Origin of the sequence: Pseudophaeobacter profundi, assembly GCF_029697505.1 — a bacterium.
Lineage (GTDB): Bacteria > Pseudomonadota > Alphaproteobacteria > Rhodobacterales > Rhodobacteraceae > Pseudophaeobacter > Pseudophaeobacter profundi.
Window position 1 is genome coordinate 1 of the sequence record NZ_JARJEF010000010.1, and the last position, 57,237, is coordinate 57,237.

Annotated in this window: 54 protein-coding genes (1 of these 54 only partly in view); 25 read left to right on the forward strand and 29 right to left on the reverse strand. The window is 58.4% G+C overall.

From position 1 onward, the window contains the following. Positions 1-174: 174 nt before the first annotated feature. The 3 genes from P2081_RS15175 to P2081_RS15185 form a co-directional block, all read right to left on the reverse strand. Positions 175-3,864 (reverse strand): Ig-like domain-containing protein, encoded by a 3,690-nt coding sequence (locus P2081_RS15175; RefSeq protein WP_278923712.1) that lies wholly within the window; start codon positions 3,862-3,864, stop codon positions 175-177. 293 nt (positions 3,865-4,157) lie between these two features. Next, positions 4,158-5,000: an AraC family transcriptional regulator gene (locus tag P2081_RS15180; protein WP_278923713.1), complete on the reverse strand. Its 843-nt coding sequence runs from the start codon at positions 4,998-5,000 to the stop codon at positions 4,158-4,160. A gap of 282 nt (positions 5,001-5,282) precedes the next feature. Further along, on the reverse strand, positions 5,283-5,621 hold the full coding sequence (locus P2081_RS15185; RefSeq protein WP_278923714.1) for a hypothetical protein: 339 nt from the start codon (positions 5,619-5,621) through the stop codon (positions 5,283-5,285). Positions 5,622-5,835: 214 nt separating this feature from the next. Between P2081_RS15185 and P2081_RS15190 the strand changes: the two genes are divergently transcribed. The 3 genes from P2081_RS15190 to P2081_RS15200 all read left to right on the forward strand — a co-directional run bounded on the left by P2081_RS15190 (position 5,836) and on the right by P2081_RS15200 (position 7,479). After that, entirely contained in the window at positions 5,836-6,306 is a 471-nt protein-coding gene (locus P2081_RS15190) for a hypothetical protein (protein ID WP_278923715.1), read from the forward strand. A 146-nt stretch (positions 6,307-6,452) separates the two neighbouring features. Further along, complete coding sequence (locus tag P2081_RS15195) at positions 6,453-7,076, forward strand: tetratricopeptide repeat protein (RefSeq protein WP_278923716.1); 624 nt, start codon at positions 6,453-6,455, stop codon at positions 7,074-7,076. Then, positions 7,051-7,479 carry a hypothetical protein gene (locus P2081_RS15200; RefSeq protein ID WP_278923717.1) on the forward strand — a complete coding sequence of 143 codons (429 nt, stop codon included), beginning with the start codon at positions 7,051-7,053 and terminating at the stop codon, positions 7,477-7,479. The genes P2081_RS15195 and P2081_RS15200 overlap by 26 nt, the downstream gene beginning before the upstream one ends. Positions 7,480-7,655: 176 nt before the next feature. On the opposite strand, the gene P2081_RS15205 is transcribed toward P2081_RS15200, so the two are convergent. From P2081_RS15205 to P2081_RS15230, 6 genes are all read right to left on the reverse strand, one after another. Then, on the reverse strand, positions 7,656-8,801 hold the full coding sequence (locus P2081_RS15205) for an NAD(P)/FAD-dependent oxidoreductase (protein ID WP_278923718.1): 1,146 nt from the start codon (positions 8,799-8,801) through the stop codon (positions 7,656-7,658). Then, positions 8,794-10,302: a M81 family metallopeptidase gene (locus tag P2081_RS15210; protein WP_278923719.1), complete on the reverse strand. Its 1,509-nt coding sequence runs from the start codon at positions 10,300-10,302 to the stop codon at positions 8,794-8,796. The genes P2081_RS15205 and P2081_RS15210 overlap by 8 nt, the downstream gene beginning before the upstream one ends. A gap of 74 nt (positions 10,303-10,376) precedes the next feature. After that, positions 10,377-11,120: an amino acid ABC transporter ATP-binding protein gene (locus P2081_RS15215; RefSeq protein ID WP_278923720.1), complete on the reverse strand. Its 744-nt coding sequence runs from the start codon at positions 11,118-11,120 to the stop codon at positions 10,377-10,379. A 24-nt stretch (positions 11,121-11,144) separates the two neighbouring features. Further along, positions 11,145-11,819: an ABC transporter permease subunit gene (locus tag P2081_RS15220; RefSeq protein ID WP_278923721.1), complete on the reverse strand. Its 675-nt coding sequence runs from the start codon at positions 11,817-11,819 to the stop codon at positions 11,145-11,147. After that, positions 11,812-12,537 carry an ABC transporter permease gene (locus P2081_RS15225; protein ID WP_278923722.1) on the reverse strand — a complete coding sequence of 242 codons (726 nt, stop codon included), beginning with the start codon at positions 12,535-12,537 and terminating at the stop codon, positions 11,812-11,814. Before P2081_RS15225 ends, P2081_RS15220 begins: the two co-directional genes overlap by 8 nt. A 73-nt stretch (positions 12,538-12,610) precedes the next feature. Beyond that, complete coding sequence (locus P2081_RS15230) at positions 12,611-13,366, reverse strand: transporter substrate-binding domain-containing protein (RefSeq protein ID WP_278923723.1); 756 nt, start codon at positions 13,364-13,366, stop codon at positions 12,611-12,613. A 200-nt stretch (positions 13,367-13,566) separates the two neighbouring features. Here P2081_RS15230 and P2081_RS15235 point away from each other — a divergent pair, with 200 nt between their 5' ends. After that, a complete protein-coding gene (locus P2081_RS15235; RefSeq protein ID WP_278923724.1) occupies positions 13,567-14,499 on the forward strand; it encodes a LysR family transcriptional regulator in 933 nt (310 codons plus the stop codon). Between the two features lie 223 nt (positions 14,500-14,722). On the opposite strand, the gene P2081_RS15240 is transcribed toward P2081_RS15235, so the two are convergent. Together P2081_RS15240 and P2081_RS15245 are read right to left on the reverse strand one after the other, a co-directional pair. Continuing rightward, on the reverse strand, positions 14,723-15,235 hold the full coding sequence (locus P2081_RS15240) for an RES family NAD+ phosphorylase (RefSeq protein ID WP_278923725.1): 513 nt from the start codon (positions 15,233-15,235) through the stop codon (positions 14,723-14,725). Beyond that, positions 15,235-15,585: an MbcA/ParS/Xre antitoxin family protein gene (locus P2081_RS15245; protein WP_232405386.1), complete on the reverse strand. Its 351-nt coding sequence runs from the start codon at positions 15,583-15,585 to the stop codon at positions 15,235-15,237. The genes P2081_RS15240 and P2081_RS15245 overlap by 1 nt, the downstream gene beginning before the upstream one ends. 508 nt (positions 15,586-16,093) lie before the next feature. Between P2081_RS15245 and P2081_RS15250 the strand changes: the two genes are divergently transcribed. From P2081_RS15250 to P2081_RS15260, 3 genes are read left to right on the forward strand one after another with little or no spacing between them, the layout of a single operon-like run. Further along, the gene (locus tag P2081_RS15250; RefSeq protein WP_278923726.1) at positions 16,094-16,768 is read left to right on the forward strand and encodes an acetyltransferase; all 675 of its coding nucleotides are present in this window, start codon (positions 16,094-16,096) and stop codon (positions 16,766-16,768) included. Between the two features lies 1 nt (position 16,769). After that, positions 16,770-17,699, forward strand: a complete 930-nt coding sequence (locus tag P2081_RS15255; protein WP_278923727.1) for a hypothetical protein — start codon at positions 16,770-16,772, stop codon at positions 17,697-17,699. After that, entirely contained in the window at positions 17,696-18,643 is a 948-nt protein-coding gene (locus tag P2081_RS15260) for a GNAT family N-acetyltransferase (protein WP_278923728.1), read from the forward strand. Before P2081_RS15255 ends, P2081_RS15260 begins: the two co-directional genes overlap by 4 nt. 95 nt (positions 18,644-18,738) lie before the next feature. On the opposite strand, the gene nagA is transcribed toward P2081_RS15260, so the two are convergent. The 4 genes from nagA to P2081_RS15280 are packed head-to-tail and all read right to left on the reverse strand — an operon-like array spanning position 18,739 to position 22,580. After that, positions 18,739-19,893 carry an N-acetylglucosamine-6-phosphate deacetylase gene (nagA, locus tag P2081_RS15265; protein WP_278923729.1) on the reverse strand — a complete coding sequence of 385 codons (1,155 nt, stop codon included), beginning with the start codon at positions 19,891-19,893 and terminating at the stop codon, positions 18,739-18,741. Next, the gene (locus tag P2081_RS15270) at positions 19,890-20,918 is read right to left on the reverse strand and encodes an SIS domain-containing protein (RefSeq protein WP_278923730.1); all 1,029 of its coding nucleotides are present in this window, start codon (positions 20,916-20,918) and stop codon (positions 19,890-19,892) included. The genes nagA and P2081_RS15270 overlap by 4 nt, the downstream gene beginning before the upstream one ends. A gap of 10 nt (positions 20,919-20,928) precedes the next feature. Then, positions 20,929-21,687: a GntR family transcriptional regulator gene (locus tag P2081_RS15275; protein ID WP_278923731.1), complete on the reverse strand. Its 759-nt coding sequence runs from the start codon at positions 21,685-21,687 to the stop codon at positions 20,929-20,931. Further along, complete coding sequence (locus tag P2081_RS15280; RefSeq protein WP_278923732.1) at positions 21,684-22,580, reverse strand: glucosamine kinase nucleotide-binding domain-containing protein; 897 nt, start codon at positions 22,578-22,580, stop codon at positions 21,684-21,686. Before P2081_RS15280 ends, P2081_RS15275 begins: the two co-directional genes overlap by 4 nt. A 146-nt stretch (positions 22,581-22,726) precedes the next feature. Here P2081_RS15280 and P2081_RS15285 point away from each other — a divergent pair, with 146 nt between their 5' ends. From P2081_RS15285 to P2081_RS15310, 6 genes are all read left to right on the forward strand, one after another. Next, on the forward strand, positions 22,727-23,623 hold the full coding sequence (locus P2081_RS15285; RefSeq protein ID WP_278923733.1) for an N-acetylmuramic acid 6-phosphate etherase: 897 nt from the start codon (positions 22,727-22,729) through the stop codon (positions 23,621-23,623). A gap of 29 nt (positions 23,624-23,652) precedes the next feature. Next, on the forward strand, positions 23,653-24,906 hold the full coding sequence (locus P2081_RS15290; protein WP_278923734.1) for an ABC transporter substrate-binding protein: 1,254 nt from the start codon (positions 23,653-23,655) through the stop codon (positions 24,904-24,906). 80 nt (positions 24,907-24,986) lie between these two features. Further along, the gene (locus P2081_RS15295; RefSeq protein WP_278923735.1) at positions 24,987-25,913 is read left to right on the forward strand and encodes a carbohydrate ABC transporter permease; all 927 of its coding nucleotides are present in this window, start codon (positions 24,987-24,989) and stop codon (positions 25,911-25,913) included. 11 nt (positions 25,914-25,924) lie between these two features. Then, entirely contained in the window at positions 25,925-26,764 is an 840-nt protein-coding gene (locus tag P2081_RS15300) for a carbohydrate ABC transporter permease (RefSeq protein WP_278923736.1), read from the forward strand. Continuing rightward, the gene (locus P2081_RS15305) at positions 26,761-27,786 is read left to right on the forward strand and encodes a Gfo/Idh/MocA family protein (RefSeq protein ID WP_278923737.1); all 1,026 of its coding nucleotides are present in this window, start codon (positions 26,761-26,763) and stop codon (positions 27,784-27,786) included. The genes P2081_RS15300 and P2081_RS15305 overlap by 4 nt, the downstream gene beginning before the upstream one ends. Next, on the forward strand, positions 27,783-28,790 hold the full coding sequence (locus P2081_RS15310; RefSeq protein ID WP_278923738.1) for an ABC transporter ATP-binding protein: 1,008 nt from the start codon (positions 27,783-27,785) through the stop codon (positions 28,788-28,790). The genes P2081_RS15305 and P2081_RS15310 overlap by 4 nt, the downstream gene beginning before the upstream one ends. Positions 28,791-28,808: 18 nt before the next feature. On the opposite strand, the gene P2081_RS15315 is transcribed toward P2081_RS15310, so the two are convergent. Beyond that, positions 28,809-29,642: a LysR family transcriptional regulator gene (locus P2081_RS15315; protein WP_278923846.1), complete on the reverse strand. Its 834-nt coding sequence runs from the start codon at positions 29,640-29,642 to the stop codon at positions 28,809-28,811. Between the two features lie 97 nt (positions 29,643-29,739). On the opposite strand from P2081_RS15315, the gene P2081_RS15320 reads away from it, so the two are divergent. Further along, positions 29,740-30,165: a hypothetical protein gene (locus P2081_RS15320; RefSeq protein WP_278923739.1), complete on the forward strand. Its 426-nt coding sequence runs from the start codon at positions 29,740-29,742 to the stop codon at positions 30,163-30,165. A 47-nt stretch (positions 30,166-30,212) separates the two neighbouring features. On the opposite strand, the gene xylB is transcribed toward P2081_RS15320, so the two are convergent. The 8 genes from xylB to P2081_RS15360 all read right to left on the reverse strand — a co-directional run bounded on the left by xylB (position 30,213) and on the right by P2081_RS15360 (position 39,809). Then, positions 30,213-31,655: a xylulokinase gene (gene xylB, locus P2081_RS15325; RefSeq protein ID WP_278923740.1), complete on the reverse strand. Its 1,443-nt coding sequence runs from the start codon at positions 31,653-31,655 to the stop codon at positions 30,213-30,215. Between the two features lie 66 nt (positions 31,656-31,721). Continuing rightward, on the reverse strand, positions 31,722-32,675 hold the full coding sequence (locus P2081_RS15330; protein ID WP_278923741.1) for an ABC transporter substrate-binding protein: 954 nt from the start codon (positions 32,673-32,675) through the stop codon (positions 31,722-31,724). 35 nt (positions 32,676-32,710) lie between these two features. Beyond that, entirely contained in the window at positions 32,711-33,709 is a 999-nt protein-coding gene (locus P2081_RS15335) for an ABC transporter permease (protein ID WP_278923742.1), read from the reverse strand. Between the two features lie 13 nt (positions 33,710-33,722). Then, entirely contained in the window at positions 33,723-35,246 is a 1,524-nt protein-coding gene (locus P2081_RS15340; RefSeq protein WP_278923743.1) for a sugar ABC transporter ATP-binding protein, read from the reverse strand. Beyond that, positions 35,243-36,379: a Gfo/Idh/MocA family protein gene (locus P2081_RS15345; protein WP_278923744.1), complete on the reverse strand. Its 1,137-nt coding sequence runs from the start codon at positions 36,377-36,379 to the stop codon at positions 35,243-35,245. The genes P2081_RS15340 and P2081_RS15345 overlap by 4 nt, the downstream gene beginning before the upstream one ends. Continuing rightward, positions 36,379-37,434, reverse strand: a complete 1,056-nt coding sequence (locus P2081_RS15350) for a sugar phosphate isomerase/epimerase family protein (protein WP_278923745.1) — start codon at positions 37,432-37,434, stop codon at positions 36,379-36,381. Before P2081_RS15350 ends, P2081_RS15345 begins: the two co-directional genes overlap by 1 nt. 24 nt (positions 37,435-37,458) lie before the next feature. Next, positions 37,459-38,754, reverse strand: coding sequence for a xylose isomerase (xylA, locus tag P2081_RS15355; RefSeq protein WP_278923746.1), 1,296 nt, complete (start codon positions 38,752-38,754; stop codon positions 37,459-37,461). Beyond that, the gene (locus P2081_RS15360) at positions 38,751-39,809 is read right to left on the reverse strand and encodes a LacI family DNA-binding transcriptional regulator (protein ID WP_278923747.1); all 1,059 of its coding nucleotides are present in this window, start codon (positions 39,807-39,809) and stop codon (positions 38,751-38,753) included. The genes xylA and P2081_RS15360 overlap by 4 nt, the downstream gene beginning before the upstream one ends. 61 nt (positions 39,810-39,870) lie before the next feature. Here P2081_RS15360 and P2081_RS15365 point away from each other — a divergent pair, with 61 nt between their 5' ends. From P2081_RS15365 to P2081_RS15405, 8 genes are all read left to right on the forward strand, one after another. Further along, positions 39,871-40,119, forward strand: coding sequence for a hypothetical protein (locus P2081_RS15365; protein WP_278923748.1), 249 nt, complete (start codon positions 39,871-39,873; stop codon positions 40,117-40,119). A gap of 213 nt (positions 40,120-40,332) precedes the next feature. Next, positions 40,333-40,737, forward strand: coding sequence for a 5-carboxymethyl-2-hydroxymuconate isomerase (locus P2081_RS15370; RefSeq protein ID WP_278923749.1), 405 nt, complete (start codon positions 40,333-40,335; stop codon positions 40,735-40,737). After that, positions 40,734-42,242 (forward strand): 5-carboxymethyl-2-hydroxymuconate semialdehyde dehydrogenase, encoded by a 1,509-nt coding sequence (hpaE, locus tag P2081_RS15375; protein WP_278923750.1) that lies wholly within the window; start codon positions 40,734-40,736, stop codon positions 42,240-42,242. Before P2081_RS15370 ends, hpaE begins: the two co-directional genes overlap by 4 nt. Before the next feature lie 102 nt (positions 42,243-42,344). Beyond that, a complete protein-coding gene (gene hpaD / locus P2081_RS15380; RefSeq protein ID WP_278923751.1) occupies positions 42,345-43,196 on the forward strand; it encodes a 3,4-dihydroxyphenylacetate 2,3-dioxygenase in 852 nt (283 codons plus the stop codon). 68 nt (positions 43,197-43,264) lie between these two features. Continuing rightward, positions 43,265-44,122 carry a fumarylacetoacetate hydrolase family protein gene (locus tag P2081_RS15385; RefSeq protein WP_278923752.1) on the forward strand — a complete coding sequence of 286 codons (858 nt, stop codon included), beginning with the start codon at positions 43,265-43,267 and terminating at the stop codon, positions 44,120-44,122. Then, complete coding sequence (gene hpaH, locus P2081_RS15390; protein ID WP_278923753.1) at positions 44,119-44,919, forward strand: 2-oxo-hept-4-ene-1,7-dioate hydratase; 801 nt, start codon at positions 44,119-44,121, stop codon at positions 44,917-44,919. Before P2081_RS15385 ends, hpaH begins: the two co-directional genes overlap by 4 nt. Before the next feature lie 51 nt (positions 44,920-44,970). Next, positions 44,971-46,029 carry an aldolase/citrate lyase family protein gene (locus P2081_RS15395; RefSeq protein WP_313790352.1) on the forward strand — a complete coding sequence of 353 codons (1,059 nt, stop codon included), beginning with the start codon at positions 44,971-44,973 and terminating at the stop codon, positions 46,027-46,029. A gap of 122 nt (positions 46,030-46,151) precedes the next feature. Beyond that, entirely contained in the window at positions 46,152-47,411 is a 1,260-nt protein-coding gene (locus tag P2081_RS15405; RefSeq protein WP_278923754.1) for a nucleotide sugar dehydrogenase, read from the forward strand. 59 nt (positions 47,412-47,470) lie between these two features. Here P2081_RS15405 and P2081_RS15410 read toward each other — a convergent pair whose 3' ends face one another. From P2081_RS15410 to P2081_RS15420, 3 genes are all read right to left on the reverse strand, one after another. Continuing rightward, complete coding sequence (locus tag P2081_RS15410) at positions 47,471-47,659, reverse strand: hypothetical protein (protein ID WP_278923755.1); 189 nt, start codon at positions 47,657-47,659, stop codon at positions 47,471-47,473. A gap of 163 nt (positions 47,660-47,822) precedes the next feature. After that, the gene (locus P2081_RS15415) at positions 47,823-48,629 is read right to left on the reverse strand and encodes a crotonase/enoyl-CoA hydratase family protein (RefSeq protein WP_278923756.1); all 807 of its coding nucleotides are present in this window, start codon (positions 48,627-48,629) and stop codon (positions 47,823-47,825) included. A 98-nt stretch (positions 48,630-48,727) separates the two neighbouring features. Then, complete coding sequence (locus tag P2081_RS15420; protein WP_278923757.1) at positions 48,728-50,497, reverse strand: acyl-CoA dehydrogenase family protein; 1,770 nt, start codon at positions 50,495-50,497, stop codon at positions 48,728-48,730. Between the two features lie 131 nt (positions 50,498-50,628). On the opposite strand from P2081_RS15420, the gene P2081_RS15425 reads away from it, so the two are divergent. Then, positions 50,629-51,693, forward strand: coding sequence for an AraC family transcriptional regulator (locus tag P2081_RS15425; RefSeq protein WP_278923758.1), 1,065 nt, complete (start codon positions 50,629-50,631; stop codon positions 51,691-51,693). A 109-nt stretch (positions 51,694-51,802) separates the two neighbouring features. Here P2081_RS15425 and P2081_RS15430 read toward each other — a convergent pair whose 3' ends face one another. After that, positions 51,803-52,516 carry a hypothetical protein gene (locus P2081_RS15430; protein ID WP_278923759.1) on the reverse strand — a complete coding sequence of 238 codons (714 nt, stop codon included), beginning with the start codon at positions 52,514-52,516 and terminating at the stop codon, positions 51,803-51,805. Positions 52,517-52,572: 56 nt separating this feature from the next. Continuing rightward, positions 52,573-52,866 carry a hypothetical protein gene (locus tag P2081_RS15435; RefSeq protein ID WP_278923760.1) on the reverse strand — a complete coding sequence of 98 codons (294 nt, stop codon included), beginning with the start codon at positions 52,864-52,866 and terminating at the stop codon, positions 52,573-52,575. Positions 52,867-53,280: 414 nt separating this feature from the next. Between P2081_RS15435 and P2081_RS15440 the strand changes: the two genes are divergently transcribed. Continuing rightward, the gene (locus P2081_RS15440) at positions 53,281-54,378 is read left to right on the forward strand and encodes an efflux RND transporter periplasmic adaptor subunit (protein WP_278923761.1); all 1,098 of its coding nucleotides are present in this window, start codon (positions 53,281-53,283) and stop codon (positions 54,376-54,378) included. Between the two features lie 5 nt (positions 54,379-54,383). After that, on the forward strand, positions 54,384-57,237 hold the 5' portion of the coding sequence (locus P2081_RS15445; RefSeq protein WP_278923762.1) for an efflux RND transporter permease subunit. Its footprint extends 290 nt past the window's final position; only the first 2,854 of its 3,144 coding nucleotides appear in the window; it begins with the start codon at positions 54,384-54,386; the stop codon falls past the right edge of the window.

Sequence of the window (57,237 nt, forward strand, 5' to 3'; positions counted from 1 at the left end):
GGCTGCAAAGAAAACAGGAAAGGAGACCGCAACATTGACCACATCATAAACTACAGCGCATAACTGAAGGTGGGTCAAATCTCGGTGAAAATACCGGGTCAGTTCTCAGTGACAATCAACATTGCCATATTCTGACAGTCCGCCAGCCCTCAAGACCCTGTGGAAATGGGGCGTTCAGAACGTCAGATTGAACCCGAACTGCACCCCAAAGCTTTCATAAACTGCGGTGCCGATACCGTCATAGAATGCGTCCACCGTCAAAACCCCTCTATTGGGTAGTGTGTAATTCGCCCCCGCCTTTAACTTGCCACGCCCCCCCTCGTACTCCGGCACAACCAGAGCCGCGTTCCCCGACCCTTTGGTAGATGAGCCGACAAAGGCGAGGCCGCCGGTCAGTTCCAATGTGCCGCTGCGTCTTGGCAGGCGGACCTGGTGGCGGACATCAAGGCCAAGTTCGGCCTGGGTCAATTCAAAACCCTGCTCTGGAATGAGGTTGCCAAGCCCATCGGTGTAGGCCTTCTGCGTATCGGTTGTGTAGGACAGCTGAACAGAAGGCATCCATGTTGTCCGACCCTGATCGATTTCTCCGGTCACCTTGAACTGTGCGAGCAGCCGTTGCGTCTCAAATCTGTCTGAATAGGTTCCAAACGGCGAGATATCGTTCTTCGTCTGCCCATAAAGAAGCATCCCCTCAAAGAACAACGGATGGGCCGGGCTGCGCGCCACGAAATATGGACCGATCAGCCAGCCATGGCCATCAATGCGGCTGGCGCCGTCCTCCTGGCTCAGAAAGTCGAATTCAATCATGCCGCCTATCAGCAGATTGGGAGACAATTTGACGTGGCTCCCGATGACGCCGAAGGTATAGCGGGTATTCCTGGTATCCTCATGTGTCCAGGAGCCGGTCAATCGTGCCCAGATGCCATTGGCTGCGTCAGGCGCGCTGGCGAAGTCAAAATCACCTCTGCCACGTGTCACGGCCAGGTTCATGGCACCGGTATTGCTGCCAGAGAGAAACCCGGTGAGGTTCGGCTGGCTGGCGATCAGCTGCGTCGCCCGCGATTGAATGAACTGCGCGATGACCTTTTGCGTTTTCTCAACAACGGCGTTGGAAATGGACAAGGTGTTCGACGCCGTGTTGGAATTGTCAGCCACATCTGTTGCGACGGCAGCGGGAATCGATATCTCGGTATCCCCTTTGCCAGTTGTCGTGACCGTGGCGAGATAGTCCGCACCGCTTCCTGAAAGATTCGTGACCGTGCCATTGGCAACGGAAATGTCGCTTGCGGCAAAACCGATCACGTTTTCGGAAAAGGTGATCGCAATCTCAATTGAGGCTGCTCCGACAAAAGTTGTGCTGGATGACGAGATACTGACCGATGGCGCGGTGGCGTCATATGTCGTGGTGACCTCGTTCGATGCCGCCGCGTTCACATTTCCCGCCGCATCGCGGAAGCTGCCCGCCGCCACCGACAGCGCCACCGATCCGTCCGCCAGTGGCGTCAGCACGGCGGTGTAGCTGGTGCCCGACCCGGACAGCGTGGCACTGGCATTGGTCAGGCTAAGGTCGGCAAGGGTGAAATCGGTGCTGGCCTCCGAGAGGGTGATCTCTGCCGATTGCACCCCGTTCAGCGGGCCAGTGAAGGGGGCGATGCTGATGGTAGGGGCGGTGGCGTCATATGCTGTGGTCACCTCGTTCGATGCCGCCGCGTTCACATTCCCCGCCGCATCGCTGAAGGTGCCCGCCGCCACCGATAGCGTCACAGACCCGTCCGCCAGTGGTGTCAGCACCGCCGTGTAGCTGGTGCCCGATCCAGACAGCGTGGCACTGGCATTGGTCAGGCTAAGGTCGGCAAGGGTGAAATCGGTGCTGGCCTCCGAAAGGGTGATCTCTGCCGATTGCACCCCGTTCAGCGGGCCAGTGAAGGGGGCGATGCTGATGGTGGGGGCGGTGGCGTCATATGCTGTGGTCACCTCGTTCGATGCCGTCGCGTTCACATTCCCCGCCGCATCGCTGAAGGTGCCCGCCGCCACCGATAGGGTCACTGACCCGTCCGCAACTGGTGTCAGCACCGCCGTGTAGCTGGTGCCCGATCCAGACAGCGTGGCACTGGCATTGGTCAGGCTAAGGTCGGCAAGGGTGAAATCGGTGCTGGCCTCCGAGAGGGTGATCTCTGCCGATTGCGCCCCGTTCAGCGGGCCAGTGAAGGCGCCGATGCTGATGGTGGGGGCATCATAATCTGGAAACAAGTCAACCGTTGCAGCCGGTGACACATAGCCCAGGCTGTTTTCTACGGTGACAGATACGGTCCCACCGGTCATGTCCGCTGCTGAGGTGACAGAAAATGTGCCGCCTGTCGCTGTGACTGTTTGCACGCTTGCGTCGGGAAATGTGATACGAACCGTCCCGTCTGCCTCAGCCGTACCACCAATTGTCATGGAGCGGTTTGTATTGATGACCGTTGTCGTCAGGACAGGGCTGTCCGGCACGGCGCCCGGCGTAATTGTGATAGTGAACTCTTCCTCGACAGCCTGATTTCCCGCCGAATCCGTCGCGTTGATCTTGATCAGGTTCGCCCCAATCGGGAAGTCATAGGGGGTGGCGATCACAACACCATTCAGCGAAAAGATGGGGGATATGCCGCTGTCAACATTGTCATCAACAATTGTGGAGAAGCCAATCCGCCGGGTTCCGGATGGATCGGCTTCGAAAGAGATATCGCCAATGGGGCGTATTACTGGCGCGGTGCCATCGTAGGTCGTGGTGACTTCGTTTGACGCAGCGGCGTTCATGTTCCCGGCGGCATCGCTGAAGGTGCCCGCCGCCACCGACAGCGCCACCGATCCGTCCGCCAGTGGCGTCAGCACGGCGGTGTAGCTGGTGCCCGACCCGGACAGCGTGGCATTGGCATTGGTCAGGGTGAGGTCGGCAAGGGTGAAATCGGTGCTGGCCTCCGAGAGGGTGATCACCGCCGACTGCGCCCCGTTCAGCGGACCGGTGAAGGCGCCGATACTGACCGTAGGCGCGGTGATGTCAGCTGAAAATGTCACCTCATTAGAGGCGACCCAATTTGCCAGCCCTCCGCTGTCGGTAAAGCCCTCCTTTGGGACGGATACACTGACCTCCCCATCCATCAATGGGGTCAGAACAATTGAGAAGCTGCTGCCGCTGCCGGACACTGTCGCGGTGGCGTTTGTCAATGTCAGGCTGCTGGATGTGAAATCAGAGCTGCTTTCAGACAATGTAGCGATCACGGTATATTTGCCGCTGCCGTCTGGACCGCTGAGGCTGCCGAGTGACACCGTTGGTGCCGCATTGACAAGGGTCTGACCCACTGAAGCCGTGGTTCCCGTTACCCCGCTGATTTCGGCGCGGTAGGCATAGCGAGCACCGTCGCTGGTCCGTGTTGCTTCAAAGGAAACCCCCATATAGCCATGGGCGGCATAGGTTCCTGCGGCGCCTTGCTGAACAAGGCCAGCGACATCCTTAAGACTGCAGTGTGCTTCCAGATTCGCAGACGTTATCGCCGAAAAAGTGGTGCTTACACCTCCGTTGAAATAAGATGCCCCACCTGCCGCTTGGGTTTGTACAGTACCACCGCCAAGCGGTCTAACGCGTACAGAGGCCAACCCCCCATTCACATCGTGGACGAAGGCGACCAGCCCGCATTGGGAATTCAGGTTCAAACTCCGGTCGATACGCGATGGCGCATCAAAGGCCGCTGCGGGCGGTGTAAGGGCAAGCAGGGTCGCGCAGATGACGGCAATGTATCCAAGACAGAGATTGCGTTTACCGGCACTCATGTTGGCTTTGTCGCTGCCAGCGCCGCCCGCCAAAAGTGTCCGCATCAAAAGTCCAGCCATCGCAAATTCATCCTAAATTATCGGATATCTGCCATGGTCACATTGATGTCAGTCCGGCGACCCCACACCAATCCAACCACGATCCATCCGGTGTCGCGTCAAATCGGCCTGCTGTCTGCGCTGAAGGGGGCGGCCCCCCGGATTATCCTGCCATCAGCATCTTGGGGGCACGGCCCGCACCCCGGGTTCTCAGACGCCAAATTTCTGCAAAGAGATCAAGGCCCTGGCAAGAGGCTGGGCCTCTTATGATAATTCTTTTTCAAAAATGATAATTCTTTGTGTCGCGAGGGGAGCTAGGGCGTCCGCGTGGCGCCTGCGCGCGTGTCCGAAGGGGTTTCCCCAAAGTGCTGCTTATAGGCGCGGGTGAAATTGCCAATATGAGCATAGCCACAGGCAAAGCCGATTTGTTTGACCGAAGTGGTGCCGTCGCGCAGTGCTGCCTGTGCTTTGGTCAGGCGCGCGGTGCGTGTGTATGCTGAAAGTGTGGTTCCAAACTCCATCTGAAACACCCGCCGCGCCATCTGATCGCCCATTGCGAACCGCTCCAGCATTTCACCTTCGGCAAAGCATTGGCCGGGATCGGCATCGATGGCAGCCTTGAGCTGCCGTACCCTGTGGGCCTGCCATGGCAAAACGCTGCGAGTATCGGCGTCGTCCAGAGCCAAGTGTGCATAGCCGGACAACACCTCGGACAGAAAGCTGATGGCCAGACCTTCTGCCCTGACGCTGCCCAGCCCTGTCGCCGCACGCAGCTGATACAGCCGCTGCGCGGTGCTGCGCGCCAGCATATCCGTAGGAACCGGCACAGCAAGGTCAACCGTCGCATCAGAAGCCATCAATCGCGCAAGCTGCGGACTAGATGTTTCATCCAGGCGGCAATTCAGGTCATGACGATACATTGCCACACAAACATGACGCAGGACCTGTCCTGGCTCCACGATCAGCCGAAAACCGGGCGTGTCACTGCGGATCACGGATGTTCCGTCTTGCGTCCAATGCTGCCGCTGCCCGTTTCCCATGACGATGCTGGCCTCGCCCGACAAAAAATACTGGGCAGAGACATGCTGGCCACTTTCATCGTGGGGAAAGCAAATCTCGGTCGGTTCATTGACCTCAATAGACGAGGTCACGAGCATTGCCCCGCCTGGGAAGGCGTTGAAGCTGAGGTATTGAGAGCCCTGCGCAGAAATAACACGCCCGCTTGCGGCTTGCCTTTGCAAATTACCGCCTTGTACCACCAATTCATTCACGCTTCACCGCCTCCAACAAGTCGCCGCGATGATTGACTTTGCTTCATATGGGGTCAAGACGTGTCTGGCCCAAGTCGCCGCACAGGTCTCAACCACGGCTGCGCGATGCCGCATCAGGTTGCTTCGCTTTTGGCGCAGAAGGTACGCATGCGGCAGGACACAAGGCGTTCACCTTTCGTTATTCAGGCGATGCAGTTCTGACCGGGCTTCATGCAGCGTTGAAAAGGCATTGCCGACACCTTGCCTGATATCACCGGCTTCGGCCGCATTCCGCAGGAGGGTGATCACTTGCTTCGTAATTTCGGACACATACTCGGTTGCCGTGCATTGGAGGGCGGCTTCGATCTCATCGAGATATAGCGGAATGTTGTCTTGAATATCGCTTTCAGACAGGCGTGCAATGACGGACTGCGAGGGCAATTGTTCCGCCAGGCGGGCGAGCAACCGGATGTCACTTTCCAATTCCTGTTTTGTCGCTGAATCTGCGTTCTGGTTTCTACAAGCCACGGAAACCTTCCTGTTTTAAGGACAGTAAACTCTTTGCATCCTGCTACCCAGACAGTTCAAGACCGGATAATATTGCCAAAACGTGCCACCATTTCGCCATGTGGTGAGGAATTGCGGGACGCAACTATGCAAGGTTAGTATCTCAAAGTACATATTAATGGGGCACAGGCCCAGGCGTTTACCCCAATAGTCACGTTTCCAGAGGATGCTAAAATTGAAGACCGCCCTACTAACCTGTCTTGCTATTCTTGGCTTTTTGCAAACCGCCTACGCGGAGGAAGAGAACCGTTGCGGATTCCCGTCATCGCAAGACGCTGATGAGCTTTGCGAGGGGATGACACATTTGCTCCCGCATTTCGCCGATGACTTCGATCTATCCCGGCTTGATGGCCGGTATGCATTGGCCTGCGGGATGATGGAAGGTATTGAGCTCTTCGGCGCGTCCGCCAAGAATGAAACACGGGTGCATGTGGATCGGCATGAGGCAACTGGCGTCTTCCACCCCAAAGCCTTTTTTGGCCCGTTGAGCGGCCCTTTGAGCTTCATCTTGGCGATTTCCTACACGGATCCCCAAACGAGCGAGGAGAGAACCTTTTCGGTGAATGGAGATCATCAAGGGTTTTACATACTGGCGGACCGGGACGGAATTCAAAGGCTGTCACAATGCGCTGAGGCCGCAGAATAGGCCGGGGCATTCTGGAAGGCGCCACAACAATGTATTTCCAAGTTCACAAGTGAACCACTAATTATATAGCATGCTCTGCTAGCACCCTATCAGCGGGTACAGCTTGAACGGCGCAGACCATGTATACATCAAATAGGAATTCAAAGATGTTCAGGAATTTGATTTTGCTTCTTACTTTTCTCAACGCGCCTTTCGCCGCCTGGGCTGGTACGAGCAAGAGCGATATCTATTGGGCCGTCGTCAGATCTGACAGTGCCAACCTGGTACATCCAGGGATTGAAATCTTTGAATTCCAAGAACAGCGACAGTTTTCCAATGGACTCTCAGAGAGTGCTTGCGAAGGCAATGACGTTGCACATGGCAAACTGGAAGCAGCTGCCTCTTTGGGAAATGCAACTGCGAATACCTCTCTTGCGTGGCTTTACGGGAAACAGCACTGCCACTACTTTCAGAATAACCCTGAACTGGTCACAAGCCTGTACAAGCGCGCTGCAGAGCAGGGCTACCCCATCGCGATGACAAATTATGGGATCAAGTTGCTTCGAGGTGAAGGAACCGCAAAAAACCCCTATGTTGGCACCGTCTACCTGTTAAATGCTGCCATATCCGGTTGGGGTAATGCGGGCCTGTTCTTGGCCGAGCATATTCTTCTAGGTCTGAATGCGGAACATGATCGGGACGTGGCACAGGCTCTCTATGATCAATTCCGCACTAGCGCGGATAGCGATGAACTGATCAGAAGCGTTGAAAACCTATTGGCGCAACATTGAGCAGGCGGCGTCAGCAGAGGTGAAATCTGCGGAAAAAATGATGTCCGATTCACAAGCATTCATTGCCGAAGGGCTCGTGCCTATCGGCCGGTACAGGCAAGCGCTGGAAGATCTCGCCCGCCGTGCGGATGCCTGCGGCATATCAGGCCATGAAGAGGAGGGCGATATCGTGCTTCCTCCGCTCTATGACAGCGAAGCGCATGTTGAATTTCTTGACAGTATTGCCCGGCAACCGGAGCAGTATCATGCGTTCCTGTTGCTGCAAAAGGTGTGCCTGCTGGAGGACACCCTAGCCTATCTGCAGCGGTTTGGTGATCTAAATGCCGATACGACCATTCAGGGGTTGATCCGCATTTTGCGAGGTCCGGCGGTGGATATTGCCCCCATAAAGCCTGAAGCCTAAGGTTCAGGTCCCGTCAAGCTACCCGAGGCGAGCAACCAATCCGTTGTAGTTTCTGTCATTTGCAGTTGCTCAGTCTTCTGGCAAAAGTGACGGCATTGTCCGGCAATGCAGGTCTCCGGCCTTCAGAAAGCTGCGCTGCGGCGTTCAACTGCTTGATGCTGCACTGTGAAATGGCCCTATCCCGACTGGCGAAAACGTTCGGGTGAGACCTGTTCCGAATTGAAAGCACTTCCACGCATGGGGTGGGGCAGCGGTGTTTGGGTGAGGAGGGCTGCAGCCAGTTGGCCCACCGCAGGAGAGGTCTGTATGCCAAAGCCCCCAAGACCGGCGAGCCAGAACACACCTTCTGCGGTGTTGTCATATCCGATCAGGGGAACCCGGTCCGGTGCGAAGGTGCGCAACCCGGCCCAGCTGTGCGCCACATGCGAGATATCAAGCGTGGTGCATTCAGAGAGGTAGTGCGCAGCAAAGGCGATGTCCAACTCTTCCGGCCAGGCGTCATGTGCTGCGACGGGTGTCTCATCCGCGGGACTGACCATGAGCTGCCCGGCATCAGGTTTGAAATAGAAACTATCCTCCAGCTCAGTGACTTCGGGCAGGTGGGTCAAATCGTGGCCGGGTGTTTTCACGCTGATGGCGGTGCGGCGCAGGGGTTGCAATCCATAGTCCGGCAGCCCGAACAGAGCTGCGATTTCAGCGGCCCAGCCACCGGCCGCATTGACGACGGTCCGTGCCCGGATGTCGCCTGCGGTGGTGTCGAGAACCCAGTGGTCACCGTCTCGTCGGGCTGCAGTGACACGGGCCTCACGCAGGGTCTGCCCGCCCTGTTTGCGGGCCCCCTTCATGAACCCCTGCAACAGGGTCTCGACCTCCACATCCCAGCAATCAGGATCGTAGAAGGCGGCGCCCAACCAGTCCGGATCAAGAAAGGGGACCTTTTCCAGGGCTTGCTCTGTTGTGAGCGCCTGAATCGGGCTGGCGCCCTCAGGTGCTGTGGCGAGCTCTGCAGCGCAGATACTGCGCAGCTGTGCGGCCTTGTCGTGATCGGCAATCACCAGGTTGCCGCGCAGACGCAGCAGAGCGGTCTCGGCAAAGCCATCAGGCGGGGACATCATGAAGCCTGTGCTGGCGGTGGTCAGCTGTCCTGCAATCTTGGAGTGAAACCGTCGCGTGAATTCCGCAGCTGAACGCCCGGTGGAATGATAGCCAAAGGCCTGCTCCTGTTCCAGCAGGATAACGGAACGCCGACCCTCCAGAAAATAGACGAGAGAAGCTCCGGCGATACCGCCGCCAATGATTGCGATGTCATGAATTTCAGGCATGAACCGTCTCCAGAGGAAAAACCGGGCGGCGCAGGCGGCTGTAGCTGCGCTTGCTGACATCCGGGGTACAAAGCCCGCCTGCGTCGGCGGTTATGATTGCCGAGGCGATGGGGGCAAAGGCGCCCTTGAAATGCTGCATCGACTTCACGGCGAGGACCGATTTGCTTGCCGGTTCGATACCGATCAGGCGAAAGATATTCTGGTCCAGCATCTGCATGCGGTCCGTGACGATCATGATGTCGATCCCTTCGACCCGAAAACACACGCTCAACCCGGTTGAGCCGGGCAACCCGGTGAACATCGGCCCTTCGAACGTGAAGGCACCGTCGCTGATGGCGCGCACTTCCCCGGTGAGTTCAAGCGGGCCGCCGCCGACCGAGGGGTCGCATTTCCCCCCGATGCTGAGCGTGACCCGGGCTCCGACACCGGCCTCGGCCAATATCGTTGCCGCCGCAGGATCCCACAGCGCGCCAGCTGCCGCGTTGGAGATCCCTGCCTCCAGCAGGGCCGCGATCATCGCGGTGCAGTCACTGTAGGAACCGGCGCCAGGATTGTCAGCATAATCGGCCACGACAACCGGACCTTGCGGTGCCGGTTTTTGCTGCAAAAGGCCTTGGACCTGGGTTATGCATTCAGGCAGGGAAACTGGCAGATTCCATTCGTCGCGAAAGGCCCAGATCTGGTCACAGATACGGGTGCCGATCCCGGCAGCGGTTGCGCTGTCGACCTTGGCGGTGTCATGGGTGACCAGAACGCTTGGCCCGGCGGCCCAGACGTCTGCATCCGTAAACCCGGCATTGATCGCCACATTCAGGACCCCCGGTGCCTTCATTTCTTCAGCAGCGTTTTCCAGCAGGCGGCACATTGGTCCATCTTCGGTGGTGCGCCCGTCATCGCAGCCTAGCAGCATGGCAGGGCGTGTCATGGTCAATCTGGGGGTTATGTCCCCGGTCATGGCCCTGTGCAGCAGGTCTGCCGCTTCATAGCCCGCTTCATGCATGTCCACATGCGGATAGGTGCGGAAGGAGACGGCAATCTGTGCCAGGTCGGCCATCTCATCAAAGATATTGGCGTGCAGGTCCAGGGTGACGGCCAGCGGCACCTCGGGTCCGACAACCGATCGGATCTCGCGCAGAAACTGGCTGTCGCCATCCTGATCGGTTTCCGTGACCATAGCGCCGTGCAGCGCCACGAATAGGCCGTCAAAGGGGCCATGCTCCTGCAGGCGACGCAAGCATTCTGTGGTGATTTCCCTGCGCGCGGCCTCGGTCACGATGCCACCGGGTTCAGCATGGGCTGCGGTGATGAAGACAGGGGTCCAGCCGCGATCCTCGGCGACGTCAATGCAACCGCCAACCTCGGACCCGGTGCCCTTGAACTTTGCAAGGATTTCGTCGCCCTTGAAATAATGGCTGGCATGAAAATCGTGCATACCCGTACGCATGACCGTGAAGGTGTTGCTTTCGTTTATGAATTCTATAACGGCGACACGGAAGCTCATGTCTATCGTCCTTTGTACCAAAAGGGGAAGTGCGCCGGGCGGTGGCCCGGCTAAGAATACAGTTGGACCGGTTCTTAGTGGCCGATCACCTGGTTGATGAATGCGCGCGCTCGGTCGGTTTCCGGGGCTGCGAAAAAGGTCTCAGGTGTGTTGACCTCCACGATCTGGCCGGCATCCATGAAAACGATGCGATCAGCTGCCTTGCGGGCAAATCCCATCTCGTGCGTGACGCAGACCATTGTCATCCCGTCGCGGGCAAGATCGGTCATGACGTCCAGAACCTCGCCAATCGATTCCGGATCCAGCGCCGAGGTTGGTTCGTCGAAGAGCATGATGTCAGGCATCATGCATAGGCTGCGCGCAATGGCGGCGCGCTGCTGCTGACCACCGGAAAGCTGCGACGGGAACTTCCCTGCATGATCAGCCATGCCCACCCGCGACAACAGCTCCATCGCCTGCCGTCTTGCTGTCGCCTTGTCGAGGCGAAGCGTGCAGGTCGGCGAAAGCGTGCAGTTGTCGAGCACTGAGAGGTGCGGGTACAGGTTGAAATGCTGGAAGACCATGCCCGCCCTGGCCCGGACCTGGCGCAGCACTGCGGCGTCGTCCGTAAGGGTGACGCCGTCAACCGTGAGACTGCCGGATTGGTGATCCTCAAGCCCGTTGATGCACCGGATCAGAGTGGATTTCCCGGACCCAGATGGGCCGCAAATGACGATCCGTTCGCCCTTTGCGACGGTCAGGGTCACATCCTTCAACGCATGGAAGGAGCCGTAATGTTTATCAAGGGCTTGAATGGATATGGCGAGGGGGGTGGCCATAGTACATGTCCTTTCTCTGGGGGGTCAGGCCGCCCAGGCGTTGCGGCTTTCGATCCGGCGCAAGAACCATTCCAGCACCAGCACCAGCACAAGGTAATGCAGGGCGGCAACGTAATAGGCACGCAGATCAAAGGTTTCGGAGAAGATGAAACGGGCTTGTCCCATCAGATCAAAGATAGTGATGATGGCCAGCAGAGAGGTGGCTTTGAGCAGCAGGATGAATTCATTGCCAAGCCCAGGAAGAGCGCGGGCGATGGCAATCGGAAACAGAACGCGGCGGAAGGCCGTCCAACGCGTCAGGTTCAGCGCCGCATTGGCTTCCCTGATGGAACTGGGAATACCGTTTAGACTGCCGCGAATGATTTCTGCCTGATAGGCGGCAGTGTTCAGGACGAGCGCCAGCAGGCCGCAGTAGTAGGCGTCCCGGAAGAACCACCAAAGGCCAAGCGACCGCAGGTCCCGGCTGAACTCGCCGGCGCCATAGTAGACCAGGAACAGCAGCACCAGCAGCGGCATGCCCCGGAAAAAATTCACATAGCCGTAGGCCAGAACCCCGCTGAGGCCCCGGTTGCGCGCACGCGCGACGCCGATGGGAAGGGCCAGCACAAATCCCAGCAGGATGGCAAGGAGGGTCAGGCTGGCAGTGACCTTGAGCCCCGAAAGCCACAAGTCTTTGTAATCGAGCCAAAGATCAAGCATGGGCGCGCCCTCCGGCAACAACGCCGCGCGTGGCACGTCTCTCAAGCCGTTTCTGGATCCAGGACGAAAGGATCACCAGGCTAATATAGATGGCGGCAATCACAAGATAGAAGAAGAACGGCTCTCGGGTGGTGTTGATGGCCAGGGCTGCCACATGGGTCAGGTCGCTAAGCGCGATCACGGATACCAGCGAGGTGTCCTTCAGTAGGATCACCCAGAGATTGCCAAGGCCAGGCAGGGCATGGCGCCAGAACTGAGGCAGGATGACCTTCCAGAAGCAATGGAACCCTGACAGCCCAAGCGCCTGAGCCGCCTCGACCTGACCTTTACCAATGGCCTGAAGGGCGCCACGCACCACTTCACTGCCATAGGCGCTGATGACCAGGCTCAGTGCGATCAGACCGGCCAGAAAGGGGCTGATCGACAGCGTGCTGTCGAACCCGGCATATTCCGCTACCCAGCTGATCACGACCTGCGATTGATAGTAGATGATCAGCAGTGTCAGTATCTCGGGCAGGCTTTTGAAAACCGACACATGCATCTGCGCCAGATACCGCACCGGTCGCCTCCGCGAGTTGCGCGCCCGGTGAATCAGGAACGACAACATGATCGAGACCGGAAAGGTTGCCAGAGCCAGCCCGAGGGTCATGCCGAGACCAATAAGAAGTTCGTCCCCCCAACCGGTGGGACCGGGGGTCAGAAGGGAAAGTAATTCCATGGGGTCATCCAGATGGGGGAAATTTCAGGCCCCGTCGCCGGTTATTTTACTATGACGACTGAGGCCTTTCTGTTCAGCCTTTGAATAGGTCGCTGACAATCCGGGGTTGCGAGCGGATGTCGAATTCAAAGTATTTGGCGCGAATGTCGTCGTAGGTACCGTTGGCGATGATCGCGGCCAGAGCGTCGTCAATGCGTGTTTGCAGGTTTTCGTCCTCCAGCCGCATGGCAATGCCCGCGCCGATGGTGCCGTCCATCAGGAAATCTTCGCCCACGAAAGCGCAGCAATCGGTGCCCTTCGCCATCCAGTCCCCAATGGAGAATTTGCTTTCCAGAACCAGATCCAGTCGACCGCTTTCCATATCAAGGAAGGCTTCGCCCAGCTTCGGATAAAGCTTGATTTCACTCTCCGGGAAATACTCCTGCAGAACAGTCACAGCAACCGATCCCGACTGTGTGCCAATCACCATTCCCTCAAGGCTGGCAGGGGTGGCAGTGTCCAGTTCCAGTTCTTTCAGCGCAGCAAAGCGCATGGCGTTGAAATAATAAGGCGAGGAAAAACGGACCTTTTCCTGTCGCTTCTCGGTGATGGCCATGGAGGCCACCATGACATCAAATTTCTTCGCGTTGAGTGCGGGGATGATACCGCCCCATTCGTGAGCGCTCCATTCACACTCGACCTGCATTTGCGCGCACAGGGCATTGCCGATGTCCACGTCGAACCCTTTGAGAGAGCCGTCTTCAGTCACGAAATTGAACGGTGCGTAGGCACCTTCTGTGCCGATCCGCAGGGTCTCGGCCGCAGCGGGCAGCGCAAGGCTGGCAGTCATAATAACTGCGCAGGGCAGTCTGAAGAGGGCAAGGGATGTCATGTTTTCTTATCTCACCTGTTGGGCCCACAGCGGGGGGCTGATCTGGGCAATGTATTAGTTTTTTGGAACGTTCGGTGATATAGCATCACCATGTTCGTACTGCCTACGAACTAGGAGCAAAGGAGGTTTGCAGACAATGCAAAAGAAGTATTCATGGTATGAAAAAAACTAATGTTATCGCGCTCGCCAGACCGCAGCGGCGCCAACTGCCCAATCTTAAGGCCCTTCGGGCATTCGAAGCGGTTGCATTTCACGGCAGCTTTACCCGCGCCGCTGACGAACTGGCCGTCAGTCAGGGGGCCGTGAGCCATCAGGTGAGACAATTGGAGGAGGGCCTCGGTGTCTCCGTGTTTCTACGCGGTGCAAAAGGAGTTTCCCTGACAGAAGAAGGCAAGGTGCTGCAGGAGGTCTGTGAACGCAGCTTTGACAAAATTGCAGAAAGCACCGCCCTAATTCGCCGCGACCGCAAGGACCGGGTGTTGCGGGTGCGTGTTGGTCCGTTCTTTGCCATGAAGGTGATTGCCCCAAGAGTGGCAGGATTTCTGGAGCAAAACCCCGGTGTTCAACTTCATCTCACCAATCTTGAGGTCGACGCGCCACCGCCCGGCGCAGGGGATATCCAGATCAAGTATTGCCTTGAGCCGCCTGCGGGGTGTCACGCGATAGAAGTATTCCGCGAACGTCAGGTCCCGGTATGTAGTCCTGAGTTGCTGCAAACCGTGCGTGATCCGGTGCAGTTGCTGGAAGACCCACAGGTGCCACGGTTGCATTACAGAGATCTGGCTGAGTGGCAGGCATGGCTGGATGGCACGGGCCTTGGCGCGGCCTCTGCCAATTCCAACCTGATTTTTGATGATCAGCACACCATTCTGGCGGCGGTCCGATCCGGACAAGGCGTTGGGCTGGCCGACCGGGCGCTGATTTCTGAGGACGTTGAGCGAGGGCGTGTCTGTATTGTGTCCGAAAACTCGGTCGAACCGGAAATCTCCTACAAATTCATCTGCGGGGCCGGGCGGAATACTGCGGGCTCTCTTATAGAGACCTTCCGAATTTGGCTGATGTCAGAACTCGAAGGCCTTGAAGGGACCTGAGGGGGCAGGTTGTCTCATTTTGAATGTCATGTGGTCTGATCGGGGGAGCCGTGTTGATCGTACCTGTATCTTGTAAAGCAAACGGTAGGCAGCCTGGGCCGACCTCGTTTGCCCCTCGGCGGCGGCACCCAAACCGTGCTCTGCCTTTGCGCAATACAGCCATGCGGAGCGCATCAGTAGTATGCTGCAAGCCCATTCCTTACCTGACCTGCGCCGGATGTCTTTACATCTTTGACAAACGGTCCTCATCGTCCACCACGTTGAGAGTGCAGCCAGCGCCACTCCACCGCCATAGGACGATGTTGAAGTCGGTTGCCGCCGCACCTTTTGCGAAACTCCGGATCAGCAGGCCTGCAAACCGACCATGGATCAGGCGTGCGGCAAAATCCTGGGTGGGCACATCTTGCCCGCCGATCATTCTGGTGCGCCACGCGGGATCAGCGAGCATGCGATCAGATATAGCGTGTTTTTCCAGCCCTCTTGGATCGCGGGTGTCAAAGATCGGGCCAAGGTCGGCGGCGTAGGAAACCAGGATCGTTGGTTGCAAACTGCCCACCTGATTGGCTTCGCGCAGTGCGCCTGCTGGATCAAGCGCGGTATAGAGCGCCGGTGTCCCCCTGGCATTGACCCGTCCGCCATACAGCTCTGCGCCGCGGCCCGATAAGGGATCGCGGGCGTAAATCGGGTTCAGAGCGCGGTAAAGCGGCCCAACAAAGCGGCCGTCCTTCAAAGGCATCAGGCAAAGACACCGGCGTCAACTGCATCGATATATTCTAGAACCTGCTGTGCTTTGCCTTCCTGCACGAGTTGCATGGCGGTTCGGCCATCAAAGCCGGGCAGGGGTTCTGACCGATACCAGGCATAGGCCATGAGTTCTGATCCAAACCGCGGTTCAACCTTATTGAGCACCTCGACCAGTTCGCGCAGGCGGCGTTGTGTCTTGTCCGAGCTGATGCGCGTGCGCCGTTGCAGGGCGTCCTTGCCCAAACCGACCGTCAGGGCGATTTCCTCTGCCGAGGTGCGCAGCGCTGCCGCGATCTTTCGCGGCTCAAACTGTCCGCCTTCAGCGAAATTTGCGATATGCATGAAGCGCCTCCTTTGCGGCTATTATGACGTTATATAGCGTCATAATGACCGAATATCAAGTCGGAAGGCCGGTTTCTCCGTTGCCTGTTTTGCCGAGGAAAATTAGCAAGAAGTCTCTATCTCAGCGATCATCTGCCGATATCTCGGCCGCCGCCAGCCTAACCACTAGGCCATCGACATGTTGAGCGGGGCCGATATCGCGGCCCTGTTCAGCCGTTCGCCAGTTTGCCTTTCCGATGGAAGAGGCTGCCGCCGCCTTTCCCTCAGGCGACTTTTCCTGCGAGGCGGTGTAGAACCTGCAACCCAACACCTCCGGACAAATTTGGCAGCAGGTGCCAAGAATGGCCATTTCGACAAAGTCAGTTAGCCCCCGGCATCAGTAATTGTGGGCAAGTCGACAACGTGGTAATCGTGCCGTGGCATGGATTTGAGGCGCGCCTCTGTTCTGCTGTGAACTTATCCGGTTTCCATCTGGAAACGAAATCGCACTCAGCCCGTTAAGGTAGTTATGGCTCAGAATTTGCTTATTGTAGGCGCCGGAGAATTTGCCGATATCGCCTATGAGTATTTCACTGTGGACAGTCCCTATACCGTCATCGGTTTTGCTGTCGACCGGGAGTTTCTGGACGAGACCCCCAAATTCGGCCTGCCGGTTGTCGCATTGGACGAGGCCGCACAACATTTTGATCCGGCCTCGACGCATGCCCATGTGGCGATCACATCGACCAAACTGAACCGGGTGCGGGCCGAGTTGATGGAAAAAACCCGCGCCGAGGGGTACAGCCTCGCCAATTTCATCAGCCCGCGCGCAATGGTCTGGCGTACTGCCAGCTTGGGCGAAAACGTCTTTATCTTTGAAAACAACGTGGTTCAGCATGGTGTGACCATCGAAGACGGATGCGTGCTCTGGTCCGGCAACCATATCGGCCACCAAACCCGGATTGGCGCGCATTGCTTTCTGTCCTCTCATGTTGTGATTTCGGGCTATTGTAACATCGGGGCGCGTAGCTTCATCGGGGTCAATGCTACCTTTGCCGACAACGTCACTATCGGCGAAGACTGCGTTGTCGGCATGGCTTCCGCGGTCAACAAGAGCTTTGGCGATCCGGGGTTGGTCCTGAATGGCAACCCTGCTGCGCCATCCCGAGTGTCATCCTATCGCTATTACAGGATAAAACCATAAAATGGGCTGGGAAAAAAAAGGGCTGATCTACTGCCCTGACGGCAGTCACGACTGGGCGCGCCATTCGTTTATGACACCCAGCCCCTGGCAGCGGGATGCAGATACAATCCGCCTGTTTGGCGGCATGCGTGACGATGCCGGTATCAGCCGGATCGGATGGGTAGATCTGGATGCGCGCGACCCGTCGCAGGTAAAGGCGGTCTCCGAGAAACCAGTTCTGGATCTGGGTTCGCCCGGTATGTTTGACGATAATGGACTGATCCTGGGTGATGTCCTGGAGGTCTCGGAGACGGAACTCAGGCTCTATTATGTCGGTTTCCAGCTTGTTGAAAAGGCCAAGTTCCTGGCCTTCAGCGGCGTTGCCATAAGCCGTGACAGGGGAAAGAGCTTTGAGAGGGTGCAGAAGACACCGATCATTGATCGCTGCCCCGAAGGCCCGTTCATCGGCGCACTGCATTCAATCGCCCGGCTGCCTGACGGGACATATCGCGCTTGGATTTCGCGCGGGCAGGGCTGGGAGAAGATCGAAGACAAGCTCTTTCCGCGGTATGATTGTTGGACGATGACCAGCCCGGACGGCATCCGTTTCGACAACAGCACCGCTCAGCCGATCATTTCACCGGCCTCGAAAGAATATCGTATCGGCCGCCCGCGGGCCAACCAACGTCCTGACGGCACATGGGAGCTGCGTGCGACCTCGGACACCCGGGCCAAGCAATATGCCAGCTTTCGATTTTCATCACTGGATGGGGTGACCTTCACCCGCACCGATGACGAAGAACTGCCACGCGGAGCTGCCGGAAGCTGGGATAGCGAAATGACCTGCTATCCGGCCCACATCAAGACCACCGACGGACGGAACCTGCTGTTTTACAACGGTAATGACATGGGGCGTACCGGTGTGGGCTATGCAGAATGGGTGGAGGGATGAATCCCGCCCCGATGATCCGCCCTTATTCCCCGGCGGATGCCGAGGTCTGGAACAGGTTTGTGCAAGGGGCGGCCAACGCAACCTTCCTGCATGACCGCGGTTTCATGGATTACCATGCGGACCGGTTCGTGGATCATTCCCTGATCATCGAAGATAACGACAAGATCATTGCCCTATTGCCAGCCAGTCAGGCCGGTGACACGCTGGTTTCGCACGGCGGGCTGACCTATGGCGGGCTACTGGTGCCCCCCCGGCTGCCGGCCGCTACCATAGTAGGTATTATAGAGGCCCTGCAGACGTATTTGGCAGGTCAGGGCCTGCGCAGCCTTATTTACAAGCCCAGCCCCCACATATTCCACACTCAGCCCTCTGAGGCTGATCTTTATGCGCTGATCAACGCGGGTGCCCGGCAGGTACGTGCTGATCTCGGCACAGCCATCCCGCTTCAACGCCGCCAGCCCTTCAGTGGCGGTCGCAAGGACGGGATCCGGAAAGCACGCAAAGCAGGCCTGGTTGCGCGCGAGGCTTATGACTTTGCGCGTTTCTGGGGCATTCTGACCGAGGTTCTCGGATCACGTCATGATGCCGCCCCAACCCATAGCCTTGATGAAATGACCCTGCTGGCAGAACGTTTCCCTGACCAGATCCGCCTGTTTGGCACGTTTGACGGCGACACCATGCTTGCCGGCATGCTCCTGTTCGATTGTGGGCGCACGGTCCATGCCCAATATATCGCTGCCGCCCCTGAGGGCAGGAATTCAGGTGCGCTGGATCTATTGGTGCATCACCTATTGGCAGAGGTATTTGCCAAGCGTGACTGGTTCAGCTTCGGTATCTCCACCACCAATGCGGGGCGCGAGCTAAACGTGGGTCTGTCGCGACAAAAAGAAATGTTCGGCGGACACAGTGTGATGTTCAGCCAATATCAATGGGATATCGCCTAACCGACCACCCTTTGGTGAGCTTCATTCCCGCAAGCGACACACAACAGGACACAGGTGCAGAGGCTGCACCAGCCGCGTCTGCACAGGGCTAGCGCTCAGCGCGCCGGGTCGTGCCCTCCCAGCACTGCGGGATCTGAAAATGTGGTTTCAAAATACAGCGCAGAGCGTGAGCTATCGGTGATACGGCCCAAACCGGCCCCATTGGGAAGCAAAGAGGCCGGCGTCGATGTCGCGCGCGAAACTGCCTGTCTATGATCGTCCTGCACATCATCAACCATAACCGAGAGCGCACGGGATAGCACCAGGTCGGCACCGGCAAGGGTACCATTCTCCAGGGTCAGACGCTGGTTCTTGCGAAAGACCTTTCGGCCGTTGAGCAAGAAATGATCAATCGACGACCCCGCTGTCGCCATGGCATCGGTGACCAAGAAGATCCTGTCTGATTGCGGTTTTGCACGCAGCGCAATGCGGATGACGGCAGGATGTACGTGAATGGCGTCAGCAATCAAACCTGCGTAGATATCGTCTCGCTCCAGGGTGGCGCCAACCAGACCTGGTTCGCGGTTTCCCAGCTGGCTCATGGCGTTGAACAAATGCGTGACGCATTTTGCCCCGGCATCAAAGGCGGCATGGCAGGTGGCGCTATCGGCCTCTGTATGCCCAAGGGACACCACGATCCCCGCATCTGACATCGCCTTGATCTGCGCTGGCGTGGTGTTTTCCGGGGCGACCGTCACCATGACATTTGGGATCCGATCCGCAGCGCCCAGCATCAAGGCGAGGTCCTCTTTGCCCATCGGGCGGATCAGCTGTGCATCATGGGCGCCCTTGCGGGCCACCGACAAGTGCGGCCCTTCCAGGTGAATACCGATGATACCCTCTAGCTTTTCCGCCAAGGCCTGTTCGACAGCATCGATTGCCGCCCGGGTGCGCTCTGGGGTGTCGGTGATCAGGGTTGGCAGCAAGGCCTGCGTCCCCGTAGAGGCATGCGCCTGGGCTATGGTGCGCAGGGCCGCGACCGATTGGTCATCATTAAACATGACGCCCCCACCGCCATTGACCTGCAAATCAACAAATCCAGGCGTGATCACCCCGCCATTCAGCCGCTCAACAGGGTGGTCCGGCGCCAAGCCATGAAGCGGCAGAATACGCAGGCTGCCATCTTGCGCGCGCACTAGCGCGTGTTGGCTGTGCAGGTCTACCCCATCGTGGATCTGCGCCCCCACATAGGCTTTGGCAAGGCCATTCATACCGTTTCTGTCACTTTCTTGAGATGCCTTGGCGCATCAGGGTTGATGCCCCGCGCAGCGGCTGTTCTTTCAACCATCGCATAAAAACTGGCAATCAGGCAGATCGGATCGATCAGCGGATGACCCGTGCGGACCGTAGGCAACCTACTGGCCTGCATTGCCTTTTCACTGGTGGCAAAAACCGTGGCACCCTTGGCCGCAATTTCATCCGCAACCCCGGCAAGCGCACTTTCGGCTTCGTCCTCGGCGGCCAAGGCAATCACTGGAAAGCCGCTGTCCACAATGGAAACAGGGCCGTGCAGAACCTCGGCTGAGGAATAGGATTCCGCATGGATCTGACAGGTTTCCTTGAATTTTAACGCCGCCTCATTGGAAATCGCATAGGCGGGCCCGCGGCCCAGACAAAAAATGGAGTTGCGCGCGCCAAGCGCAGCGCGGGCCTCTGGCCAGTCGATGTTGACTGCCTTTTCCAACTTGCTGGGCAGGTCCATGATTGCAGCCCGAAGCGCGTCGTCCTCGGCCCATTCCGCCTGCATCCAAATGCCCGCCACGGCCGAGTTTACAAATGTTTTGGTTGCCGCGACGCTGATTTCAGGCCCGGCATGCAGGTTCAAGCAGTGATCGGCCACCTGCGCCAACGGGCTGTCGGTGTGGTTTGTCATGGCAATGGATAGTGCGCCGCCCTGCTGCGCCATCCGCGCCATTTCCACTATATCTGGGCTTTTGCCCGATTGTGACACCGACAGGCAGACACTGCCTGCCAGGTTCAATTTACGATTATAGATCGAGGCAATCGAGGGCCCGAGCGAGGCAATCGGCGTGCCTGTCAGCAGTTCGGAGGTGTATTTCAGATAGGTTGCAACATGATCGGACGACCCACGCGCGACCGTAACCATGTAGCTGGGATTTCGGGCGCGAATGGCCTCGGCGGCGCTGCGGATATCGTCGCCGCCACGGTGCAGCAGCCGGTCAACTGCGCGGGGGATCTCCAGAATTTCCCGGCGCATCTGTGTCTGAGTGTTCATCTGTGCAACCCTATTCTTTGGCAAGGCGGAGTTCGGCCACGAAGTTGTAGGCATCCCCGCGATAGATGGAGTGGGTGAATTCGACGGTGCGGCCATCCGCCAGATAAGAGGTGCGTTCAATCCGCAGCCCAGCCTTTCCGGGTGCAACCTGCAGCAAGCCTGCGTCGTCCTCTTCCAGGTTGATGGCAGAAATCTTCTGCAGCGCCCGCACAGGTCTAAACCCAGCCGCGCCCAAGACCTCATATAAAGAGGTTTCAACCAGCAGCGGGTTTGGCAACATCCGGGTCGAAAGCGACGCCCGTTCAATCGCCATGGGCTTGCCGTCAGCGATCCTGAGCCGGGCAATACGCGCCACCGAGTCGTCCGGGGAGAGCGCCAGGGTCAGAACCTCGTCCGGCGAGGGCATATAGATGCCGCGTTCAAGCCAGGTGCTGGTAGAGGTCATGCCGCGTCGCGACATATCCTCGCTGAAGGAGGTCAGCCGCGACAGGGACTGTTCGATCTGTGGCGCATCCGAGGCCACAAACGAGCCCGAACCCTGCTTTTGTATAATGATACCATCTGCCGCCAGGGCCTGGATTGCCTTGCGAACGGTTACCCGTGACAGCTCTGTCAAGGCGGCGATTTCACGTTCAGGGGGCAGGGGGCTGCCAGCTTTCAAAACACCCTGATCAACGCCCTCTTTCAGGCGCTGGCGCAACTGGACATAGCGCGGCCCGGCATCCGGTTGCAGCCAATTGTCCGGCGTCAGGAACGTGGCAATGCTCATCTTGCGTCCTCCGATAGGATCGCCTGGCTTGCTTTGGCCAGTTGAAAAGCACCATCCAGAGCGCTGCCCTTGGCACGGATCAGGCCAGACGCCACTGGCGCAGGCAAGAACGCCGCATAGTGGGGCCCCAGCCCGCCGGACAGGCACAGCCTGTCGCCGGGCTGATAACCAAGCACACCAAGGCAGCGCATCAAATAGTCGGCGCCCTTGTCAACGACGCGCCGCCCCCAAACATCCCCCGCCCGCGCAGAGGTCACAACATCAGGGGCGTAGGTGGCAAAATCACCCGGCTTGGCGGTCAGACTGAAGGTCACGATGGCATTTGGATCGTTGTCAAATCTTGCAAAGATCTTGCGGGTCAGATCAGTGTGAGCGGACAATCCATCATGGCACAGCAGGACCTGCGCCAAGGCGGCACGGCCCAACCAAGCCCCGGATGCCTGGTCCGACACCTGAAACCCCCAGCCGCCAACATATGAAAACACACCTGATTGGCTGGCGGCAGCAATTGTGCCGGTCCCAACAGAAAGCAGATACCCATCCTGAGCGCCCAGAGCACCGGTAACGGCCGTTGGCCGGTCATCTGTTACCTTGCAGTCTTTGAATGGCAGCGCCGCGGCAACCTGTGCGGCAGTTTCTGGCCCCAATACGCCGGCGATGCCGATATGCGCGGTCGCAGTCTCCAGTGCGGCAATCGGAATGCCTGCACCTTCAGCCGCCAGGCGCACCGTGGCAATAATATTTTTCACAGTCAGCGCAAAATCGGACGCAGCATTGGCGCGACCACCCTCGGCTCGTGCAAGCACCCCACCATCAGCAGTGCCAATGGCTGCGCGACATCCGGTTCCGCCCCCATCAACGCCAATCAGAATTTTGTGCTTCGAGTCACGCATGCAATACCTATATAATACCTCTTAACGAAAATACAGGCCAAATATGCTAAATCTGGTGAGATTGGCCTTGTATTTGGTCTTTATGGAAATAGGGAGTAGACAAAAGGTATCTAAAAGGTATTAGATTGGGCGAGAGGGGGATTCTCATGCTGCAACCAACGACCGAGCAACGGATACAGAGCGACGCGATTGATGCGCAATCCGTGCCTCTGGCCGCCGCAGCACTGCTGGAAACCCAGTCAGCGGCTATCACGGCGGTACAGGCCGTGATCGCAGAGATTGATCGCGGCGCACAGCTCATGGCTGCTGCAATCCGATCTGGCCGGTCCCTGACCTATGCGGCAGCCGGCAGTTCCGGGCTGATGGCCCTGGCTGATGCCTGTGAATTACCCGGCACCTTTGGCATCCCAGCGCATTGTGTTCACATCCATATGGCGGGTGGCGTCCCAACGACGGGGCAGATGCCCGGCGACACTGAAGATGACGCTGGCGCTGCGGACATCGCCCTGCGCGACGTGATGCCGGGGGATGTGGTCATCGTTCTCAGCGCCAGCGGCACAACCCCCTACGCCCTCGCGCTTGCCAAATCGGGTAAAGCGAACGGCGCCAGTGTCATCGCCATTGCCAACAACCCCGAAACGCCGCTGCTAGAGATGGCCGATGTCCCCATCTGCGTTGCAACACCGCCAGAGGTGATTGCCGGATCAACCCGGCTCGCGGCTGGAACCGGGCAGAAGGTGGCGCTGAACCTGATGTCCTCTTTGATGGGGATAAAGCTGGGCCATGTCTATCAGGGCATGATGGTCAATGTCGTGGCTGACAACGCCAAACTGATTGAGCGCGCCATCGGCATCGTGCGCCATATTGCAGATGTATCCGCACCTGTGGCCAAGGCCGCCCTAGCGCAGACGCAGGGCAATCCAAAGGCCGCCATTCTGGTCGCAAAGGGCTGCAGCCCCCTTGTCGCACGGACCCTGCTGCAGCGCCACGACGGCCATCTGGGCCCCTGCCTTAAGGCGCTGGAAAAGAACAAAAATACATAAGAAAGACAAACAATAATAGGGAGAAGATCATGAAAAAGACGACTGTAATCGCAACCATGCTGGCCTCGACGATCATCGCGGGTACGGCGGCTGCCGAGGATGTGACGCTGACCATCGAAAGCTGGCGCAATGACGATCTGGCTATCTGGCAGAATGACATCATCCCGGCCTTTGAGGCGGCGCACCCGGGAATCAAGCTCAAGTTCACGCCTTCGGCCCCGGCGGAATACAACGCGGTGTTGAATTCCAAACTGGACGCCGGCTCTGCCGGTGACATCATCACCTGTCGCCCCTTTGACGCCTCGCAAGCGCTGTATGAGGCAGGCCACCTTGCAGAGATCAGTGATCTGGATGGCATGGCAAATTTCTCGTCTGTGGCCAAATCAGGCTGGAGCACCGACGACGCGACCGTGCAATACTGCGTGCCGATGGCCAGCGTGATCCACGGCTTTATCTACAACAAAGAGGCCTTTGCCGAAGTGGGCGTAGAGGTCCCCAAGACCGAGGCTGAATTCTTTGCGGTTCTGGAAAAAATCAAGGAAGACGGCAACTATATCCCGATGGCGATGGGCACCAACGACCAGTGGGAAGCCGCCACCATGGGCTATAACAACATCGGCCCGAACTACTGGAAAGGCGAAGAAGGCCGCCTGGCCCTGATTGCCGGAGAGCAGAAACTGACGGATGAAGCCTGGATCGCGCCCTATCGCCAGCTTGCCAAATGGGCCCCCTATCTGGGAGATGGCTATGAGGCGCAGACCTATCCTGACAGCCAGAACATTTTCACTCTGGGCCGCGCGGCGATCTATCCTGCCGGCTCTTGGGAGGTCTCCGGCTTCAACGGGCTGGCGGATTTTGAGATGGGGGCGTTTTATCCACCAGTTCAGAAGGCCGGCGACACCTGCTATATTTCGGATCACACCGATATTGGCATCGGCATGAACGCTGCCACCCCCAACCCCGAGGCAGCAAAGACCTTCCTGAACTGGGTTGCCTCTTCCGAGTTTTCGACCATCTTTGCCAACGCGCTGCCGGGCTTTTTCCCGCTGTCTTCGGCACCTGTCACGGTCGAAGACCCATTGGCCGAGGAGTTCATTTCCTGGCGCGGGGAATGCGAGAGCTCGATCCGTTCTACCTATCAGATCCTGTCGCGTGGGACGCCAAACCTGGAAAATGACACCTGGAACGCATCGGCGGCTGTGATCAAAGGCTCTGAAACCCCGGAAGAGGCAGGTAAACGCCTGCAAGAGGGTCTTGCCAGTTGGTATGCGCCGCAGCAGTAAACCACTGTCCTGATATCCGGATGCCGCCCCGTTTGAGGGCGGCATTCCCCCAGTTATTCGTTTCGCGGTAGGATGTCCTGATGGCTGAACAACAGACAAAACCCAAATTCAGGTGGCATATCCTTGTGTTTCTGGCCCCTGCGGTGCTGGTGTACACCGCCGTCATGATCTATCCGCTGTTCAACACCCTGCGCCTGTCACTGTTCACCGAGGTCGACCAGACGCGGATTTTTGTGGGCTTGCAGAACTTTCGCACCCTGTTCGGAGATGCGATCTGGTCCACCCAATTCTGGAACGCGCTAGGAAATAATTTCTGGTTCTTCCTGGTGCATATGCTGGTGCAAAATCCCATTGGCGTGGCCCTTGCCGCAATCCTGAGCCACCCGAAACTGCGATTTGCCGGTTTTTACCGTTCCGCCATCTTCATTCCCACCATTCTCAGCTTTGTTATCGTTGGTTTCGCCTGGAAGCTCATCCTGTCGCCCATCTGGGGCATTGCGCCGGGACTGCTGGATGCCGTTGGCCTGAAATCGCTTTATGCGCCCTGGCTTGGCAAAGAGGCCTATGCGCTGACCACCCTGTCGCTGGTGTCGGTCTGGCAGTTCGTTGGCATCCCGATGATGCTGATCTATGCGGCACTCCTGTCGATTCCTGATGAAATTCTAGAGTCGGCAGAAGTGGACGGCATCACCGGACTTGCAGCCTTCTGGAAGATCAAGCTGCCACTGATCCTGCCCTCGATCGGGATTATTTCAATCCTGACCTTTGTCGCCAATTTCAATGCGTTTGATCTGATCTACGCGGCGCAGGGCGCACTGGCCGGACCGGATTTCTCGACTGATATTCTAGGCACATTCATGTATCGCACCTTCTTTGGCTTTCAGCTGCAACTAGGGGATCCGCATATGGGGTCAACCATTGCATCCGCAATGTTTGCCATCATCCTGATTGGCGTGTGTCTGTACCTGTTTGGTATTCAGTCGCGCATGCGCCGCTATCAGTTCTGAAGGAGAGCGCGATGAATGTTGCCCGTCAAAACCGCCTGAATACCTTTGCCGCGCATGGGGCCTTGATCCTTTATACCGTGATCGCGCTATTCCCGGTCTTTGTGATCGTTATCAACAGCTTCAAAACACGCAAGGCGATCTTTCGTGAACCACTGGCACTGCCCCATGCAGATAGTTTTTCGCTGATCGGCTATGAAACCGTGCTCAAGCAGGGGGATTTCGTTCTCTACTTTCAGAATTCGATGATCGTGACGGTGGGTTCCTTGTTCTTTATTCTGCTGTTTGGTGCCATGGCGGCCTTTGCCCTGGCGGAATACCGCTTCAAGGGCAACACGCTGATGGGGCTGTATCTGGCCCTCGGCATCATGATCCCCATTCGCATTGGCACCGTCGCCATTCTGGAAATGATGGTACAGACGGGGCTGGTCAACACCCTGTGGGCGCTTATCCTGGTCTATACCGCACAGGGGCTGCCCTTGGCGGTGTTCATCCTATCGGAATTCATGCGCCAGGTGAGTGACGATTTGAAGAACGCCGGCCGCATCGACGGATTGTCCGAATACCGGATCTTCTTTCGCCTGGTTCTGCCGCTGGTGCGCCCGGCCATGGCAACGGTTGCCGTGTTCAACATGATCCCGATCTGGAACGATCTATGGTTCCCGCTGATCCTGGCCCCATCCGAAGAGGTCAAAACCCTGACGCTCGGCAGTCAGGTCTTTATTGGCCAGTTTGTCACCGACTGGAACGCGGTTCTGTCTGCCCTGTCACTGGCCATTCTGCCGGTCATGGCGCTTTACGTTGTTTTCTCGCGGCAGCTAATCCGGGGCATCACATCAGGAGCAGTGAAATGAGGGTTGTTGTTGCGGGGCTTGGCAATATGGGGCGGAGCCATGCGCTGGCCTATCACGCCCACCCCGAGGCCGAGATCGTCGGGCTGGTGAACCGTTCGGATGTGGATTTGCCACCCGAACTGGCAGATTACCCCCGCTTCGAAACCTTTGAGGAAGGATTGGCGCAAAAGCCCGATCTGGTCTGCGTCGCCACCTATTCCGACAGCCACGCCGATTATGCCATCGCCGCGATGGAGGCGGGCGCGCATGTGTTTATCGAAAAACCGCTGGCGACCACTGTGGCAGATGCACAGCGGGTGGTTGCAACAGCCCAGCGGCTGAACCGCAAGCTTGTCGTCGGCTATATCCTGCGCCACCATCCCAGCTGGCAGCGTCTCGTCGCCGAGGCACGCGATCTGGGCGGGCCTTATGTGTTTCGCATGAACCTGAACCAGCAATCAGATGGCCCCACCTGGGATACGCATAAATCCCTGATGCAGACCACCAGCCCGCTGGTCGATTGTGGCGTGCACTATGTGGATGTGATGTGCCAGATCACCGATGCCGCGCCTGTGCGGGTCAGCGGTATGGGCCTGCGCCTGTCGGATGAAATTGCCACGGATATGTATAACTATGGGCAATTGCAGGTCTGGTTCAAAGATGGCTCAGTCGGCTGGTACGAGGCGGGCTGGGGGCCAATGATGTCGGAAACTGCGTTTTTTGTAAAAGACGTGATCTCCCCCAGAGGCGCGGTTTCCATCACCGAGGACAACAAAGGCGCCTCTGATGATGTGGATGGCCACACCCGAGTTGGCGGCATTCTGGTGCATCGCCCCTCTGGCGATACCCTGATTGAAATGCCGGATGAGCCGGGCCATCAGCAGCTGTGCAACGCCGAGCAGGCCTTCATGATCAAGGCGATCACCCAGGACATCGACCTGACACGCCACCAGAGCGACGCCGTGCAATCGCTGAAAATTTGCCTGGCCGCCGACCAAAGCATCCGCACCGGACGCCCCGTAGACCTAGGAGAGACCCAATGACCGCGCTGACCCTTACCAATCTTTGCAAGTCGTTTGGCTCGGTAGAAGTTTTGAAAAACATCAACCTGACCGTCGAAGATGGCGAATTCGTGGTCTTCGTCGGCCCTTCGGGCTGTGGTAAATCCACCCTGTTGCGGGTGATTGCGGGGCTTGAGGACGCCAGTTCAGGCACTGTCGATATTGGTGGCACAGTGGTCAATACCGTCCCCCCCGCCAAGCGCGGCATTGCCATGGTCTTCCAGTCCTACGCACTCTATCCGCATCTGAGCGTACGCGACAACATGGCGCTGGGGCTGAAACAGGAAAAGCAGCCCAAATCCGTGATCGATGAAAGGGTTGGCAAAGCTATCGAAATGCTGGATCTGGGCGCTTATGTAGACCGCCAGCCTGCGGACCTGTCCGGCGGCCAGCGCCAAAGGGTGGCCATCGGCCGGGCCATTGTGCGCGAACCAAAGCTGTTCCTGTTTGATGAACCTCTGTCGAACCTTGATGCCGCATTGCGGATGAATACGCGCATCGAGATCGCAGAACTGCACCGGACCCTCAGCGCCTCGATGATCTATGTGACCCATGATCAAACCGAGGCCATGACCCTTGCCGACAAAATCGTGGTTTTGCGGGATGGGCGGGTCGAACAGGTCGGATCACCGATGGAGCTGTATAACAACCCCGCCAATCAGTTTGTTGCCGGCTTCCTCGGCTCGCCAGCGATGAATTTCCTGAAAAAAGCGCCGTTGAATATCCCGAAAGATGGGGCCCTGGGCCTACGCCCCGAACATCTGCGCCCGACCAAAGGCGGGCGGATCAAGGGGGCCGTGACCCATGTTGAACGTCTGGGCGGCGACACCAACCTGCTGGTCGCCACCGAAGGGCAAGAGGCTCTTACCGTGCGCATTTTTGGCCAGGACGATACGCGCGTCGGGGCCGAGATCGAGCTTGATTTTGACGATTCTGCCGCCTTCCTGTTCGACGCTCAGCAACAGCGGGTCCGTTGCGCGACCTAAATGGCGCATCCGGGCAGATCAGGGCAGGGGGTTCGTATCCGCCAGTTGCTTGGCCAGTGTGCTGGCAAAAACCGATTTTCGGTACGAAATGCCAAGGCGGCGGCTGGTTTTTTCCGGGTGAATAAATGGGCGCAGAATGATGTCCTCTCGCCCCTCACCATGTGAGCGCGGCACCAGGGCGATGCCAAGGCCCGCCGCCACCAGATCCAGCAGTTGCGCATCATTCATCGCCTGCGCCGCAGGCCCCGGGCTGGCCCCGTTCTTCGCCGCTGCTGGATCAAGGCGATCGGCATCTGGACAATAGGGCCGATGGATCAGCGCCTGATCGACAATATCCTCCAGACGTAGACCCGCCGCACGGGCCAGCGGGTGAAATCGCCCAAGCGCGACGCAAAAGGGCTCTTCCGTCAGCAGAATAAAACCATGGCCGGCTGGGACGCAGGCCTCGGACAAAAAGGCCAAGTCACTGCCAAGCGGATCATCGGTGAAGGCAAAAGTCAGATCGGGGGATTTCCAGCGCAGCGCATTCAATCCGGGCGCAAAGCTCTGCAGCAGCACATCGGGGGCACAGTGAATGCGCACCCGTTGCTGGGGCTGGGTCTGCAGCCGCTGATCCAGGCTCGACAGATGGGCCACGCTTTCCACCGTGTCATGATACAGCCGGATTGCCAGCGGCGTTGGCTGCAAACCTGATTTGGCACGCAAGAACAACGCCCCCCCCAGACGTTGTTCCAGCTTCTGAATCGCCGCCGAAACCGTCGGCTGGCTCACCTCATTGGCGCGGGCCGCCTGACTAAAGGTTCCGGTTTCAAAGGCACCAGCAAAGTAGCGTAGTGTGGTAAGTTCTATCATAGTCAATGACTATACCTTCTATAGCCTTCATAGCAATTAACTTTATATACTGCGACTGGCATATCGGCGGGGCCAACCCTTGAAAAGGACTTCAGAGATGACTGCGACAGCAACAAATGAAACAGCCGCAAACCCCGGTGCCGCCGTAATTGATCAGGTGATTGCAAAATTCTGCGCCGGCGATATGACGCTTTTTGACGACATGGCCGATGACATTGATTTTCGCATCGACCATTACCGCGATGCCGATACCGACGTCAGCTGGCAACAGGCTGACACAAAACCATCCCTGATGGGGCTATTTGCGCGGCTGGGGAAAGAGATTTTTCCCCAGGGAACACAGGCGCTGGAGGTCCAGACCTCGGCCCTTGGCGCCGGCTGGCATCTGACCCGGTTTCAGCAGCAATTCTTCTATGGTCAGCGTCAGCGCGAGGTCAGATCCTTGACCCATATTATCTCGCATGAAGCCGAGGGGCTGTTGGACTATTTCCGCGAAACCGTGACCACGATTGAGAATATCTGATTGGTGGCCAATAGATCAGCGGCCAGTGTCGGCCGGGTAGGCTGACCCTATGCGCAGCCGCTATTCCAACCATCCTTATAGGCGAGATAGCGCTGCGCATAGGCTTCGGCGCGATCCGGTTTGGGCCCATAGCAGGCCTGAACCTGTGGTGGCGTCAGTACTGAACTGGCCGGTTGCTCGGGCGTGCTGGCCAGGATCGCCAGCCGCGCCGCGCCAAGTGCCGCGCCCTGGGCACCGCTGGCGGGCAGCTGAAGGGTCAACCCGGTAATATCGGCGATCATTTGCAGCCAGGTTTCTGACTGGCTGCCGCCACCTGCGACCCAGACCGTTTCGGGCAGGGATCCGCAGTGATCCAGCGCCGCGCAGCAATCGCCAAAGGCATAGCCGACGCCCTCCATCACGGCCTGCACCAGATCCGCCAGCCGCTGGTCGCGACGCAACCCAAGGAACGCACCGCTGGCATCGGGCGCATTATGCGGCGTTCTTTCACCAGACAGATAGGGCAGAAAAGTCACCGCAGAGGGCGCCCGGTCCGGCTCCACCAGCGCGGTCAGTGCCGCAGGTGTTTTGCCGACGATATCGCCCAGCCAGGACAGCGCATCGGTGGCCGAAAGGATGACCCCCATCTGATGCCAGGTCTGCGGCACCGCATGACAGAAACTATGCACTGCGCCATCGGTATTGGCCGCAAAATGATCAGTGACCGAAAACAGCACGCCGGACGTGCCCAAAGACAAGAACCCATCGCCTGGCTGCACAAGCCCTAGCCCGCAGGCCGTCGCCGCATTGTCGCCGCCGCCACCCGCCACGGTGACAGATGCAACGCCCCAGTCAGTGGCCAGCGAGGGGCGTAGCCTGCCTGCCGACGCACTGCCTTCGACCAGCCGAGGCATATGATCCCGGCTCAGCCCGGTGGCCGCGAGCAGCACATCCGACCAGTCGCGCCGGGCCACATCCAACCAAAGTGTCCCCGCCGCATCGGACATGTCCGAGACGTGCTCTCCCGTCAGCCAAAGCGTGACAAAATCCTTTGGCAGCAAAATCTTCCGTGTTTTTTCAAATATGTCAGGCTCATTTTTTGCCACCCAGCGTAGTTTCGGCGCGGTAAAACCGGCCATAACGAGATTGCCGCCAATACCGCGAAAATCGGCGCGCGCGTCCAGTTCGCCACATTCGATGCTGGCGCGGCCATCGTTCCACAAGATGGCGGGGCGCAGGGGCTGATCATCCTTATCCAGCAGGGTCGCGCCATGCATCTGGCCAGACACGGCAATGCCACGTAGCGCTGCAAAGGCGGTTGGGGCGCTGGCGCGCAGCTGATCAATCGCCGCTTCGCAGGCGGCAATCCAGGCCATCGGATCCTGCTCACTCCATAGCGGGGCAGGGCGGTCGACCTCCAGCGCGCTATGGCCTTCGGCCAGGACGATCTGATCTTCGTCGATCAACAGCGCTTTGACACCCGAAGTGCCCAAATCCAGTCCAAGATACATTGCGATGGCCCATCCAGTAGAAATTGGCTGGCCATCCACCCGCAGCAGATGGCCAGGGAAGCACCCTTAGAACGGGCTGTCAGGATAGTAGAAATCCATTGCGTTTTCCTGCGTCACCAGGACCGAGCCAATGACAAAAGACCCCGACACAGGTGCATTGGACGTCAATCCAACAGCCGTGAGTTCGATTGCGGTGGCAATCATCGAGGGTGGATAGGTCACGTTGGCAGGCATCATCTTGTCGCCATCTGCGGTGCGCTTGATCATTTCCTTCATGCCAGCGCCGCCCAGAACGAATTGGACATCATCACGCCCGGCGGCCTCGATCGCGGCAAGAACACCAATAGCCATGTCATCATCCGAGGCCCAAACCGCGTCGATTTTTGGATACTTCGACAGGAAGTCTTCCATCACGGTAAAGCTGTCGTCGCGGTTCCAGTTGCCGTGTTCGGCCGCCAGGATGTTGATGCCAGAACCATCAATCGCCGCCTTGAACCCATCGACGCGTTCATTGTCGATGGTGGTTGGGATGCCGCGGAACACCACGATATCGCCGCCATCCGGCATCTTGGAGGCCATGTATTCGCCCGACACCTTGCCAAAGCCGGAATTGTCGCCTGCAACATAAAGGTCTTCAATGCCGGGCACCGAAAGACCACGGTCCACAACGGTGACCCAGGCGCCGCTGTCTGCAACGGCCTGTACCGGCGGGGTCAGTGGATCGGATTCAAAAGGCAGCACCACCAGCGCATCGATGTTGCGGGTGGCAACCATGTCTTCGATATCATTGACCTGCTTACCGGGGTCCGATGCGGTGGCCAGGACAAAATCAAGTTCGGGATAGACCTCTTCCAGGCGTTCGACAGTCTGCTGCGCGTGAAAATTCATGCCACCGGCCCAGCCATGCGTTGCCGCAGGAATGGACACACCGATCACCTTGACCTCTGTTTCAGCTGCGACGGCGGCGGTTCCGACGACCGTAGCCAATGCCAGTGCAGCGAATGATTTGGTATATTTCATCTTTGCTCCTCCCATGAAGCGTGCTTGAAGCGGCTCTAGTTTGCCGTCTTGCCTTCGCGCTGCAGGATCACAGCGAGAATGATGATGACGCCCTGGATCGCACCATTGAGATAGGGCGACACAAAATCCGTCAGGTTCAGAATGTTGCCAATCAGGCTCAGGATCAGCACGCCGATCACGGTGCCCCAGACCCGGCCGAAACCACCTTTCAGGACCGTGCCGCCGATAATGACGGCGGCGATGGCTTCCAATTCCCACAACACCCCGGTGGAAGAGGAGGCAGAGCCAAGCCGCGGCACATACATGATGGTGGCGACGCCAACCAGGACGCCAAGGCCTGCATAGGCGATCAGCCGGGTGCGCTTGACGTTGACATTGGAATAATGGGCGACGTTTTCATTGGATCCGGTGGCGGCGCAGTGGCGGCCAAAGGCTGCACGCGACATCAGGATTTCCCCCAGAAGCACAACCAGCGCAAAGACAATGATCGGCCAGCTGATACCAAGGATGCCATCAAAATAAACCGGTCGGTAAAAACTGCGCAGAGCAAAATCCAGCGAGAGCGTGCCGCCATCGGCCAGCCAGGTCACCAGCGACCGGTAAACCCCCATGGCGCCCAGCGTGACGATAAAGGCATCAATGCCAAGGCTTGTGATCAGATAGCCATTGAGCAATCCGGCAAGCAGGCCGGCAACAAGCGCGGTTGCCATGCCCAGCAGGATGATTGGCACCCCGACGCCCAGGCTTGGCAGGGCCGCATTCATCACAAGGATCATCAGCCCGGCAATAAAAGCTGCCATCGACCCCACCGACAGATCCAGCCCCCCGGCGGTGATGACAAAGGTCATGCCCACCGCAATGATGCCAATAAAGGCTGATCGGGCCAGCACATTGGTGATATTGGCGGCGCTCAGGAAATTGGCATTCAGCATTGCCCCGATGATAACCAGAACAATCAGCGCAAGGATCGGCCCCAGAACCGACATCGACGGCCAGGCGCGGCTTTGCGGCGGAGGGAGCGTTGCATCAGTCATGGTATTCAAACCCTTATGCCACTTCGAAAGTGGGTGTTGTCTCAGCGCGCAGTCCCATGGACAGGCGCACAATTGCGTCTTCAGATATTTCACCCGGCTGCAGAATGCCGCTGACCGCGCCCTGACGCATCACCATGATGCGGTCTGCCAGGCCAATCAGTTCGGGCATTTCAGAGGTGATGACGATGATCGAATGTCCCGCATCCGCCAGCCCCCGCAGGAAGGCATAGATCTGCTGCTTGGTGCCGATATCAATGCCGCGGGTTGGTTCATCCACAATCAGCAGGCGCGGCTCTGACAGCATCACCTTGGCCAGCAGCAGCTTTTGCTGATTGCCGCCGGACATATTGCCAACGCGCACATCGCGCCTGCCGGCCCGGATATCGAATTCTTCGATTGCGCGGGTCAGGGCGGCCTCTTCGGCGGTGCGGTTAATCAGAAAACCACCAAATTTATGCAGGGTCTGAAGGGTCAGATTTTCGCGCATACCACGTTCCAGCAGCAGCCCGCGCAGTTTGCGGTCTTCGGTCAGGTAGCACAGCCCCGCCCGTTGCGCCGCTCCGGGCGTCTTGAACACAACAGGCTGCCCAAACAGATGCAGGCTCTCTGCCCGGGCTGGGCGCAGTCCTGCCAGGCCCTCCATCAGTTCGGTCCGACCAGATCCAATCAGCCCGCCGAGGCCAAGAATTTCCCCCTGCTGCAGGCTGAAGGATACATTCTTGGCAAAGCCGGGCACCTCCAGACCATCGACCCTCAACACCACCGGCGCATCCGGTGCCACACCTGGTTTTTCAGGATAGAGGTCGGACACATCACGCCCCACCATGGCAGTGGCCATCGCGTCTTCGCTGCTGTCACTAGCCGGGCCGAATTGCACCACTGCGCCATCGCGCATCACGGTGATTTCATCAGCAATATACGCAACTTCGTCCAGTTTATGCGAGGTGAACAGGATCGCGGTCCCAGCACTGCGCAGGGCGTCGACCTGCTTGAACAACACCTCGGTTTCGCGCGTAGTCAGCACCGCAGTGGGTTCATCCATGATCAACACGCGGGCATCGCGCGACAGCGCCTTGGCGATTTCCACCATCTGCTTGTCAGAGTTCGACAGAGAAGAAACCAGTGCATCGGGCGAGATATCACACTCCACCCGATCCAGATAGGCACGCGTCTTGCGGCGCATTTCAGCCTTGTCCAACAGCAGGCCGCGCGTCAGTTCACGACCCAGAAAGATATTCTGCTCGACGGTCAGTTGCTCTGCCAGATTGAATTCCTGATGGATCATCACGATGCCCGCCAGTTCGCCGTCATGCAGGCTGGTAAACTGGGCGGGCTGCCCGTCCAGCAGAACCTCACCAGAACTGGCAGGCTGATAGCCCGCCAGAATTTTCATCGTGGTGGATTTGCCTGCCCCGTTTTCGCCGATCAGCGCATGCACGGTGCCCGGCCGCAGGGCCAGATCCACGCCATGCAGCACCTCAATCGGGCCAAAGCTCTTGCTGACGCCTTTCAGCGCGATGACGGGGCCCGCAGTCATAGGGTGACCCAAGCCGCATCTCGGGCCGACGAGGTGACGCAGGCCTGAATGAATTTCATCCCCGCCATACCGTCAGCCATACCGGGCAGTTGGCCCATGGCATCCGCGCGCGCAGCACCACCCTGATAGGCGCGAATGGCATCAGCCGCTTCGCTGTAAATGGTAGCAAAGCCTTCCAGATAGCCTTCTGGGTGGCCACCGGGGATGCGGCTGACGGCCTGCGCGGCTGCATTGGCGCCGGCACCATTGCGGGTCAGCAGCTGCTTGGCGCCGCCATGGCGGGTGTACCAAAGGTAATTGGGATCCTCTTGCGCCCATTCCAACCCGCCCTTGTCGCCATAGATGCGCAGCTTCAGCGCGTTCTCGTTGCCCGGCGCCACCTGGCTGGACCACAGCATTCCCCGTGCGCCACCCTGAAAGCGCAGCATCATATGGGCATTGTCATCCAATGCGCGCCCCGCGCCCCAGCATTGCAGATCGGCGGCCAGGCTTTCGACCTTCAAGCCGCTGACAAAACAGGCCAGATTGTGGGCGTGGGTGCCGATATCGCCGACCGATCCGCCAGCGCCTGAACGGGCCGGATCGGTACGCCATTCGGCCTGTTTCAAACCTTCGTTTTCCACCGCAGAGGTCAGCCAATCCTGCGGATATTCGGCCTGCACGATACGGATATCGCCCAGATCGCCCGCTGCCACCATGGCGCGGGCCTGCCGGATCATCGGATAGCCGGTATAGTTATGGGTCAACACAAACAGCGATTGCGCCTGCGCCACCGCCGCTTCCAGATCGGCGGCTTCTTCCATGGTGGCGGTCAGCGGCTTGTCGCAGATCACATGGATGCCCTTGGCCAGAAAGGCCTTGGCTGCTGCTGCATGGACGTGGTTGGGCGTGACAATGGCCACTGCCTCGATCCCGTCTTCACGGGCGGCTTCGGCCTCGGCCATCTCGGCAAAGCTGCCGTAAGAGCGTGGAATTCCAAGCGCTTCGGCGCTGGCGGCGGATTTTTCCGGTGTCGAGGACAGCGCGCCCGCAACCAGATCAAAGCGGTCGTCAATCCGTGAAGCAATCCGGTGCACACCACCAATAAAAGCGTCATTGCCGCCGCCGACCATTCCAAGACGAATAGGTGCCATCAGTCGATCCCCAACATTTTGCGGTTTGCGGCCTCATCGGTGCCGCCATCGGCAAAGTCATCAAAGGCCTTGTCAGTCACGCGGATTATGTGGTCCGACACGAACTGCGCCCCTTCGCGGGCGCCGTCTTCGGGGTGTTTCAGGCAGCATTCCCATTCGACCACGGCCCAGCCGTCGAAATCATTGGCGGCCATCTTGGAAAACACCGCGCCAAAATCGACCTGCCCATCCCCAAGCGAGCGGAACCGCCCGGCACGATCGGTCCAGCTTTGATAGCCGGAATAGACCCCCTGCCGTCCGGTTGGGTTGAATTCGGCATCCTTGACGTGGAACATTTTGATCCGGTCTTTGTAGATGTCGATATTGTCCAGATAATCCAGGCATTGCAGCACATAGTGACTGGGATCATAGAGCATATTGGCGCGGGCGTGGTTACCGGTGCGTTCCAGGAACATCTCATATGAAATGCCATCATGCAGGTCTTCGCCCGGGTGGATTTCATAACAGACATCAACGCCGCAGTCTTCGGCATGGTTCAGGATTGGCAGCCAGCGTTTTGCCAGTTCGTCAAAGGCGGTTTCAACCAGGCCCGCCGGGCGCTGCGGCCAGGGGTAGATATAGGGCCAGGCCAGCGCGCCGGAAAAGGTGGCATGCGCCCCAATCCCCATGTGCTGCGAGGCCGACAGCGCCTTTTTCACCTGATCCACCGCCCATTCCTGGCGCGCCGCCGGATTGCCCCGCACTTCGGGTGCGGCAAAGCCATCGAACGCGGTGTCATAGGCGGGGTGAACCGCAACCAGCTGGCCTTGCAGATGGGTTGACAGTTCGGTGACTTCCACGCCGTTTTCGCGGGCCTTGCCCTTGAATTCATCGCAATAGTCCTTGCTACTGGCGGCCTTGTCCAGATCAATCAGGCGGCCATCCCAGCTGGGCACCTGCACCCCCTTGTAGCCACAGTCAGCGGCCCATTTGGTAATGCTATCCCAGGAATTGAATGGCGCGTCATCGCCCGCGAATTGCGCCAAGAACAGCGCCGGACCCTTGATAGTTTTCATGGCTCTTCCCTCCCTTTTGTTCGCCTACACAAAGCGATTGACGACGTTTTCCAGGATCTCTTGACGCCCGGATTGCGGCTGCGGGTTGATGCCATCGTCCAGTACCCGTTGCGCAATACTGCCCAGATCGCTTTCCAGCATCGCCTGCGCATCAGCACTGTCCCAACCGGCGTAGCGCTCGGCGCGCATCGCTTCCAGGGTTCCGTCCTCCAGCATGGCCGCCGCCGCCTTGAAGCCCCGCGCACAGACATCCATCGCCCCGGCGTGCGCGGCAATCAGATCGACAGGATCCAGCGATTGGCGGCGCAGTTTTGCATCGAAATTGGTGCCGCCAGTGGTGAACCCCCCGGCTTTCAGCACCTCGTAATAGGCCAGCGCCACCTCGGGCACATTGTTGGGGAACTGGTCGGTATCCCAGCCAGACTGGTAGTCATTGCGGTTCATGTCGATAGAGCCAAAAATGCCAAGGCTCGCCGCCAGCGCCAGTTCGTGTTCAAACGAATGGCCCGCCAGGATTGCATGACCCTGCTCGATATTCATCTGCACCTCGCCTTCAAGGCCAAATTCCTTGAGGAAGCCATAGACAGTGGCGACGTCAAAATCATACTGGTGCTTTGACGGTTCCTGCGGTTTCGGTTCCACCAGAATGGCACCCTTGAAACCGATCTTATGTTTGTATTCCACCGCCATCTGCAAAAACCGCCCGGCCTGCTGGCGTTCGCGTTTCAGATCGGTGTTGAGCAACGTTTCATAGCCTTCGCGCCCGCCCCACAGCACATAGTTCTGACCGCCTAGATTGTGGGTGGCATCCATGCAGGCCTTTACCGTCGCCGCCGACCAGGCAAAGATTTCCGGGTCGGGGTTGGTGGCCGCGCCCGCCATAAACCGGCGGTGGCTGAACATATTCGCTGTGCCCCACAGAAGCTGGGTCTTGCTGCCCGCCATCTTGGTACCAAAATAGTCAATGATCTCCTCAAAATTGCGCAGGCTCTCGGCAAAGCTGTCGCCTTCGGGGCGGATGTCTGCGTCATGCCAGCAGAAATAGGGCACATTCAGCAGATCAAACATGTCAAAGGCGACATCCGCCTTGAGCCGGGCCAGATCCATGGTGTCGCCAAACCAGGGCCGATCAAAGGTCTGGCCGCCAAAGGGGTCACCACCGGGCCAGGCAAAAGAATGCCAATAGGCCACCGCAAAACGCAGGTGATCTTCCATCCGTTTGCCCAGGATCACCTCATCCGGGTTGTAGTGGCGAAAATCCAGACCAGTGCTATTGGGATCATAGGCCAGTGGGGCAATATCTTTAAAGAAATCCGTCATGTGGTTTTGTCTTTCATCGTCTCGGGGAAGGGGGCGCCGGGCAGATTATCCCGCAGGTAGATGGTTGGGACCAATTCCGGCATGCGCGGCACGCCCTGTTCGTCAATCAAGGCGCGCAGCACGCTGAAGGCGCGGTTGATTTCCACATCGGGGCGCTGGTCAATCACGATATCAATATGGCCCGCTTCCACCGCCTTGCGCGTATGCGGGACCAGTTCATGCACCACGCAAAAGGGCTTGCGCGGGGCCAAGGTAAGGGCGGCAATCAGCCCACTGTTACCCGCGCCCACGTTATAAACTGCCGTCAGATCCGGGTGCTGCGCCAAGGCTGCACTGGCCTGGCTTTGCACGACGGCCGCAGCATCCTTGGTCATCAACGGGTTCAGCAGCGCAATCTTGGGGAAATCGGCGGTGATCACCTCTTGAAACCCTGCCAACCGTTCGGCATGGTCATGCGCCGCAAGGGCGCCAGCAAAGGTCTGCACCAGGCCCTTGCCGCCGCCATGCGCCATGCCAATCAGCCGCGCCGCCGTCCGGCCCGCAACCCGGTTATCAATGCCAATATAGGCCGAGCGATAGTCAATCGGCAGATCCGACACCAACCCGACAATGGCCACCCCTTTTTGCCGCAGCGCTGCCAGCGGCTGTTCCAGCGCCGCACTTTTCAGGCCGACAATCGCCACACCATCAAAGTCTTGCTCCAACAGCGCCGTGAGCCCCGCCTGCATGTCTTCTACCCCGAAGGCCGCGACCTCGATGATCTCTACACGGATCTGTTCAGTCTGTAGCCGCTCGGCGGTGATCTTCAGGTGGTCGCGGATCCGGTTGAAGAAGGCATTCGGGCCCAATGGGATCAAAAATGCGAGCCGATAAACACGACCGCGCGACAGATTGGCGGCGGCGACATTGCGCACATATCCCAGGGCCGCCATTGCGTCGCGCACCTTGCGGATCGACTTTTCCGCCACGTTACCGCGCTTGTTGACTACACGATCAGCTGTCGCATAGCTCACGCCGGCGGCCTGCGCCACGTCGCTTAAGGTTGGGCTTGCCATGTTTCCTCCCACCCGGCGCGTCACAACGCCGTGCTCTCCTGCCTCTAGCAAAGACTTGAAAATGACAGACGTCAATCAAAAAATGATAGGCGTCAATCATTATTCTGGCAGCGGCGCTTTTCCAAATGACGACACCTGCCATTTACCCAGAGGAAAGGCCCGGCCAGAAGCCGCAGAAACCGCCCCTGGAACCGATGGCATTGCGGGCCGACCCCCAAAGAAAGGATGCGCTGCCAGGCAAGGCGACGTGGCAGAAAAGACCCGAATACAGCGCTTTAGCAGTGCTGGAAACAGGCTGAAAATCACCTAAGGTCGGGAAGTTTTTCCAGTCATTCGTCCCGAAATTCCGGAACATATTGCTGTATTGTCAACGACAATTTCCCACCCGCCAGGATTAATCGCAATATAGCTCATCGGGCTGACTGCGCAAATTCATTGCGCAAAGTTTATTTGTCATGTTAAGCAATAAGGGCGCCCAATAGCCGACTCATCCTTCCCCTACCGCCTCGAGGAAACACCGCCCATGCCTCACTTTCAGATCGAATATTCGCCCAATCTCGAACAGGTCGTGGACATTGCCGGCCTCTGCGCCCAGATCCGCGCAACAGCGGTGAAGATTGATACCTTCCCCATGCCAGGCGTGCGGGTCAGAGCGGTGCGGGTCGATCACTATGCCATTGCCGATGGTGATCCAAAACATGGATTCATTGATATTTCCATTCGCCTACGCGCCGGCCGCAGCCCGACAGAAAAGCAAGCGGCCACCCAACGTATCTTCACCACCGCCCGCAGCTATCTTGCAGCGGCAATGGCAGATCACTCCATCGCGCTTTCGCTGGAAATGCGTGACATCGACCCTGAATACTCCCCCAAAACCGGCTCTATTCGGGCCCATCTGGCCCCATCCCCACAGGAGGATAACGCATGACTGTGTTGAACCAAAACATCGAGAAACTGAACGGGTTTCTGGTCCGGTTCAAAGAAACTGGCATCCAGAACCGCATCGCGGGCCAGGATTGCGCAGGCACCGCCGGAGTGTTCCAGAGCCGCTCTCCGGTGGACAAGAGCGTGATCTGCAACGTCGCGCGTGGTGATGCCACGGATATAGACGCCGCCGCCAATGCCGCCGCCAATGCCTTTGCTGCTTGGCGGGATATGCCGGCGGTGGAACGCAAACAGATCCTGCTACGCATTGCCGACGGGATCGAAGCCCGCGCCGAAGAAATCGCCCTGTGCGAATGCTGGGACACCGGCCAGACCCTGCGCTTCATGTCCAAGGCGGCGCTGCGCGGGGCCGAGAATTTTCGCTATTTTGCCGATCAAGTGGTGCAGGCACGCGATGGCCATCACCTGCAGTCTCCCACATTGATGAATATCACCACGCGCAAGCCCATTGGCCCGGTTGGGGTCATCACCCCGTGGAACACCCCCTTTATGCTATCGACCTGGAAAATTGCCCCTGCCTTGGCAGCGGGCTGCACCGTGGTTCACAAACCCGCGGAAGACAGCCCACTCTCCGCCCGCCTGCTTGTCGAAATCGCCGAAGAGGCTGGCCTGCCGCCCGGCGTTCTCAACACGGTCAATGGCTATGGCCACGATGCCGGGAAACGCCTGACCGAACACCCGGCGATCAAGGCCATCGCCTTCGTCGGTGAGAGCCGCACCGGGGCCGCCATCAGCAAACAGGGGGCCGATACGCTCAAGCGGTTGCACCTGGAACTCGGCGGCAAGAATCCCGTCATCGTCTTTGACGATGCCGATCTCGACCGGGCGCTGGATGCCGTGATCTTCATGATCTACTCGATCAACGGCGAACGCTGTACTTCTTCCTCCCGCCTGCTGGTGCAGGACACAATCCGCGCCGACTTTGAGGCCAAGCTGATTGATCGCGTCAACAACATAAAGGTAGGCCACCCGCTAAACCCCACCAGCGAAATTGGGCCCCTGATCAGCGAAGAACACTACAACAAGGTCACCTCATACTTCGACATCGCAACACAGGACGGCGCCACCATCGCCGCAGGCGGCACCAAACTGGGCGATGTCGGATATTTCATCCGTCCCACGCTCTTCACCAATGCCAACAATCAAATGCGCATCGCCCAGGAAGAAATCTTTGGCCCGGTCCTCACCTCAATCCCCTTCAGCACTGAAGAAGAGGCGCTGAACCTCGCCAATGACACCCAGTACGGCCTCACCGGCTATCTCTGGACCAATGATCTGACCCGCGCCCTGCGCTTCACCGATCAGCTTGAGGCCGGCATGATCTGGGTAAATTCGGAAAACGTCCGTCACCTGCCCACCCCCTTTGGCGGGGTCAAGGCCAGCGGCATCGGCCGCGACGGCGGCGACTGGAGCTTTGACTTCTACATGGAGCAAAAACACATCGGCTTCGCCACCGGCCAACACAAGATCACCCGCCTCGGCGCATGACCCCAAATTCATTTGGCCAAAAATATCCCGGGGTGAAATTTCAAATGCCAATTTGAAATTGAGGGGCTGGCCCCTCCACCCCACGACACAAGGAGAGACCCCATGGGAGAGATCGTACTCGCCGCCAAGATGACCCATGTCCCAACCATGCTGATGTCTGAGCAGGACGGGCCGGTCAAAGGGACACGTCAGGCCGCCATTGACGGTCACGCCGAAATCGCTCGCCGCGCCAAGGCGCTTGGCGCCACCACCGTGGTGATCTGCGACACCCATTGGGTGATCAACGCAGGCTTTCACATCAATGCCAACAAACGCTTTGAAGGCCTGTTCACCTCGAACGAATTCCCGCAGTTCATTCAGGATCTGCCTTATGGCTACGATGGCAACCCGGCCCTGGGCGAGGCCATCGCCAAAGCCGCCACCGACAGGGGCGCCTATACGCTCTGCCATCAGCTCGACAGTCTGGAGCTGGAATATGGCACCCTGGTGCCGATGCGCTTCATGAGCCGCGAACATGACATGAAGGTGGTCTCGGTGGCCGCCTGGGCCACAGTGCATGACCACGACGAGAGCCGCATTGTCGGAGAAGCGATCCGCGAAGCGGTTGAGGCCTCGGATGAAAAGGTTCTGCTGGTGGCCTCTGGCAGTCTCAGCCACAAGATCTGGGCCAACAAGGACTATGCCGCCAACAATGGCACCTTTACCATCTCCTCCGAATTCAACCGTCAGATGGATCTGCATGTGCTGGAGATGTGGAAACAGGGCGACCATGCCACGTTCTTGAAAATGCTGCGCGAATATGCCCAATTCTGCTGTGGTGAAGGTTCGATGCATGACACGGCGATGCTCTATGGGGCGCTTGGCTGGGACACATACACCGGCAAATGCGAAGTGGTGACGGAGTATTTTCCATCCTCCGGCACGGGCCAGACCAATATGATCTTCCCGGTCTGACCGGGCATCTCATCAAACAATGATACGCAGGGCAGCGCCACGGCGCCTGTTTGTGGAGGAGAAACCAGATGCGTTTTGCAACCTATAGCGCCGAGGGGGAGACATTCTTTGGCGCCGTCACCGAGGCGGGCATGATCGCGCTGAATGACGCCTGCCCACAATGGGCAACGCTCTATGATGTGATTGCCAATCAGGGCCTGGCGGAACTGGAAAAATCCGCCACCGGCAGACCCGTGACCCACACGGACTATGTTTTTGAGATGGTACTGCCCAATGCGCCGCGTATCCTCTGCGTTGGGGTCAACTTCCCGGATCGCAACGCCGAATACAAAGATGGCAGCGCGCAGCCGAAATACATGTCGCTTTTCCCCCGCTTTGCCAGTGGGTTCACCGGCCATGGGCGCAATCTGGTCCGCCCACCGGAAAACCACACCCTGGACTATGAGGGCGAAGTTGCCATCGTCATCGGCAAGGGTGGTCGCCGGATCAGCCAGGACGACGCCTATGACCATATCGCCGCCCTGACGCTCTGCAATGAGGGCACCATTCGCGACTGGGTGCGCCATGCCAAGTTCAACGTCACCCAAGGCAAGAACTGGGACAACTCCGGCGCGCTCGGCCCCTGGCTGGTGCCATTCACCGAGGCCAGACAGCTGGATGAGGCCCGCATCATCACCCGCGTCAATGGCGAGGTCCGCCAGGACGATGTGCTGTCGCGGATGATGTTCCCGATCCGCCGCGAGATCGAATATATCTCCACCTTCATGACGCTACAGCCCGGCGATATCATCATCACCGGCACCCCGACGGGGGCTGGCGCCCGCTTTGATCCGCCGCGCTATCTGAAACCCGGTGATGTGGTCGAGGTTGAGGTCGAAGGCATCGGCACCCTGCGCAATGGCGTTGAGGACGAGGTGGTATCATGACCCCACAGGACCACGCTGCGGCGGCAGCAGATCTGTTGCAGGCCGAGGCCAGTGGCCAGCAGATCGGCCTGCTGACCAAACGCCACCCGGACATGGGCATGGATGACGCCTATGCGGTGCAGAACGCCATCTACCGCGCCAAACTGGCGGCAGGCCGCCGGGTGATCGGCTGGAAGATCGGGCTGACCTCCAAGGCGATGCAATATGCGCTCAACATCGACATTCCCGACAGCGGCATCCTGTTTGACGATATGCTGTTTGAAACCGGCGCCACGGTGCCAGCAGGGCGGTTTATCCAGCCCCGCATTGAGGCCGAAATCGCCTTTGTGATGAAATCAGCCATTGGCGGCGCCAAGGTCAGCCGCGAAGAGGTTATTGCCGCCACCGACTATGTGACGCCCTCGATCGAAATCCTCGACACTCGGATCCTGCGCGCAGACCCGGAAACCGGGCAAACCCGATCAGTGTATGACACGATCAGCGACAATGCCGCCAATGCGGGCATCGTTCTGGGCAAGGAACGTCACCCGGTCAACGCCCATGATCTGCGCTGGGTCGGGGCCATCACCTCGCGCAATGGCGCAGTCGAAGAGACCGGGTTGGGTGCCGGCGTGCTGAACGATCCGGTTGAAAGCGTGGTCTGGCTGGCCAGGCGCATGGCTCAGTATGGCCAGAGCATCGAGCCAGGGCAGGTGGTGCTATCGGGGAGCTTCATCCGTCCGGTAGAATGCCCCACAGGTGCCGATATTCACGCTGACTTTGGCCCATTTGGTGCGGTTGACATTTGCTTCGCCTGACACTCCCCTAGCGATAACGCTGACATTTCTTTTGCCACAAGGACATTGCCCATGCCTGCTCCACACAACGCCTTCAAGGCAGCCCTGAAAGCCGGAAGCCCGCAGTTGGGCTGCTGGCTGGGGCTTGCCGATCCCTATTGCGCCGAGATCAGCGCCGGAGCCGGCTATGACTGGCTACTGATCGACGCCGAGCATGCGCCCAATGACCTGCGCTCAATCACGGCGCAGTTGCAGGTGTTGGCCGCATCTGACAGCCACGCAATTGTCCGCCCTCCAATTGGGGAAACCTGGATGATCAAGCAGTTGCTGGATGCCGGCGCCCAATCCCTGCTGATCCCGATGGTTGAAAGCGGTGCCCAGGCGCGCGAGCTGGTGCGCGCCGTCACCTACCCACCCGAAGGGGTGCGCGGTGTTGGCTCTGCCCTGGCGCGGGCCTCGCAGTTTTCTGCGATCCCCGACTATCTGCAAACCGCTGACGATGAGATCTGCCTATTGGTACAGGTGGAAAACCGCGCCGGTCTGGCAGCGCTGGATGACATTCTGGCCGTCGACGGGGTGGACGGTGTCTTTATTGGCCCCTCCGATCTGGCCGCTGATTTGGGGTTCATTGGCAATGCCGGCGCCCCAGAGGTCGAAACCGCTGTTCTGGAAGCCCTGAAAAAGATCGTTGCCGCAGGCAAGGCGGCCGGGATCTTGACCCTGGATCCGGCGATGCAAAAGGCCAGTCTTGCGGCGGGGGCTACCTTTGTCGCGACCCACATCGATGTGTTGCTCTTTGCCAATGCGATCCGGCGCGACGCTAAATCAGCCCTGGCGCTGCTGCCAGACCAGACCGCCAGAGGTGCGGCCAAGACCGAGGCCGCCAGCCGCTATCTGCAGCAGCTGTGCAAACACTGGGCCCATAAGGGCGAGGTCGAGTTTAATGAAACCAAAGGCAGCATTGTCTTTGCAAGTGGCCAAAAGGCGCTGCTGACGGCGACGGCAGATCACCTGCAGGTCAACGCCAGCACCGGGCCGCGTGGGGACCTTGAGCAATGGAAACAGGTAATTGCAGATCACCTGACCCGCTTTGCCTTTCGTGAAGAATTTGACCTGCAGTGGCTGGAATGATCGGGCAGGGAGATCGGATCCTGCCAGGGGCTGGCCCCGCTGTATCAGGCGGGCTATAGGGGGCGGGGACAGGCGGCATAGGCACCCTGTATCAAAGCGCCGGAACAAAGCAGGAGCAGACCTTGCAGGACCAGATTTGCATCATCGGCCTGGGCTATGTCGGCCTGCCCCTTGCGGTGGCCTTTGGCCGCCATCGCCCCACCCTGGGGTTTGATACCGACGCGCAGCGTATCGCAGATTTGCAGGCCGGCAGGGACCAGACGCGCGAAACCACCACTGCAGAACTGGCCGAAGCCAGCCATCTGCGTGTAAGCAACGATCCCAGCGCAATTTCAGACGCGCGGATTTATATCGTGACGGTTCCCACCCCGGTGGATGCCAACCACCGCCCCGACCTGACCCCCCTGCTGGCCGCGTCAAAAACCGTGGGCGCCGTGCTGAAACCTGGCGATCTGGTAATCTATGAAAGCACCGTCTACCCCGGTGCCACCGAGGAAGACTGCGTACCGGTGTTGGAGGCCGAATCCGGCCTGCGCTTTAACCAGGATTTTCATGTTGGCTATTCGCCAGAGCGGATCAATCCCGGAGACAAGACCCGCCGCCTGGCTGATATTACCAAGGTGACATCCGGTTCGACCCCGGCCATCGCGGCGCAGGTGGATGCGTTGTATAACGAGGTGGTGACCGCCGGCACCCATCTGGCCCCCAGCATCCGTGTGGCCGAGGCCGCGAAGGTGATCGAAAACAGCCAGCGTGACATCAACATCGCCCTGGTCAACGAGCTGGCGATGATCTTCAACCGCATGGGCATCGACACCGAAGCAGTGCTGCAAGCGGCAGGAAGCAAATGGAATTTCCTACCCTTCCGGCCCGGCCTAGTGGGCGGCCATTGTATTGGCGTTGACCCCTATTACCTGACCCACAAGGCAGAAAGCCTGGGTTATCATCCCGATATCCTGCTCGCCGGGCGGCGGCTCAATGATGGCATGGGCACCTATGTGGCGCAGCAGATGATCAAGGCCTTGGTGCAGCGCGGCAAACCAATGCGCCGGGTGCTGGTAATGGGGCTTACCTTCAAGGAAGACTGCCCCGATCTGCGCAATACCCGTGTGATCGATGTGGTGCGCGGACTAGAAGACTACGGTCTGCAGGTGGATGTGCATGACCCCCATGCCAATCCGGCACAGGCACTGGCGACCCTTGGCCTGACCCTGCAAGACCAGCCTGAGGCGGGCGCCTATGACGGCATCATCCTTGCGGTGGCACATAGCGTATTTCGCGCGATGTCAGCAGCACAAATCCGCGCCTTTGGCAGCCCGGACACGGTGCTTTACGATCTGAAATACATCCTACCCCCCGAAGAGTCAGACCTGCGACTATAACCGCCGCCGCAGGGCCTCGATACTGTCGCTCCCTGGCCCAGCGTCAAAAGAAAATGCCGCTAAGCCTTGGTCTTGGGCGCGTTGCGTGCCGCCTTTTCTTCCTTGGTCATCTTGTTGTTCCAGACATTGTTGCTCAGTCCCAGCTCGTCTGGCATCGGCTTGGTCTTGCCAATACTGACCTTGCCGCCTTTGTTCAGGAATTCCTGAATAAGCGCATCATCGGTGGTTTCTTTGGGAACATGTTTCATGCGGTCAATTCTTTCCTTTCGCCCAAGGCAGGGCAACAAAGCGACGTAGATCCGACTATGACAGACAGGGGCTGCCATGCTGTTTGTCTATCGCTTTGCGACGATCTTGACCAGCCATGTCACGGTATCGCCCTGCCCGATGATTTGGCCAGGGCGGCAGGCGTTAGCTGTCGCGGCGCACGCGCGCGGCGGATTTGTCGGCAAAGGCCGCCAGACGCGCGCGGGCGTCGGGCTGGGTGTTGACCACCCCGGCCACCACGGATTCCGCATAGGCTGCATCCATGGCAGACATATTCTGCATGTGGCTCACGGCGGAACAGATGGCAAAGTTGGACAGAGGCAGGTTTTCGGCGGTGCGACGCGCCAGTTCCAGCGCTTTGTCAAAGCTGGACCCTTCGACAATATACTGCGCCAGCCCCAGGTCGCAGGCTTCTTGCCCATGATAGACCCGGCCCGTCAGCATCATGTCGATCATCCGGGATTTGCCAACCAGATCGGTGACCCGAATGGTAGCGCCGCCGCCAGTGAACAGCCCGCGCTGGCCCTCGGGCAGGGCAAAATAGGTGGTGTCGTCCATCACCCGGATATGGGCGGCGCTGGCCAATTCCAGCCCACCGCCGACAACCGCGCCCTGCAGGGCGGCAATCACCGGAACCCCACCATATTCCATCTTGTTGAATGCCTCGTGCCAACGCAGGCAGACATGCATGAAATCGGCCGGGCTGCGGTCGGCATCGTGATGTTCGATCAGGTCCAGCCCGGCGCAAAAGTGATCGCCGGATCCTGCCAGAACCACCGCCTTGACCCCCGCGCGCGGTGCTGTGGAGAAGAAATCCACCAGCTCTTCAATGGTGTCGATATCCAGTGCATTACGTTTGCTGGGTCGGTTGAGTGTCACCACCCAGACGCCATCGTCATGGGCCTGAAGGTCAAGGTTTTTAAAGCGGGAAAGGTCGATTTCGAGTGTCATGTCACGGTCCTTGCAACAATGGGGCAAAATGGAGGAGGGCACCCCCGTCATGGGGGCACAGAGTCTAGATGGAATAGAGACGACGCCAGCAGGCAGGGTTACAAGAGTGCCGCAGCCAGGCTCTCGGCGCCCTCAAGACAGCGGGCACGCTGCACCTCGGTTTCACAGAGCAGATGAGCGCCGTAGAACCGGGCGGTGGCGATTTTCGCCTCCATAAAGGCCGGATCCTCGCCTCGGCTCAGCGCGGCTTCGGCAGCCAAAAGGGCGCGCGCCATCTGCCAGCCTGAGACCAAATTGCCTGCCAGCATCAAATAGGGAACACCAGCGCCAAAGGCTGCAGGCATCTGATCTTTGCCAAGGCCTGTCAGATGGGTCACCACAGCGTCAAAGGCACTGCGCGCGGCACTTAGCCGGGATCCCATCGCCTGCGCCTGCGGGCTACCCTGCTGCAGTGCCGCTTCGGTTTCACCAATCAAAGCCGAGATATGCCGCGCAGTGGCACCGCCATCACGCAGGGTCTTGCGGCCGACCAAATCGTTGGCCTGAATGGCGGTGGTACCTTCATAGATGGGCAGAATCCGGGCATCGCGGTAATGCTGAGCGGCGCCGGTTTCCTCGATAAAGCCCATGCCGCCATGCACCTGCACTCCAAGGGATGCAACCTCAACGCCATTTTCGGTGCTAAAGCCTTTGACCAGCGGCGTCAGAAATTCGGACAGGGCCTTGGCTTCGGCGCGGGCCTCTGGGGTGGCGGCGTGGCGGGCCAGATCCTGACACCCGGCCGCATAGGTCGCCATGGCGCGCGCACCTTCTGTCAGGGCACGCATCCGCATCAGCAGACGCCGTATATCGGGGTGGTGAATGATGGTCACGGCCTCACGGGTAGACCCATCCACCGGGGCGCTTTGCACCCGCTCGCGCGCATAGGCTAGCGCCTGCTGATAGGCGCGCTCGCCGACGGCGATGCCCTGCAGACCAACCGCGTATCTCGCCGAATTCATCATTTCAAACATATAGGTAAGGCCAGCGTTTTCTTCGCCGATCAAAAAGCCAGTGGCACCGTCAAATTCCAGCACTGCGGTGGGGCTCGCCTTGATCCCCAGCTTATGTTCGACGCTTTGGCAGGTGACGCTGTTGCGCGCGCCCAGGCTGCCATCAGCATTGACCAAAAACTTGGGCACCAGAAACAGGCTGATGCCCTTGACACCGACAGGGGCATCCGGGGTACGGGCAAGCACCAGATGGACGATATTTTCGGCCATCTCATGTTCGCCGTAGGTGATAAAGATCTTGGTGCCGCTGATGCGGTAGGTCCCATCGTCCTGGACCTCGGCGCGGCTGCGCACCAGTGCCAGATCACTGCCGGCCTGAGGTTCGGTCAGGTTCATGGTGCCAGTCCATTTGCCGCTGACCAGGTTTTCCAGATAGGTCGCCTTGGTGGCACTATCACCCGCCGTCAGCAGGGCTTCGATGGCACCATCCGTCAGCAGCGGACACAGCGCAAAGCTGAGATTGGCGGCATTCAGCACCTCGGTAGCCGCCGCACCAACCGCGCGCGGCAGATCCTGGCCGCCAAAATCACCGGGATGCGGCAGACTTTGCCAGCCCATTTCAACAAATTTCTGATAGGCCTCGGCAAAGCCATCAGGCAACTGCACCCGACCGTCACGCAGATGCGATCCCGCCTGATCCCCCGGCGCATTCAGCGGTGCGATTTCTTCGGCGCAAAAGCGGCCAAATTCTTCCAGAACTGCAGCTGCATCTTCCAACTCGACGCTGGCGTAGGGGGCGAGCCCCGAGACCTCTGCCCAGCGGGAGAGATGCGCGATATTGAACAACATATCTTTGACTGGTGCATCAAAACTCATGGGTGGGCACTCCTCTAAAAGTCTGGTTCGCCTTGCTCTTACTGCCAAATAAGGATCGAAAATAGTCAAGACAATCTCTGCAACCGACGTAAACCTTGCATAAAGTGACAAAGCGGGGCAAACCCGAACGCATGCCTGTTGATCCAAACCCGGCAATCCTGCCCACCGTATCACGCGCCTTTCTAGAAGATTGGTTGCAGGTGCTGCGCCAGCAATGCCCGCCACAACAACTGCAGCGGTTCCTGCAACAAAGCGGGCTAGCCGGCGTGGATTTGGCCAGACCCGCTGACCGCGTCACCCACGACCAGATCGTGCGCCTGTATCAGCTGGTAGCAGTGGAAACCGGCGATGAAATGATGGGATTGTGGAGCCGCGCCATTCGCAGTGGCACCCTGAAACATCTGTGTTCCTCTATGCGCGGGGCCTCCTCTCTCTCGGCGGCGCTGTTTCGCTTTTGCTCTTTCTGGAACCTGTTGCTGGATGACTATCAATTGCAGCTGCAGACCAAAGACACCGGGCTGTGCATCAACCTGTTGCCACGCGATCAGGCGGCGCCACTGCCGCCGCAGCGCTTTGGCCACATGCTGTTACTCAAGCTTGCGCATGGGGTGGCCTCTTGGCTGGCAGGCCGCGAGTTACCGCTGGCGCAGGTAGGTTTTGCCTTTGCCCGCCCGACCTTTGCCCAAGACTACCCCGTCCTGTTTCCCGCGCCGATCGTCTTTGCCCAAGATCAATCACAGATTGTGTTTGGCGAACAACTGGGGGATCTGCCCGTCACCCGCAGCGAGGCCGATATGCAGGCGTTCTTGCTCCGGGCCCCACGTGACTGGATCTTTACCAGCTACCGCACCCATGCCTTTGCGCTGCGACTGCGCGAGTTGCTGCTGCAATCGCCGCAGCTGGAACTGCAGCTCAAGCAGGCCGCCCTGGCGCTGCATCTGACACCGCGCACCCTGATCCGGCGGCTACAGGATGAGGGCAGCTCTTTTCAATCCATCAAGGACGGGCTGCGCCGTGACATTGCGCTGCGCGATCTGACTCGCGGATTGAAGAGCATAGAAGAAATCGCCCAAGATATCGGCTTTGCCTCGGCCGCCAATTTCCACCGGGCATTTCGGCGCTGGACCAATACCACCCCAGGCGAATATCGCCGCCTTGGGCTGGCAACCGTATCGACACCGAATACGCCCCAATAATTTAACATAAGACAGATTATCACAGAACCCGGGGCGAACGAAAAACATTCCAGCGAACACGCCCCGACCGACCTCAGGGCGGTTTGGGCCTACCTAAAGCACGCAGAGTCTAATGGCCGGAACAGTTCACCTTTTTATCTTCTATCAACTGGTGTCGATGCTTCTCTTTCGCCATTTTGGCGGTGGGTTCGCTTTGCATCTGTTCCAACCGCCAAATGCCGTCGACATAGCGTTTCACGAGTTCGACATAGAAACTAAGCTCTCGCGATTTCTTGGCCAGCTCCTTGCCAAACTCAGCCATTCTTTCGCTATCACCAGACAGGCCCACCTCTGCCGCGGCGGACAGATCCAAAAGCGGCATGGCAATATCAGACAACACCCGGGTAGAGGTTTTGACATTCTGATTGCAGATATAGTCATCAAACCCAATATTGGCCTTGAAGGCATGATTGATACCGCCGAGGAAGATTTGGAATCTGACAATAATATTCAGAGAGCCGTCCTTGCCAAAGTTGGACATCACATGAGCACCGGCCAAAATCAGCCCCGGTGATTCAATCACAAGTGTCGGAAAAGAAACCACTTCGGCCTCTTTCAGGGTCAATTTTGTCAGGCAGGCCTCTAGTCCGGCGGCAACATCCCGAACGAAAACGTCGTGAAACCCCGATTCTGAGGTAAAGGAGGTAAGGTTGCGAAAATGCTGCTGCACGACCTCGCATGACCGAACCTCGGGGGGTCGATCATCTGCCACCAGAACGTTTACAATAAACTTCCTGGTGTCAATTTCTTGAGCTGCGGTGAACGCACCAAGCGAGTTAAGCATATCCGCCCCCGAGCTACATCAACAAAAACCTCCGAGCAATAGGCCATAACTCGGCGTTATTTACAAGTTTCTAGCGAGTTCTCACCCGGCCTTTCTGCGCGAAATTCCGCCCGAAAATTACCGCCAAAACAGGCCAGGCCGAGGGCCAGCTTGCTGCAACAGGCCGTCTGGATTCTACTCAATAGGCCTAATTGATCGACCAAATCATTAAACATACCAATATCTTGCGCCAACAACCCAGAACAGGCTAGATCACCGACGTTCCCTTTGCCCATCCCACAGCTCGTCTCTTCATGCCGGGTGCGAATGTCCGGCTGCAATAATGGAGACAATTTTCTGAGCTTTCGCATGATATTGATCCCTTCCGAACCAGCGCCCCCGGCACCTAACGACGAACTCAGACAGGCCCCCTGTCACCGGCTCAGCACTTGACACTGGGCGAGCCGGGGCGGCCGCCTCAAGGCCCTGCCAGCGTGACGAGCGCGGTTGTTTGCGCGCGCCCCACATCATTTCAACGTTGCGCATGGGGGCGTGACGTGCTTGACTTCATACATAAACATCAGGACTGCGGCACCATGACAGGTCTGCCAAACAGGCCAAGACAGGCCTAGGTCGAAACGCGCCTGCGAATACTGGCGCGAATATTTTTGAACGTTTTTCAACGCCAAAGGCGGCGCCGCCTTTGTTCGAAATATAACAAGGTATTGCACATGACATATGTAGGTCACTCAATACGCCTGGCGACCCTTTTAGCAGCCTTCACTATGGCCATCAGCCTGCCCGGCAGCGGCCCTGTCCTGGCACAGGAGACTGCCGCCACTCCCAAAGTTTCAATTGCTGCCGCGTACAGCGACGAGTTGATCGACCAGGTCGCCTTTATTGGCCGCGGTGAAGCCATCAACAAGGTGGATATCGTCGCCCGCGTCAGCGGATTTGTAGAAGAGATCCTGGTTGAGGATGGCGAAGAGGTTACAGCCGGTGATGTGCTGTTCAAGATCGAAGCCGATACCTATGAGGCAACGCTCGCCGCCAGACAGGCCGACAAGGCGCAGGCGCAGGCAAATCTGTCCCTCGCCGAAATCGAATTAAGCCGCAAGGCAGAGCTGTTTCGCCGTGGATCCGGCACCGAGGAAGACCGCGATATCGCCCGCGCCAACCGTGATGTCGCCCAGGCCCAGGTCAACCTGGCCGAAGCCGCCATCCAGCTGGCCAAGTTGGATCTGAGCTACACAACCGTGCGCGCCCCCTTTGACGGGCGGGTCGGGCGCACCTCGGTCAGCCCCGGTGAACTGGTTGGCCCCAGCAGCTCACCGTTGATCAACCTGCTGCGCACCGCCCCCATCTATGTCGAGTTCTCGCTGACCGAAAAGCAGTTGATGACCGTGATAGAATCCTTTGACACAACAGTCGGCGAGGTTGCAAACAATCCCAAGGCACCGGATGTCTTTGTCACCCTGCCAAACGGCACCGAACTGGAAGAGATCGGTCGGGTAGTCTTTGCCGACAACCAGATCGACCCCAGCACTGGCACCATCACCCTGCGGGCGGAATTTGCCAATAACCGTGGCCTGATCGTCGATGGCTCTTTCCTGAATCTGCGCATTGAGGCCACCGAAGCCCATGAGGTGCTGATGATCCCTCTGGCCGCAGTGCAGCGCGATCAGCGCGGCGATTTTGTTCTGGTGGTCGGCACTCAACAGACCGTGGAACAGCGCTATGTCACGCTGGGGCGCCAGGTCGAAACCACCGTGGTCATCGAAGAGGGGTTGCGCGAAGGCGAAACCGTGATTGTTGAAGGTCTGCAACGGGTGCGCCCCGGCGTAACGGTTGATGCCGTTCTGTCCGGCACCGCAGGGGAGTAGCAAGCGTGTTTTCTTCAATTTTCATTGCGCGCCCCAAGACATCTTTTGTGATTTCTTTGGTTTTGACGATCATGGGGATCATTGGGTATTTCACCCTTCCAGTTGAACAGTTCCCAGAAATCACCCCGCCTGTTGTCAGCGTCAGCGCCAATTACACCGGTGCCAGTTCCGAAACGGTGGAAAACACCGTGGCGGCCCCAATCGAGGCCCAGGTAAATGGCGTCGACGACATGATTTACATGTCATCGGACAGCAACGACAACGGCGGCTATTCCCTTTCAGTCACATTCGAGGTGGGCACAGACCCTGATATCGCCTCGGTCAATGTGCAAAACCGCGTGGCCCAGGCAACCTCTTCGCTGCCTAGCGAGGTGACCACGTCGGGCGTGGTCACCCAGAAATCATCCACCAACATGTTGATGATCGCGGCGCTCTCCTCGCCCAATGGTACCTACGACGAAGTCTTCCTATCCAACTACGCTGCCATCAACCTGAAAGACGCCTTGGCGCGGGTTCCCGGAGTTGGCAAGGCAGACATCCTGACGAATTTTGAATACTCTATGCGGATGTGGATGGATCCCAACCGTATGGCAGGCCTGGGACTGACGCCAAATGATCTGATCCAGGCGATCCGGGAACAAAACCTCGAAGTTTCTGCCGGGCAGATCGGCACCCCACCGATCCCAAGTGGCCAGCAATTTCAATATACCATCAAATCCAAAGGTCGGCTCAACAGTGTAAAAGAGTTTGAAAACATCGTGCTGCGCGCCGGCACTGCCGGCAGTATCGTTCGCATGAAAGATGTGGCGCGGGTCGAACTGGGCGCAAATTATTACAATGCCTCGGGGCGCTACTCCGGCAAACCTGCCACGGTACTGGCCGTTTATCAGGCGCCAGGGGCCAATGCTCTGGCGGTCGCCGACGGGGTTCGCAGCGAAATAGAACGCCTGGCGGTCAGCTTTCCAGATGACGTGCGTTATGACATACCATTTGATTCAACCCGATTTGTAGATCAGTCATTGAAGGATGTTGTCTCCACCTTGATGCAGACCTTTGCACTGGTGATCGCGGTGGTGTTTATCTTTCTTGGAAGCTGGCGCGCTACACTTATTCCCGCCATCGCTATTCCGGTCTCCTTGATCGGGACATTTGCCTTCCTGCTGGCTTTTGACATGTCTCTGAACACCATATCGCTTTTTGCCCTGGTGCTGGCGATTGGTATCGTGGTGGATGATGCCATTGTGGTGGTAGAAAACGTCGAACGTATCATTGCCGAAGAAGGGCTGAGCCCGGCAGATGCCACCCGCAAGGCCATGGGCCAGATCACTGGACCAGTGATTGCCACCACCTTGGTACTCTTGGCGGTTTTTGTCCCCGTTACCTTTATGCCGGGTATCACCGGGCGGCTGTATTCGCAATTTGCGGTGACCATTTCGACTGCCGTGGTAATTTCATCAATCAATGCGCTGACGCTGTCTCCGGCTTTATGCTCACTGATCCTCAAGGCGCGCTCTGGACCGCCCACTGGCCTGCTGGCCAAATTTGAACAGGGCATCAGCGGGGTGCGCGGCCAATATGTCGGCATCGTGCGCCGTATGGTACGGTTGCCGCTGATTGCCGTGGCCATTCTGGCCGCCGTGATCTTTGGTTCAAGCGGGTTGATGAAGGCCCTGCCCGCAGGTTTTATCCCGCCCGAGGATAACGGATATCTCTTTGTCGATGTGCAATTGCCGGATGCTGCCTCGCTTGAACGGACAGAGGTGGTAACTGATCGGATCAACGCAAAAATCCTTGAAATCCCTGGGGTATCCTCCAGCGTTTTGGTCAATGGCTTTAGCCTGATGAACGGCTCCGGATCCAACGGCGCGATGATTATTCCCAATCTTGACCCCTGGGATGAACGCACCAGCCCCGAGCTTAGCGCCGAAGGCATTTTGAAAAACATTCTTGCAGTGGCCAATCAGGAAATCGGCGCCAGCGTCATTGCCTTCAACCCACCGCCCATTTCAGGCCTCGGCATGAGCGCAGGGGTGGAAATGAAGGTGCAGCAAACCGGCGGCGGATCAGCGCAGGACTTATCTGCGGCCGTTGGTTCCCTGGTCTACGCTGCCAACCAAAGCCCAGAAATCGCCCAGTCCTATTCAACCTTCCGTGCCAATGTGCCCAAGGTCTTTGTTGATCTGGACCGCGAAAAAGCCAAGACGCTCAACGTGGCTGTTTCCGATGTATTCCAGACGCTGCAAGCCTATATGGGATCGTTTTATGTGAACGATTTCAATCTCTTTGGCCGGGTGTACCGGGTTATGCTGCAAGCCGATGGTGAATATCGCGACACGGTCGAGGACCTCAACACGCTATATGTGCGCTCGCAGAGCGGCGATATGGTGCCCCTTGGGGCGCTGATCACCGTGCGCAAGGAACTGGGGCCGGTGGCACTAAACCGCTACAATATGTTCCGCTCGGCAACGGTGACGGCGGTGCCTGCACCGGGGCTGTCCACCGGAGATGCCATTCGGGTGCTCGAAGCCGAGGCGGCAACCGCCCTGCCCCCAGGCTATGCCTTTGAATGGACAGGAACAGCGCAGCAACAGCAGGCCTCTGGCGGGCTCGTGGTGGTCATTCTGATTATGGCAGTGATGTTTGGCTATCTCTTCCTGGTGGCGCAATATGAAAGCTGGACCATGCCGATTGGCATCCTGCTCTCGGTGACGGTGGCGCTGTTTGGTGCCTTGGCCGCAGTGTCGGTGACTGGCGGCGACGTCAATCTATACACCCAGATCGGAATGATCATGCTGATCGGCCTCGCCTCAAAGAACGCTATTCTGATTGTCGAGTTCGCGATGGAGCGGCGCGCCAGTG

Bases quoted from the DNA above. Each gene is read 5' to 3' on its own strand.
- P2081_RS15280 (WP_278923732.1), bottom strand. From the start codon at position 22,580: ATGCGTGACTCGAAGCACAAAATTCTGATTGGCGTTGATGGGGGCGGA.
- P2081_RS15370 (WP_278923749.1), top strand. From the start codon at position 40,333: ATGCCTCACTTTCAGATCGAATATTCGCCCAATCTCGAACAGGTCGTG.
- P2081_RS15350 (WP_278923745.1), bottom strand. From the start codon at position 37,434: ATGAAAACTATCAAGGGTCCGGCGCTGTTCTTGGCGCAATTCGCGGGC.
- P2081_RS15320 (WP_278923739.1), top strand. From the start codon at position 29,740: ATGACTGCGACAGCAACAAATGAAACAGCCGCAAACCCCGGTGCCGCC.
- P2081_RS15175 (WP_278923712.1), bottom strand. From the start codon at position 3,864: ATGGCTGGACTTTTGATGCGGACACTTTTGGCGGGCGGCGCTGGCAGC.
- P2081_RS15205 (WP_278923718.1), bottom strand. From the start codon at position 8,801: ATGCCTGAAATTCATGACATCGCAATCATTGGCGGCGGTATCGCCGGA.
- P2081_RS15430 (WP_278923759.1), bottom strand. From the start codon at position 52,516: ATGCTTAACTCGCTTGGTGCGTTCACCGCAGCTCAAGAAATTGACACC.
- P2081_RS15255 (WP_278923727.1), top strand. From the start codon at position 16,770: ATGGGCTGGGAAAAAAAAGGGCTGATCTACTGCCCTGACGGCAGTCAC.
- P2081_RS15285 (WP_278923733.1), top strand. From the start codon at position 22,727: ATGCTGCAACCAACGACCGAGCAACGGATACAGAGCGACGCGATTGAT.
- P2081_RS15270 (WP_278923730.1), bottom strand. From the start codon at position 20,918: ATGAACACTCAGACACAGATGCGCCGGGAAATTCTGGAGATCCCCCGC.
- P2081_RS15300 (WP_278923736.1), top strand. From the start codon at position 25,925: ATGAATGTTGCCCGTCAAAACCGCCTGAATACCTTTGCCGCGCATGGG.
- P2081_RS15440 (WP_278923761.1), top strand. From the start codon at position 53,281: ATGGCCATCAGCCTGCCCGGCAGCGGCCCTGTCCTGGCACAGGAGACT.
- P2081_RS15290 (WP_278923734.1), top strand. From the start codon at position 23,653: ATGAAAAAGACGACTGTAATCGCAACCATGCTGGCCTCGACGATCATC.
- P2081_RS15195 (WP_278923716.1), top strand. From the start codon at position 6,453: ATGTTCAGGAATTTGATTTTGCTTCTTACTTTTCTCAACGCGCCTTTC.
- P2081_RS15420 (WP_278923757.1), bottom strand. From the start codon at position 50,497: ATGAGTTTTGATGCACCAGTCAAAGATATGTTGTTCAATATCGCGCAT.
- P2081_RS15305 (WP_278923737.1), top strand. From the start codon at position 26,761: ATGAGGGTTGTTGTTGCGGGGCTTGGCAATATGGGGCGGAGCCATGCG.
- P2081_RS15295 (WP_278923735.1), top strand. From the start codon at position 24,987: ATGGCTGAACAACAGACAAAACCCAAATTCAGGTGGCATATCCTTGTG.
- P2081_RS15425 (WP_278923758.1), top strand. From the start codon at position 50,629: ATGCCTGTTGATCCAAACCCGGCAATCCTGCCCACCGTATCACGCGCC.
- nagA (WP_278923729.1), bottom strand. From the start codon at position 19,893: ATGAATGGCCTTGCCAAAGCCTATGTGGGGGCGCAGATCCACGATGGG.
- P2081_RS15215 (WP_278923720.1), bottom strand. From the start codon at position 11,120: ATGGCCACCCCCCTCGCCATATCCATTCAAGCCCTTGATAAACATTAC.
- P2081_RS15250 (WP_278923726.1), top strand. From the start codon at position 16,094: ATGGCTCAGAATTTGCTTATTGTAGGCGCCGGAGAATTTGCCGATATC.
- P2081_RS15395 (WP_313790352.1), top strand. From the start codon at position 44,971: ATGCCTGCTCCACACAACGCCTTCAAGGCAGCCCTGAAAGCCGGAAGC.
- P2081_RS15225 (WP_278923722.1), bottom strand. From the start codon at position 12,537: ATGGAATTACTTTCCCTTCTGACCCCCGGTCCCACCGGTTGGGGGGAC.
- P2081_RS15310 (WP_278923738.1), top strand. From the start codon at position 27,783: ATGACCGCGCTGACCCTTACCAATCTTTGCAAGTCGTTTGGCTCGGTA.
- P2081_RS15235 (WP_278923724.1), top strand. From the start codon at position 13,567: ATGAAAAAAACTAATGTTATCGCGCTCGCCAGACCGCAGCGGCGCCAA.
- xylB (WP_278923740.1), bottom strand. From the start codon at position 31,655: ATGTATCTTGGACTGGATTTGGGCACTTCGGGTGTCAAAGCGCTGTTG.
- P2081_RS15210 (WP_278923719.1), bottom strand. From the start codon at position 10,302: ATGAGCTTCCGTGTCGCCGTTATAGAATTCATAAACGAAAGCAACACC.
- P2081_RS15275 (WP_278923731.1), bottom strand. From the start codon at position 21,687: ATGAGCATTGCCACGTTCCTGACGCCGGACAATTGGCTGCAACCGGAT.
- P2081_RS15315 (WP_278923846.1), bottom strand. From the start codon at position 29,642: ATGATAGAACTTACCACACTACGCTACTTTGCTGGTGCCTTTGAAACC.
- P2081_RS15245 (WP_232405386.1), bottom strand. From the start codon at position 15,585: ATGCATATCGCAAATTTCGCTGAAGGCGGACAGTTTGAGCCGCGAAAG.
- P2081_RS15220 (WP_278923721.1), bottom strand. From the start codon at position 11,819: ATGCTTGATCTTTGGCTCGATTACAAAGACTTGTGGCTTTCGGGGCTC.
- hpaE (WP_278923750.1), top strand. From the start codon at position 40,734: ATGACTGTGTTGAACCAAAACATCGAGAAACTGAACGGGTTTCTGGTC.
- P2081_RS15360 (WP_278923747.1), bottom strand. From the start codon at position 39,809: ATGGCAAGCCCAACCTTAAGCGACGTGGCGCAGGCCGCCGGCGTGAGC.
- hpaH (WP_278923753.1), top strand. From the start codon at position 44,119: ATGACCCCACAGGACCACGCTGCGGCGGCAGCAGATCTGTTGCAGGCC.
- P2081_RS15180 (WP_278923713.1), bottom strand. From the start codon at position 5,000: ATGCTCGTGACCTCGTCTATTGAGGTCAATGAACCGACCGAGATTTGC.
- P2081_RS15435 (WP_278923760.1), bottom strand. From the start codon at position 52,866: ATGCGAAAGCTCAGAAAATTGTCTCCATTATTGCAGCCGGACATTCGC.
- P2081_RS15410 (WP_278923755.1), bottom strand. From the start codon at position 47,659: ATGAAACATGTTCCCAAAGAAACCACCGATGATGCGCTTATTCAGGAA.
- P2081_RS15415 (WP_278923756.1), bottom strand. From the start codon at position 48,629: ATGACACTCGAAATCGACCTTTCCCGCTTTAAAAACCTTGACCTTCAG.
- P2081_RS15240 (WP_278923725.1), bottom strand. From the start codon at position 15,235: ATGCCTTTGAAGGACGGCCGCTTTGTTGGGCCGCTTTACCGCGCTCTG.
- hpaD (WP_278923751.1), top strand. From the start codon at position 42,345: ATGGGAGAGATCGTACTCGCCGCCAAGATGACCCATGTCCCAACCATG.
- P2081_RS15335 (WP_278923742.1), bottom strand. From the start codon at position 33,709: ATGACTGATGCAACGCTCCCTCCGCCGCAAAGCCGCGCCTGGCCGTCG.
- P2081_RS15330 (WP_278923741.1), bottom strand. From the start codon at position 32,675: ATGAAATATACCAAATCATTCGCTGCACTGGCATTGGCTACGGTCGTC.
- P2081_RS15230 (WP_278923723.1), bottom strand. From the start codon at position 13,366: ATGACTGCCAGCCTTGCGCTGCCCGCTGCGGCCGAGACCCTGCGGATC.
- P2081_RS15260 (WP_278923728.1), top strand. From the start codon at position 17,696: ATGAATCCCGCCCCGATGATCCGCCCTTATTCCCCGGCGGATGCCGAG.
- P2081_RS15340 (WP_278923743.1), bottom strand. From the start codon at position 35,246: ATGACTGCGGGCCCCGTCATCGCGCTGAAAGGCGTCAGCAAGAGCTTT.
- xylA (WP_278923746.1), bottom strand. From the start codon at position 38,754: ATGACGGATTTCTTTAAAGATATTGCCCCACTGGCCTATGATCCCAAT.
- P2081_RS15385 (WP_278923752.1), top strand. From the start codon at position 43,265: ATGCGTTTTGCAACCTATAGCGCCGAGGGGGAGACATTCTTTGGCGCC.
- P2081_RS15345 (WP_278923744.1), bottom strand. From the start codon at position 36,379: ATGGCACCTATTCGTCTTGGAATGGTCGGCGGCGGCAATGACGCTTTT.
- P2081_RS15365 (WP_278923748.1), top strand. From the start codon at position 39,871: ATGACAGACGTCAATCAAAAAATGATAGGCGTCAATCATTATTCTGGC.